Source organism: Streptomyces sp. NPDC104581 (assembly GCF_055583685.1).
Genome location: NZ_JBVJNN010000008.1, coordinates 1 through 56722 on the forward strand (window position 1 = coordinate 1; position 56722 = coordinate 56722).

The following is a 56722-nucleotide window of genomic DNA, read 5'->3' on the forward strand; positions in this document are numbered from 1 at the left end:
ACGTCCCCCCCCGGGCCTCCCCCCCCCCCCCCCCCCCCCTCCCCCCCCCCCCCCCCCCCCCCCCCCCCCCCCCCCCCCCCCCCCCCGTGCCACGGGCTTTACCGGCACATGGCGCCGCCTGAACGCGGTCCGGTGCGATCCGGCACCATGCGGCGCCATGTGGCATCACTGTGGCGCCGATCGGCACCAATCGCACACCACCACAGGCGGGGTGACGCCCCTGGCGCCACAGTGACCCCGAGAGATGCCATTGCATTTCCGCAGTTCAGGGGCTCACTCTCGGTTGACGACGTGGCGGCGCCACTATGGCGCTTGCGTATGGCGCCAAGGTGGTGCCATGATGGCGTTATGGACCTCACTCCGTACGTCGACAACCTCCGCCGCGAACTCGCGGTGGCCGCAGAGGCCGGCAGTGACGAAGCCCGCGAGCTGGCCGAGAGGCTCACCGCTCCGCTGGAGTCGGCGACCCGGCTGACCATGCTCAACGTGCTCTCCGCCGCGATGGACGAGATCACCCGCGAACTCGCCCCCGGCTCGGTCGACGTACGGCTGCGCGGACTCGACCCCGACTTCGTGGTGACCCTGCCGCCCACCGACACCGGCGCCCACACCGAGCCGGCCGCGCCCGTGGAACCGCTCCCGGCCCCGGCCCCGGCCGACGGGGACGAGGGCGGCACCGCCCGCGTCAACCTGCGCCTGCCGGCGCACCTGAAGTCCCGCGCCGAGGAGGCCGCGGCCCGCGAGGGCCTGTCGGTCAACGCGTGGCTGGTGCGCGCCGTCTCGGCCGCGGTCGACGGCGGCACCCGGCCGCGTACGACGGAGAAGATCCAGACCGTCGGGCAGAGCTTCACCGGCTGGGTGCGCTAGGCCGTGTCTTCAAAGTAGCGCCGTCCGCCCGCAGGGCGGGGCCCGCGCCAGGCGTCGCGGGCCGGGCGGGACTTCGAAGACACGACCCGGCAGCGCGTCCGCCCCGGATTCACCGGCACCACTTCATCCGCACCACGTCCCTGACCTGCGGGGACGATCCGAAGACCCAAGAGGACGGGACAGCCATGCCTTCTTACGACACTCCCGAACCGATCTCGGTGACCGCCTACGTCTACTCCGGCTCCATCTGGTTCACCACGGGCGACCGTTCCGACACGGTCGTCGAGGTGCGCCCCCGCGACGCGAAGAAGGACCAGGACGTACGGACCGCCGACCAGACCGAGGTCTCGTACGCGAGCGGCTCACTGATCGTCAGAACGCCCAAGGCGAATCTGCTCGGGCGCGGCGGCACCGTCGACGTGACGGTCGAACTGCCCGCCGGCTCACGCGTCGACATGACCGGGGCCGGGACGAACGTGTTCGGCGAGGGCCGGCTCGGCGAGGTCCGCGTGAAGACCTCGGCCGGCGACGTCCGCCTCGACACCACCGGCCCGCTTCAGCTCAAGGCGTCGCACGGCTCGATCACCGTGGACCGGGTCGAGGGCCTGGCCGAGATCACCAGCAGCACCGGCAACGTGCGCGTGGGTCTCGTCGACGGCCCGGCCGTCCTGAAGAACTCGCACGGCTCCACGACCGTCGGCGCCGTGACCGGCGAGCTGCGGATGAGCGGCGCCAACGGCGCCATCGACATCGAGCGCGCCGAGGGGTCGGTCACGGGCACCACCACCCACGGCGGACTCCGCGTCGCCGAAGTCTCCTCCGGCACCGTCCAGTTGGAGACCGCCAACGGCTCCATCGAGGTCGGCGTCCGCGAGGGCACCGCCGCCTGGCTCGATGTCAGCTCCAACCGCGGGCAGGTACGCAACACACTGACCGCCTCCGGGACCCCGGAGCGGAGCGAGGAAACCGTCAAGGTCCGCGCCCGGACCAACTGGGGCAACATCGACATCCGCCGCGCCCGCGCCTGAGAAGCTCCGCCCGCCCGGGAGCCCGCCCCTCCTCGCACTCCATTCCTGTCACTTCACTCAGCCTTCGAACGGGAGGGCCCATGCCCGGCTGGTTCCGGCCCATCGCCGAGTACCAGCCCTTCACACCCGCCATCGAGACCCTGCGCGGACTGCTCCTCGGCACCCAGATCGGCCACAACGGCTGGCTCGCCCTCGCCTGGTGTCTGGCTCTCACGGCGCTCGGCTACCACTGGTCCAAGGCGCAAGTTCAACAGCGACCCCGAGTAACGGACACGGTGGGACCCGGCACCCTGCGACCGTATTGACGGGAGCGTCCCCAAAGGCCACATTGATCCGGTGGCAGGGGGAAACGGTATGGCTCCTGGGGAGGGCTGCCCGACGCCGTACGCCGCGCTGGAATCGCTCATGCGGCGCCGTCTTGGCAGAGAGTGTCTGTACGTGCCGTCGTGCCGGCTCGGGCTCTACGTGGCGCTGCGCCACTGGTGCCCGCCCGGCGGCCGGGTGTTGATGTCGCCGGTCAACGACGACGTGATCATGTTCGTGGTGCTCGCCGCCGGACTGCGGCCCGTCCAGGCGCCGTTGAACGCGCGGGACGGCTCGATCGATCCGGCGGCCGTCCCGGAGTCGGACTGGCGCGGGCTCTGCGCCGTACTGACCACGAATCTGTACGGGAACCCCGACCCCGCGCCCGGACTGCGTTCCCGGTGCGACGCGTTGGGGATACCGCTGATCGAGGACGCGGCGCACGCCATCGGCACCGAGGTGGCCGGCCGGCCCGTCGGGACCTTCGGGGACGCGGCCGTGTTCAGCCTCTCCAAACACGTGGGCGCCAAGACCGGCGGTTTTCTCGCCCCGGCCGATCCCGCGCTCCGTACGGAGCTGGCGGCGGCCCGCGACGCGCTCCTCGAACCGGCCGCGCTCACCGCCGAACTCGCCTACGCCCTGCGGCCGTACGCGGAGGCGGGCGTACGCGGGCTGCGGCTGGTCCGGGCCGCGCGCGGTCTGCTGCGGGCGGTCGGCGCCGAGGAGCGCCGGGGCATCCGGATGGAGCTGCGCCCCGGTGAGCTGAAGGAGGCCCTGGCCGAAGGGCCGGGACTCGACGGCTTCGACTCATGGGTACGGGTGGACATGCGCCGGTACCGCGTCACACCGGGCCGGCTGCGCCTGGACCGCACCGAACGCCTGCTGTCCGGGCTCGATCCGCTGCTCGCCGCCCACCGGGCGGGCACGGAGCGGCTGTTGGCGACCCGGTGGGCGGCGCCCGCGCCGCCGGGACCCGTCCGGCCGCTGTTCCGGGTGCCGTTGCTGGTCGCCGACCGCGACGCGGCGGTCACCGCGCTCGCCCGCCGCCGGATCACCACCGGCTATCTCTACGACCCGCCGCTCGACGTGTACGCGGGAGACGTCTTCACCGACGCCTCGCCCCGCCCCGCGCCCGCCGCCTGGTTCGCCCGTCACGCGCTGCCCGCCGACCCGTTACGGGCCGGCCACGTCATCGCCGCGCTCACCGAGTCGGGCGCCGAGCCCGTGCTGCCGCCGGAGCACGACGGTGGCTGACACGGTGCGCGCGGGGCGGGCGACGGAGGACGGGCCGCCCGCCGGACACGACGGCGCCGACAGCGGCGACTCGATGTTCCGCAACGCCTACGCGCTGATGCTCTCCACCGGGGTCTCCGCCGCGCTCGGTCTCGGCTTCTGGCTGGTCGCCGCCCGCTACTACACCGAGGAGGCCGTCGGCCAGGGCTCCGCCGCCATCGCCGCCATGCGGCTGCTCGCGTCCCTCACCGCGACCACCATGATCGGGGCGGTGGTGCGTTACGTGCCACGGGCGGGGCGGGCGACGGGCGCGCTCGTGTGGCGGGCGTACGCGCTCAGTTCGGCCGTCGTCTGCGTCGCCTGCGTGGTCTTCCTGCTGACGCTCGACCTGTGGGGACCCTCGTACGCGCCGCTCGGCGGCGTCACCGCCGGGCTGCTGTTCACCGGCGCGTGCGTCGCCTGGGCGCTGCTCACCCTCCAGGACGGGGTGCTGACCGGGCTGCGCGAGGCCGTCTGGGTGCCGGTGGGCAACGCCGTCTTCTCACTCGGCAAGCTGCTGCTGCTCGTCGCGTTCGCCACCGCGCTGCCGGTCCTCGGCGTCTTCGTGTCCTGGGCGGCGGCCATCGCCCTGTCCGTACTGCCGCTCGGCTGGCTGGTGTTCCGCCGTCTGATCCCCCGGCAGGCCGCCGCCGACCGGGACCGCGAGCCGCCCCGCCCGGCGGAGATCGGACGGTTCCTGGCCGGTGACTCGGTCGGTGCCCTGTTCAGCCTGGCGATGATCAATCTGCTGCCGGTGATGGTCGCCGTCCGCTTCGACGCGGCGCACAACGCGTTCTTCTACACCGCCTACACCGTGGGCGGGACGATGGAGTTCATGGCCATCAACATGGCCTCGTCCCTGACCGCGCACGCCTCGCACTCGCCCGAGCGGCTGGCCGACGACGTGCGGGGCGCGCTGCGCCGGATGACGGTGCTTCTGGTGCCCGTGGTGCTGGTGCTGGTGGTCTTCGCGCCCCAGGTCCTCGCGCCGTTCGGCGCCGACTACGCCGAGCACGGCTCGACGGTGCTGCGCCTGCTGGCAGCCGCCGCGCTCCCCCGGGTCGTCGTGGAGCTGTACATCGGCGTGCTGCGCGTGCAGGGACGTACGGGCATGCTCGCCGCCCTCCAGGGCGCCATGTGCGTGTCCGTACTCGGCAGCGCGGTACTGCTGCTCGGGCCGGCCGGGATCTCGGGTGCCGGGCTGGCGATGCTGCTGTCGATGACACTGATCGCGCTGGTGGCGGCGCCGGGGCTGCGGTCGGCGCTGAACGGTCGCGGCCGTCGGCACGGTCCCGGGCAGCGGGACTCGGCGTACGGGACGACCTGGGCGCGTGAGGCGGCCGAGCGGAGGCGGCTTACGGGTGGGGCGGTCCCCGACGCGCCGGAGGAGGCCGAGTACCGGGCGGCCCGGGCGCGGCAGACGTCGTATCCGCACGGGGTGCGCGACACGGCGACTCCGGCGCTCGGGATCCCCGTCCGGGAGCCGGGGTCCAGGGACCGCGCGGATCGGGCGGAGCCCGTCGCGCCGCCCGCGCCTCCCGCGCCGGCCCCGCGTCCGCGCGGGAACGGTCACCCGTCCACCGTGGCCCTGTGGTCGCTGCTCGCCCTGGCCGCGGCGCTTCTCCCGCTGTCCGCGCGCGAGGCGGCCGGCCTGGGTGACGGCCGGGTGACGGGCCCTCAACTCCTCGCCGCGCTGCCGCCGTTGACCCTCGGCGCCGGGGTCCTGCTGATCGTCGTCCAGTGCGCCGCCCTGGCGCTCGTACGGTCGCGTCCGCTCCTGCTCACCGCCGCGCCGCTGGCCCTGTTCGGCGCGCTGCACGGGGTGCCGGTGCTGCTGGGCGTACGGCCCGAGGCGGCGTCCGGTCCCTGGCACCGGCCGGTCGCCGACGCCCTCGCGCAGCTGACCGGCGCGGCGCGGGCACCGGAGCTGCTGCCCGTCGTCCTGCAACTGCTCTGTCTGGGGCTGGCCGCCGTCGTGCTCCGCGTGTCCCGCGCGAACGGGCGGCTGGACGGGCGGATCGTCGGGGCGGCCGTCTGGGTGCTCGTGGTGTGCGGCTGGGCGGCGCAGCGCGTCTTCGCGGCGGTTGCCGTGCCGGTGTCCGCGGGGCTTCTGGCACTCGCGGTCACCGCTGTACTGGCCCGTATCGCCGTCCGGTCGGCGCACTCCCGGAGCTGAGCGTTTGCGTGAGTCCGATATGTGAGGTGAACTGATTTATGTCCGTCAAATCAGCTTCCTCCTGAGGGGATGATGGCATGTCCACCGAGACCAACGCCCGTGACGTCACGCAGGACTTGGACGTCGACATCGACGCGGTCCTGAGCCCGAGCGAGGCCGAAGGCACATACCGCGACAGCCGAGAGTGCGCCGCGCTGGCGCTGGCCGCCGGTTCAGGCGCGGTCCTGCTCTCGCCGCCGACCCCCCGCCCGAAGAAGGGCTGACGGGAGACGTCGAAATGGAGCAGTCAGGTACCCCTCCCCGCCTGGCGGGTGTGGTGCATGACCTCGCTTCAGAGGTGGTCTCCGTCCTCCGGGACGGGGGCCACTCCTCTGTGGTGGGGGGCACCGTCGGCACCCTCGCGGACGACCGGCTGAGTCTGGCGGCGGTACGCGTCCTGGGCGCCGACGTCCTGCTGCCGAGCGTCCTGACCCGGCGTCGGCCGCTGCCGGACGATCTCGCGGTCTTCCGGCGCGCCGTCCTCACCTACGCCCCGGGCGCCGCCTCGTCCGCGACGACGGTGTGGAGCCACTGGGCGATGACCCAGACCCTGCACCGCCTCGACGTGTCCGGCGGCGGTCCGGGGTCCGGGCCCGACGCCTCATGGCTGGACACCCTGGAGTGGCCGCGGCTCACCCATCAGCTGTCGCTGCTGGCCTCGCTCGCCGTGCCCGGCGCCGATTCGGGGGTCGCCCAGGCGGCTGCCCGCAGGCCCGTGGACGTGGCGCGGGGCTTCGTGCGCGCCGTACGGCGCCGTGACTGGCTCCAGGCCGCCGGCGCCGGACGCTGGCTGAGCGTCATCGACGGTGTCCCCGGCACGCTCGGTCTGGACACCGGACTCGAATTCGTCGAGCTGATGGCCGGGGCGGACGCCCGGGTGGGCCTGCACGTGCACGCCGCGCGGCACATCCGCGCCGGGGGCCGCGGATGAGCACGCCCCGCACGGCCGAGGTGACGGCGGCGACCGAGGTGTCACACGCGTCCCGTGTGGCGCGGAGTGCCCTGGAGTGGGTGGACGGGCACCGCGACTCCTTCCGGCTGCCCGACGATGTGCTCGACCCCGGCGCCGACGTCAACCGGACGCTCAAACCGCTCGGGGAGCTGGCCCAGCTCACCCTCTCCATCCGGGCCTACAGCGAGCCCGGCACCGGCCGGCACCGACGCGCGTCCGGGCTGCTGGAGTTCGCGTGGGACCAGACCCGGCGGGGCGGACTCTTTCTCGACCTGCTGCGCGGTGAGCCCTTCGCGACGTATCCGCTGGAGATCTACGCCGCCTTCGCCGCCGCGGGTCTGCGGCACACCGGCTTCGAGGAACTGGCGGGCACCGTGCGGCGCACACGCGGCTGGGAACGGATCGAGCAGGAGCCCAACCGGCGGCTCGGGGTGCTCAACTCCGAGCGGCGCGTGGGCCTTCCGCCGTACGGGGAGCCGTCGGCCGCGCTCGCGCGCACCTGGCTGGGCGGGCTGCCGGAACCGTGGACGTTCGAGCGGACGGCGGGCTACGGGCTGACCCATGTGGTCTTCCACCTCACCGACTGGGGCAACGCGCCGCACCGGATGCCGCCCGACGTCGGCGACTATCTGGCGACCTGGCTGCCCGCCTGGCTGGACACCTGTCTGGAGGCGGAGCAGTGGGACCTGGGATGTGAGCTGCTGGCCGTCGCCGCCAGCCTTCCCGGCGCCCCGTCGTATCCGGGGGCAGCCCGGACCGTCGAGGCCGCGTGGTCCCGGATCGCGGAGGTCCAGGACGCGGCGGGCGGCATCCCCGAGAACGGCGCGGGGCGCCCGCACGAGCCGCCCCGTGACTTCGCGTACTGCTACCACTCCACGCTGATGGCCGCGTTCGCCGCCACGCTGGCCGACGCCCGGCTGGCGGCCGTAGAGGAAGGCGTCGCATGACGACGGAGAGCACCGACGACACCGCCGGCACGACCGCCGGTCACATGAAGCTCGTCCACGGTGTCGGCGCGCGGGCGATGGAGTGGCTGCACACCCACCGCGCCGGCTTCCGGCTCGAACCCGACGCCGACCCCGAAGTGGGCTTCCTCGAGCGCTTCAAGCCGATCGGCGAGGCCGCCATGATCTGCAAGATCCTCTTCCGGGAGGGTGTGGCGGGCTCCCGGCAGGCGTCCCTCGCCCGCGGGCTGATGGACCATCTGTGGCGCGAGGCCCTCGACGGCGGGCGGATGCTGGCGCGCGGCCAGCGGCAGGAGCCGATCTCACCCATCCCCTTCGAGGTCTATCTGCCGTTCAAGGAGATGGGCTACGAGGAACCGGAGACCGAGCGCGCCGTGCGCCTCAACCACCGGCTCGGCAGCTGGGCGGCCCTGGAGGTGCTGCCCGTGCGGCGCCTGGGGATCTCCACGTACGAGCGGCGCTTCGGACTGCCGCCGGGCACACCGGTCGAGGACGCCACCCGGCACACCTGGCTCGCCCGGACGCCCGAGCCGTGGACGGTGGAGGGCCATATCGGGTACGACATCACCCACACGGTCTTCCACCTCACCGACTGGGGCCAGAGACCCGCCGGGCTGCCCGCTGGCATCGCCGACTACCTCGCGCTCTGGCTGCCGGTCTGGCTCGACGACTGGCTCGATCTGAAGCGCTGGGACCTGCTCGGCGAGCTGCTCGTCGTGGACGCCTGTCTGCCCGAGCCCACGCTCGACGAGCGGGTGTGGCGCGGCTTCGCCGCCGCGCAGCAGCCCGACGGGGCGATGCCCGTCACGGACGAGATGCCGGAGGGGAGCGCGGACGACGTGTTCGACATCGTCTACCACCCGACCCTGGTCGCCGCGCTCGCCTCCGTGCTGGCCACCTCGCGCGCCATGGCGCGGCTGACGGCACCCGTCGCGTCATGAGCGGCAGCGAACTCACCGGCCCGGTCACCCGGGTCGCCCGCGCCGCGCTCGCCGGTACGCCGCACGACCGGCTCGACGCGGCGGCGCGCGCGGTCGACGCCCCGGACGTCGTCTTCGCCGTCTCCGTGCACGGGCACCGCACCGTCCGGGCCTCGCCGGGCGCGGAGGGGCTGCGCTACGAGATCGGATCGGCGTCCAAGCCGTACGCGGGACTGCTGCTGGCCCGGCTCGCGGCGGCCGGCCGGGTGGCGTACGACGACTCGGCCGCGGCCTGCTTCGGGACCCGGCCGCCGCGCCCGGTCGCGCCGGTCACCCTGCGGCATCTGATCACCCACACGTCCGGACTGCCCGCGCTGCCGCGCGACTTCTATCCGCAGGCGCTGCCGCGCTGGACGACCAACCCGTTCGCCGGCTATCCCGCGCACCGTGTGGTGGACGCGTTCCTGGGGGCGCGCCCCCGCCACCGGCCGGGCACCCGCTGGCACTACTCCAACTTCGCCGTCTCCGTGCTCGGTCACGCGCTCGCCGCGGCGACCCGGACGGGCTGGGACGCGCTGATGGAGGACCAGGTGCTGGCGCCGCTGGGGCTGACGGGCACCACGACGCGCGGGGCCGGGACCGCGGCGGGGGCGGGTGCCGGGGCGGCGGAGGCCGTCGGGTACGCCGGGGACGGTGTGAGCGAGGTGCCCCCGCTGCGCATCGGCGGCTTCGCGGCGGCCGGGGCGGTCCGGGCCACGCCGCACGACCTGCTCACCTTCCTGGAAGCGCATCTGCGGCCGGAGCGCACGCCGTCGCTGGCGGAGGCGCTGCACGCGGTACGCCGCCCCGTACTGCGCCGGGGCCTCGGCAAGGCGCACACGCACACCCTGACGTGGTTCCAGCACCCGACGGACGACGGTCCCGCCTACTTCCACTGCGGGGCGACGAGCGGGCAGCAGGCGTTCCTGGGGTTCTGCCCGGGGACGGGAACGGCGGTGGCGGCCGTCGCCACGCGCCGGTTCCGGCGCTCCGACGCGTTCGTGCCGACGGCGTACGGGGTGCTGTTCGGCGATTAGGGCAGCGGCTGGTCGAAGTACGGGGCGCCGCCCGCCTCGCGGTAGCCGTCGAGGGCCGGGCCGCCGTTGACCGTGAGGTCGCAGCCGGCGCCCGGGACCGGTCTGTTCCAGTGGACCAGCGCCTTCACCGCCGGCATCGTCCGCACCGACTCGGGGATCCGGGTGTACCAGTCGCGCTGGCGGTCGCGGTCCGCCGGATCCGGCACCGTGCCGAACTCCGCGAGCATCAGCGGCTTCCGCGCGGAGATGTTCTCCCGCAGCCAGTCGTACGTGGGGCGCTGGCTGCGGTCGAAGTCCTTCCAGTCGGTGGTGCCGTGGCAGAGGTAGTAGTTGTACTGGTCCATGCCGATCCAGTCGACGTACTCGTCCCCCGGGTACAGCGCCTTCATCTCCCGCGTGCTGCCCAGATAGCCGGAGACCGTCCACACCCACACCACGTTCGCCACCCCCAGCTCCTCGAAGCGGTCGCGCAGATGGCGGTAGGCCGCGACGTACTCCTCCGGCGTGCCCGCGCCCTCCTTGATGCGGGCGTCGACCTCCTGGTCGAAGGAGAGGAAGATCCGCTTGCCGTGCTCCTCGCCGTACTCCCTGATGCGCCGCGCCTGGGGATCGATGATCTCCTCGTCGTACTTCCCGGCGGCGACGTTCGCCCAGCCGAGCTGGTCCTCGGTCCAGTTCTCGTGGTGCGGCTCGCGCCAGACGGTGGACTCCCAGGCCAGCATCAGCATCCGGTCCTCGCCCAGCTCCCGTTCGTCGGGGGTGAGGAGCTGCCCGTCGAGTTCGGTGTTCGACATGTCGTGGTAGTTGTAGACGAGGTCGAGCCTGCGGCCGATCTTCTTCTCGAAGGCGTACACCGCCCTGGTGAGCGAGCCGTCCGCCGGGCCGTCCTCCGCGTACGGGACATAGGCCCCCCACCACGCGCCGCACGGTGGCTCCAGCAGCTCCGTCGCCGCGCAGCCGTCGTCCGCGTGCCCGTCCGACTCGGTGGCCCAGATGCCGATCCCGGCGATGAGCAGCCCGACGGCGAGCAGGACGATCACGGTGTACGCCTGCTTCTCGGCGTCGCCGAGCCGGGCCGCCATCAGCGTCCCCGCCCGCCGTCGCCACCGGCCGCGCCCCGTGTCGCGGCGGGCAGCGGCAGTCCGGGCAGGGCGGCGGCGACGGTCGTCACGGCCGCGAGCGTCACCAGCAGGGCCGTCGCCGAGAAGCCGCGCACCAGAAAGAGCGTGGTGGCGACGGTGACCGCGAGGGAGAGGCTCAGCGGCGCGGCGAGCGCCACCGCCTCGATGCGCGCGGCCGGGCGCAGCGTGCCGCGCTGCGGCAGGAGGAGCGCGAGGCCGGGTCCGAGGCAGACGAACAGCAGGACCGGGATCCACCGCAGGGGGGAACCGCCGGGCAGCGCGGTCGCCGCCACCGCGCCCCAGCCGGCGAGGACCGGCGGTACTCGGAGCCGTAAGTGATCCAGGGTCATGGGCGCTCGCTCCCCGGGGCGGTGGTGTCCGTGCGGGGCCGGTACTCCAGGACGATGCCGTACGGGTGCTCCTCCACGACCCGGAACAGCGGCGAGGCCGTCAGCCGTGAGCGCAGTGTGCCGAAGCCGCCCGGGGGCAGCAGTCCCTCACCGGCGGCGTAGATGTCCTGCGTACGCGTGAGGATCACGTACGCGTCGGTGCCGGGCGGGATGCCGTCCACCAGATGACGGACCGGGTCGGCCAGCATCCGCTCGTTCTCCGGAAGTTCCTGCTCGGCGAAGAACCAGTGCCCGACCTCGTCGTAGCGGTGCAGCGCCTGCGGGAAGGAGCCGGTGGTGGCCAGGATCAGGGCCCCCTCGGGCGCCCGGTCGATGGCGCGGGTCACGAGCGCGGTCTCGGCGGGCGGCGTGTAGTACATCTTCTCCTTGCCGTAGTACGAGGGCAGGAAGCCCGCCAGCAGCACGAGGAGGGCGACGGGCAGCGCGCCGTGGAGGGTGAGTGCCCCGGCCCGCCTCCGGAAGGGTTTCCGCGCGCCTCCGGCGGCGGGCACGAGCGTCGCCGCCGCGAAGAACGCGGCGCCCGGCAGGCCGAACAGATAGACGCGGAAGAGCATCTCGCCGCCGTAGTCGTTCACGACGAACAGGGGGACCGGCGCCAGCGAGACGAGCAGCAGGGGCAGCGCCGCGCGGACCAGCCGGCGCCGCAGGAGCAGCGCCGCCCCCGCGAGCACGGCGACGGCCAGCACCATCAGCACATTGGCGAGACCGGCCAGTTCGGGCCCCGGACCGGTGAGTTCACCGGCGTATCCGGCGCGGGAGTTCTGCGTCAGCCGGCCCAGCGAGTCGCGCAGGGTGCCCAGCGTCTCAAGGAACAGCGGCCGTCCCATCGTCAGGTCCCAGGCCAGCATGATGAGCGCGGCGACGGCCAGCAGACCGTAGTTGCGGTAGCGGCGGGTGAGCGTCAGGGCGAACAGCGAGACGCAGAGCATGACGGGGGTGAGCTGGTGCGAGGCGTTGACGGCGAGGATCAGCGGAGCGAGGACGGCCACGCCGACGGCCCGCTGCCCGGTGCCGGTGGGCGGGGGCACGGCGGCGGACGCCGGGTCCAGGAACGAGCGCTCCCGCAGCCTGTCCGCCGACCCCGGCAGCACGAAGTGCCGGAGCACGACGGCGATCACGGACAGATGCAGCAGATACGCGAAGCCCTGCGGCGCGAGATAGTCCTGCCCGACCCAGTTGGCGAGCTGGAAGATCCAGACGGCCGTCCACACCAGCCGCCAGTCCTCGGTGAAGGTGCGGTAGAGCAGCACGAGCACCGGCATCAGCAGCACACCGAGCGCGATCGGCGCCCAGTTGAGGAACACGGCGGCGCTCTCCACACCGAAGGCGCGCACCAGGCCGCCGACGAGCGTGAAGAAGCCGGGCCACTGGTCGTAGGCGGACATGTTGCCCGACAGGGCGCCGTCCGGGCGCAGTTCACCGTGGAGCAGGAGCTGGTTGACGACGGCGTCGTGCTTGGAGGCCCAGGGGTAGCGCACGGAGTCGTACAGCACGGCGGGTGGTGCCTTGATGGCGACGAGAAGGGCGGCGCAGTAGCCGGCGGGCCACCACGGGGCCGTCCCGGCACGGCGCAGCGCGACCAGGAATCCGCAGGTGAGGAGGGCGAGCGCGGCGTAGAACGTGGCGGGGAGGCGGTCGAGCAGCCCGTAGTCGCCCATGGACCGGAAGCCGACGCGCGGCAGCGAGTAGGTCCAGAGCGCCGCCGCGACGGTCAACGGGAGCCAGGTGAGCAGCAGTTGGGGGCGTAAGAGGTGCCGGGGATGCGGGAGTGCGCGCCGGGGCGGCGGCGAGGGCGGCGGCGGGTGGGCCGGCCCCGGGGGCTCGTTCCGGGTCGGAGCCCCGGCCGGACGGGCCCCGAAGTCCGGCGCGGGCACGCGTGGTTGCACGGTGCGACTCCCCCCACCCCTGTGGTCGCGGCTGTCACGCCGCTGTCCCCTTCAGCGAATTATAGGAACTCTCTGCGCTTTTGCGTGGCTCTCGTACATGTCTGTCGCACCGTCGCGCGGGCCAGGTCCGATGCCGGTGGCGCGGGGCCGGGTGCCCGGCCTTCGGCGCCCCGCCGCCCCTGGGCCGTGTCTGACAAATCCCGCCTAGCCCGCGAACATCGGGCCCCGCACCAGCGCGCGGGTCCTGCGGTAGAGGCGCCAGCCCACCGTCGCCGCCGAGTCGGGGAACGGCGCCGCCCTGGCGCCCTCCCCCGCCATCCACGCCGCCACGTCCGCGACGGTGTGGCGGCGGCGCACGATGAGGCGGGCGATGCGGTACGGCTCGTCCGTCCCGGAGCTGAGCGCGTGGCGTACGGCGACGGCCGAGGCGTATCCGGCGCGGCGGGCCGCGGCGCGTACGGCGCGGCTGTTGTAGCCGTGCGGGTAGGCGAGATGCGTGATCCCGTGCCCGAGCGCGTCTTCGAGGACGGTCTTGGACTCCCGCAGTTCCCGGTCGAGTTCGGCCGGGCGGAGGGTGTCCAGCTGCGCGTGCGTCACCGTGTGCCCGCCGATCTCCAGTCCGAGCCTCTCCAGGGACGGCGCCTGGGCGAGCGTCATCATCGGCGCGGGCGGCAGCAGGCTGCGGTGGCCGGGGGTGATGGCGCCGGTGGTGAGGTAGGCGGTGGCGGGCAGCCCGCGTGCGGCGAGGGCCTCCGCCGTCGCGCCCGGCAGATCGGCGAATCCGTCGTCGAAGGTGAGGACGACGGGGCGGGGCGGCAGCGGCGCGCCGCCGGTCAGCCGGCCGGCGAGCGCGCCGACGGTGACGGGGGTACGGCCGCTGGCCACGACCGCGTCCAGGTGCGCGGCGAACTGCCGTGGTGTGACGGTGAATTCGGCGATCCAGTCGGGCGGTTCGGCCATGACCGCGTGGTAGAGGAGCACGGGGACACGCGGCGCGTGGTCCTCCCGCGGCGTCATCGGCTCCCCCAGCGCGCCCTGGCGTAGCCCAGCGGGCCGTACAGCATGCCCCTGCGCTCCAGCCGGGACAGCGAGAGCGGCCACGGGTGGCCGTGGGCGCCGTGCGCGCCGGGGGTGCCGTGGCCGCCGGGGTCGCGCGTCGCGGTCCCCGCCGGACGGTGGGCGGTGATGGCGCGGGCGTGGGCCAGGCCGCGCGGGAGCCTCGCGAGCAGGGCGGGCAGGAGGGAGGGCTGCCGGCACAGGACCGCGGTGAGGTAGGCGGTGAGGCCGGCGCCGTAGCCGTACGCCTGGTCCCGCAGGTCCTGCCAGGTCTCGCGGTGGTGGTGCCAGACGAGCGCGTCCGGTGTGTAGCGCAGGCGGTGGCCCGCGGCCAGGATCCGGACGAACGCGTAGAGGTCGTCGCCGCCCCTGGCGGGTGTGCCGGTGCCGGTGGCGGGGTCGAAGCCGCCGACGGCGCGCAGCGCGGAGGTGCGGAACGCCATGCTGGCGCCGGAGCCGAAACTGCCCGCGGCGAAGGGGAAGAGCGGTTCGTCGGCGGGTGGCGCGGCCGGGTCCCAGAGCCGGGTGGCGAAGCCCTTGGAGAAGCCGCCGTGGCTCTCCAGCAGGACCTGCGCGGGGGTGGTCAGCCGGGCGGGGAGGATCAGGCCCGTGACACAGCCGGTGCGGGGATCGGCCGCGAGCGGCGCGGTGAGCGCGGAGAGCCACCGCGGGTCGGCGACGACGTCGTCGTCCGTGAAGGCGACGACGGGGCTGCCGGTGGCGGCGACGCCCCGGTTGTGCGCGACGGCCAGTCCCGGCACCGGTTCGCGGACGTAGGTGACGCGGTCCGCGTAGACCTCGTCGACCAGTTCGCGCGTGGCGGTGGTGACGGGCGCGTTGTCGACGACCACGACATGGAAGTCCGGGTGGTCCTGCGCGAGGAGCGAGTCCAGCGCCCGGCCGAGCCGGTCGGCGCGCTCGCGGGTGGCGACGACGACGGTCGTACGCGGTGGCGTCCCGCCGAACGTGTCGGTCCCGGACGGGTGCGGGGCGCGCGCCACGTACTGCTCGCGGAAGGCCGTGACGAGTGCGTCGGCGAGGTCGGCGCCGTCCGGGACCGTGGTGAGGACGGTGGCGACGGGGCGGCCCCGGAGCCGTACGAGCGCGAAGAGGGCGCCCGCGCGCAGGGGCGGGCCGCCGGGGGCGGGGGTGAGTGACCGTACGTGCGGCCTGCCGCCGGGGCCGGGGGCCGGGCCCGGGCCCGGATCCAGGTCAAGGTCCAGGTCCAGGTCCAGGTCCAGGTCAACCACGCCGATGTGGCGCAGCGGCGAACGCGGCACCGGCCCCTGTCCGGGCCCCTGCCCCGCCCCTTGTCCTGGCGTCGAGGTCGATCGTGAGGACGTGCTCGGAGTGTGCGTCACCATGCCTCCGCTCGTGTGCGCCGGGGACGACTCGCCGGTCACCGGTCCCGGAGCCGGCCCACCTGGTTGAGGGCGCGCTGCGCGTACCGGGCCAGCTTCGGCCGGTTCCGTACGAAGCCGTGCGCGCGGCGCGACGGTTCGCGGCCGAGCCGGTACAGGGCCGCCCGTGGCCCCGGCCGTACCGAGGCGCCCTCGCGCACCCGCAGACTCCCGGTCTTGAGCGCGTCCTTGTACTCGGCGGCGCCGCGCCCGAGATCGAGCAGGCCGATCCCGGCGCCGGCCGCCGCCTCGGCCATCCGCAGATGGAGGATCAGGCCAGGCGAGTACTTGGCGAACTCCGTGTCGTAGGCGGGGAACCAGCACGACAGGACGGTGCGCGAGCGGAGCCCGAAGTGCGCGGCGACGGGGCGGTCCGCGACGTACAGGACGGAGAGCACGCCCGAGCAGCCGGGCGTGCGGTCGGGAGTGTGGTCGGCCGCCAGCCCCTTCACCAGCGCGCTGATCCACTCCTTGGCGAAGCGGTCGCGCCGGCCGGTCCTGCGGTACTGCGCCGACTTCCACTCCATGAGCGTGCGCAGCGCCGCGGGATCGCGCTCGTCGAAGACGAATCCGACCTCGCCGGCCCGGCGGGCCAGTCTGCGTTCCTTGGCGGCCGTCGTGCGGAAGAACTTGGGCGACCGGGCGCGCAGGCCGCTCTCGTACGCCGCGTATCCCCGGCCGATGTCGATGACCGGGGAGTCGAACTCCTCGGTGGCGGCCGGGGCGAACAGATGCTGTCCCGCCTCCAGGTTGTCGAACTCCCAGCTGGTGAGCGAGCAGGCGCGCAGCAACTCGGCCGCTTCGAGGCCGTGTCCGGGGGCCAGCACCGGTCCCTGGCAGTCGGACACGCCGTACCCGATCGCGCGGCCCTGCCCCAACGGCCCTCTCTCGTAGGGGAAGAAGCCGAGGGCCGCCTCTCCGCCCCCCTCGACGACCGCGACCCGGGCACCGGGCCGGACGCGTCCGACGGCCCGGGTGAACTCCGGCTCCATGAACGGATTGGCGGGCGCGCCGGACAGCGCCCGTAACTCCCGCCAGCGCGCGATGTGCCCCTCGTCCAGCTCCCCCGGCCGCACCACACGGATGCGGGCGGCGGCCCCGCCACGTACGCGTACGTCGCTCAACTCGACCCCCCGGTCATCACTCGAACAGGACGGTACCGGCCCAAATCCTTCCGGTACAGGGCCAGTCGGCCATGTCGTGACGGATACGAAACGCGAACCGACAGGGCGGGTGGACCTGTACATGGGACGGGTGTGGGCGGGGATACCGGTGCGCGGGGTGGGTTCAGGCGCGCGGCCAGCGCATATGCCCGGCGAGCCGGGGCCCGGCACGTGTGCGGATGGTGCCTGTCCTGTGCCGCCGAGTGACAGGAGTTGCGCAACTCCTGCCCTAATCCGGCTTATTGCTCGTAGTATCTGGGTGCTCACGATCACGCGAGCCGATCAGATCGCTCGCAACCCCCACGTGTCCGACGAGTCCTGGAAGAGGCCCGGTCCCCGTGTCAGCCCTGTCCACGCCTGCCATGTCGGGATCGCCGTGCTGAGCCGGCAGCCGAACACACGGAAACAACAGGCGCTGTGGTGGCTGGGGGCCCTGGTGGCCGCCGCCGTCGCCGCGGCGCTGATCGGACTGGTGTCCGCGGCGGAGTGGCGGCAGGCGCTCGCGAGCGGCTGCGCGGCCCTGGCGGTACTGCTCCTGGCCTGGGTCCTGGTGCTGTACCGGCGGCTGTCCGCGGAGCGCGCCGGGCGGGACCGGGAGCGGCGGACCGCGAACGCGCGAGCCGCCGAGGTGGCCCATCTGGCCGCCGTACGCGTCCCCGCCATCACCGAACGGGTGCGCGCGGGGCGGCGGCTGGACGGAGTGCCCGGGCCCCTGGCCCCCGAGGCCGCCACCGGCGAGGAGTTCGCACGGGCGCTGGCGGCGGTGGTCGCGGCGCTCGGCTCGGACGAGGGCGTACGGCGCGAGCGCGGGCTGCGCGACTCGGTGCAGACGGCCTTCGAGTCGGTCGCCCGCAACATGCACGCGATGGCCACGGTGCAGCAGCAGGTGCTCGACCACGTGGAGCGTGCCATCGACGACCCGCGGCTGATGGCGGACGTGATGAAGGCGGACCACGCGGCCTCGCAGATGACCCGCAAGGCCCAGACCCTGCTGGTGATGTGCGGGATCTGGCCGGCCAGGCGCGAGTCGCAGCCGGTCTCGCTGTACGACTGCGTGCGCGGCGCCCAGTCGAGGATCGTGGAGTTCGGGCGGGTGGAGGTGCACGGCGGGCAGACGCTGTTCGTGGTACCGCCGGCCGTCGAGGGTCTGATGCACGCGATCGCCGAACTCCTGGAGAACGCGACCGTGTTCTCGCCCTCCCGCACCCAGGTCGTCGTGACGATCCGCGAGGTGGGCGCGGGCGCCGTGGTGGAGATCGACGACGCGGGCCTCGGTATGCCGCCGGACGTACTGCACCAGGCCATGTCGCAGCTCAGGGACGAGCTGGACCTGACCAGGCTCGGGGCCGTCCCCCGGCTGGGGCTGGCGTGCGTGGGGCGCTGGAGCCGGGAGATGGGCTTCAACGTGGAGCTGACGGGAGCGTCGGCGTACGGCGGGACCCGGGCCGTCACCTTCGTACCGCACCGGCTGCTGACCGAGCCGCTGTCGCACTTCCCCGCCGAGCCGGTGCCGGCACGGGAGCCGGCGCCCGCGACGAACGGCCTGCCGATGGGCACCCCGGCGGACGGCGCGTCGGCGGACGGCGGGCGTGACCACGAGCGCCCGGCCGCCGCCGCGAGCGCCGAGGACGGGTCCGGGGCGCTGCCGCGCCGCCGCAGCAGGCGCCGGGACCCCGCCGCCGCGGCGGGTCAGGAGCGGGCGGAGGACCAGGCGTCGCAGCCGCGGCGAGAGCCGCGGCCCGACCGCCCCTGGACGCCCGAGGCGGCACGCGCCTCGATCACCAGCGTGCTCTCCGGGTCGCGTCGTGGCCGCGCGGAGGCCGTCCAGGACACCGAAGTGCCCGACCAACACGACGGAGGCCGGCAGTGACCGGAAGAGTGACCGGAACGATCTCCCGACTGCCCGATCTGGGTTGGATGCTCCGCCCGTTGACCGACATCCCCGGGGTCCGGCACGCGGTGGTCGTCTCCGAGGACGGTCTGCGGCTCGGCCACGCGTCCGCCGCCGATCTGGCCGGCCCGGTGGCCGAACTGAGCGTGGCCGAGGCCGAGTCGCTCGCCGCCGCGTCCGCCGCGCTGACCATGACCGGCCGGTCGACGGCCGGGCTGCTGTTCGGGAACGGCTCGAACGTAAGGCAGTTGATGCTGGAGTCCGACCACGGCTTCATCCTCTTCACCTCGGCGGGCGTGGGCGCCCAGCTCGGCGCCGCGACCGAGACCGACGCCGACGTGGGCCTGGTGGCCCAGCAGATGCAGCTCCTGGTCGTGAAGATCGGCAGCCACCTGAGCAGCCAGCCCCGGGATCCGGTGAGCCCGTCGTCATGACGGAACGCTCCGACGACCGGGCCACCACGTCGGCGGTACGCCCGTACGTGATCACGGGTGGCAGGGCGGACGCCGGGGGCGAGCCGCTGTCCTGGGAATCGCTCGTGGTGGCCAGGGAAGCGGTCCCGCCGGCGGCGCTCCAGCCGGAGCACCGGACAATCCTGACGCACTGTCAGGGATTGCTCTCGGTGGCCGAGGTGTCGGCCCATCTCGGCCAGCCGCCCTCCGTCGTGCAGGTGCTGCTCGCCGATCTCATCGACTGGGGACTGATCGTCACCCGTCCGCCCATACCGCCGGCCGAACGAGCCGATGTGACCATGCTGAGAAAGGTCCTCCATGGCCTCGAAAGCCGCCTCTGAGGCCGAGGCGTCCGCGCTGAACACACCCGGCGGCGACGCCGCCGCCGAGGGCGCCGCGACCGCCGGCAAGTACGTCAGATCCAGCGTCGCCGGCGCGGCCAAGATCATGGTCGTCGGGCCGCTGGGCGTCGGCAAGACCACGTTCATCGGCACGGTCTCCGAGATCAAACCGCTGAGCACCGAGGCCGTCATGACCAAGGCGGGCGCCTCGGTCGACGTGCCGGCCGACCGGTCCAAGGCCACCACCACGGTGGCCCTGGACTTCGGCCGTATGACACTCGACGGCGAGCTGGTCCTGTACCTCTTCGGTACGCCCGGACAGCAGCGTTTCCTGCCCGCCTGGCGCGATCTGGCACAGGGCGCGCTCGGGGCGCTCGCCCTCGTGGACACCCGCGATCTGACCGCCTCGTTCGACGCGCTCGGCCATCTGGAGGACCTGGGGCTGCCGTTCGCGGTCGCCGTCAACGTCTTCCCGGGCAGCCCCGTGCACAGTGACACCGAGCTGCGCGCGGCGCTCGACCTGCTGCCGGACACCCCGCTGGTGTCCTGCGACGCGCGGGACGAGCGGTCCTCGGTCATGGCGCTCATCGCCCTCGTACGCCATCTCGTCCTCGCCGCCGAGTCCTCATGACGACGGAGCCGGCATGACCATGGAGTCCACATGACCTCGCCCACACCGACACCCGCGCACGGGCCCCTGTCGGCACCCCTGCCCCTGTCGGCGCACTCGCCCGCGACACCCATCTACGGGGAGGACCTCGACGGCGACGGGATGCCGCGCCTGTACGAGCGGCTGCGCGCCGAGTACGGCCCGGTGGCCCCCGTCACCGTCGCGCCCGGCATCGAGGCATGGCTGGTGCTCGGACACCGCGAGGTGCTGCGGCTCACCCGGGAGGAGCAGGACTTCTCGCACGACCCGCGCCGCTGGAGTCTGCTGCGCGAGGGCCGGGTGCCCGCGGACTCGCCGATCCTGCCGATGGTCGGCTGGCGGCCGGCGCTGCTGTTCGCGGACGGCCAGCAGCACCGCCGGATGCGGGCGGCCGTGTCGGACGCGCTCGGCCGGATCAACGGGCACGAACTGCGGCGCGGCGTACGGGCGACTGCCGAGCGGCTCATCGCGGAGTTCGCCGACGGCAGGCGGGCGGACCTGGTCTCCGACTACGCGCGCAAGCTGCCGCTGATGGTGATCACCGGTCTGCTCGGCCTCGACGAACGAACGGGTGAGCAGCTCGTCGAGGCGATCGCGGGGCTGGTGGTGGCGAACGCGGACTCCGCCGACGCCAGCAAGCGGATGGGCGCGATCCTGCTCACCCTCATCGAGGAGAAGCGGCACCGCCCCGGCAACGACGTGACGTCCGCGCTGCTGCACCATCCGGCGGGGCTGACGGACGAGGAAGTGCTGCACAACCTGGTGGTGATGTTCGTCGCGGGCAACCAGACGACGGTGAACTGGATCGCCACCACCCTGCGCATCCTGCTCTGCGACCCGGCGTTCCGGTCCTCGCTCAGCGGCGGTCATCTGAGCGTCGACGACGCGCTGGACCTGGTGCTGTGGCGCTTCCCGCCGACGCAGAACTTCCCCGCCCGGTACGCCACCCGCGACCTGCGGTTCGGCGGCCGGGACATCCGGTCCGGGGACATGCTGATCCTCGGTCTGGCGGCGGCGAACGCCGACCCCGCCATCCTGCCGGAGGACGGTACGCCCGTCGTCGGCAACCGGTCCCATCTGGCGTTCGGGGCCGGGCCCCACACCTGCCCGGCCCAGGACCCGGCCAGGCTGATCACGCGTACCGCGGTCGACACGATCAGGCACCGGCTGCCGGATCTCGAACTGGACGTACCGGAGCACGAGTTGGCCTGGATCAAATCGCCATGGAGCAAGGGCCTGGCGGCCCTGCCCGTCCGCTTCACCGAGCCGCAGTTGCCGCGTGACCCGCGGGCGACGCGGAGTTGAGGAGAGCCTGTTGAGCCCCGAGCCGAGCACCACCCACGAGATGTCCGGCACCGCGCCGCACCGGATGGACCCGTCCGGCGGCTGTCCGCACGCCGCGAACGCGCGCCTGCTCGCGCGGGGCGCGGTGGCCCCCGTCGTACTCCCCGGCGAGGTCGGGGCCATGGCCGTCATCGGGCACGACGCGCTGAAGGAGTTCCTGTCCCACCCCGATGTCGCGAAGGGCGCCGCGCACTTCACGGCGCTCCAGGACGGGCTGATCCCCGACGGGTGGCCGCTGAAGACGTTCGCGACGGTGCAGGGCATGACGACGGCGGACGGCGAGGACCACCGGCGGCTGCGCTCGCTGGTGAGCAAGGCGTTCACGACGCGGCGGGTGGAGGCCCTGCGCGGCCGAGTGGAGGAGGTGACGGCGGAGCTGCTGGACGCCCTGGAGGAGGCCGCGGACGACGGCGGGAACAGGCCGATCGACCTCCGCGAGCACTTCGCGCTGCCGCTGCCGATGGGCGTGATCTGCGAACTGCTGGGCGTGGACGCGGAGCACCAGGGCCGGCTGCACCATCTGTCGAACCAGATCGTCGCGACCGACATCTCGCCCGAGGACGCGATGGCGGCCAACCGGGACATCGTCGCCGTGCTGGGCGCGGTGGCCGCCTCCCGCACCGAGAAGCCCGGGGAGGACCTGACGAGCGCGCTGATCGCCGTGCGCGAGGAGGACGGCGACCGGCTGAGCGGACACGAACTCATCGGCACGCTGCTGCTGATGATCATCGCGGGGCACGAGACGACGCTGAATCTGATCACCAACGCGGTCCGCGCGCTGTGCCGCCACCGTGATCAGCTCGAACTGGTCCGGTACGGCAAGGCGAGCTGGTCGGACGTGGTCGAGGAGACCCTGCGCTGGGACAGCCCGGTGAGCTTCTTCCCGTTCCGCTACCCGACCCGTGACCTGACCGTGGACGGCACCGTGATCCCGCGGGGTACGCCGGTGCTGGCGGGCTACTCGGCGGCGGGCCGCGACAAGGCCGCGCACGGCGAGGACGCGGACGCGTTCGACCTCACCAGGCACACGGGGCCGGCCACCCGTCATCTCTCGCTCGGGCACGGCGCGCACTTCTGTCTGGGGTCGTCGCTGGCCCGGATGGAGGCGACGATCGCGCTGGAACGGCTGTTCGCCCGCTTCCCCGACCTGGACGTCGCGGTCACGGAAGAGGAACTGCCGCGCCACGCGAGCTTCGTGGGCAACAGCGTGCAGCAACTCCCGGTCATCCTGCGGTAGTTGCCGGGGCGTGGTGGAGGCCGCGCCGGGGGAGGTCGGGTGACGGGCAGTCAGGAACTTTGGTCCATACCAACGCCTTGACGACCCCTCCCGCCCTCCCTTAAATCAAGTATTGAAATAACGGGTTCCGACCCCGCGCTCCATCGCCCTGAATGTCATGCTCATGCCTCCACAAGAAGTGAAGTGATGACCTGTGCGAACCCCCCTGCGGCGTCGTGTGACGCTGTACGCCCTGGCTCTTCTCTGCTGTACGAGCGTGGCCACCGCCGGGCCCGCCGGAGCGGCGCCCGCCCCCGAGTCCCGCGTCACCGCCGCGAGCGGCGAGAACGCGGCGCCCATGGCCGTGACGTTCGACGAGAACTTCGACGGACCCGCGGGATCGGCCGTCAACGGCAGTAGATGGCAGATCGAGACCGGCGACAACGTCAACAACCACGAACGGCAGTACTACACGCCCGGCAATACCAACGCCGCCCTCGACGGCCAGGGCAACCTCGTCATCACCGCCCGCAAGAACAACCCCGGCAACTACCAGTGCTGGTACGGCCGTTGCGAGTACACCTCGGCCCGGCTCAACACGGCGGGCAAGTTCACGGCGCAGTACGGCCGGGTCGAGGCCCGGATGAAGATCCCGCGCGGCCAGGGCATGTGGCCGGCGTTCTGGATGCTCGGCAACAACATGGGCCAGGTCGGCTGGCCCAACAGCGGCGAGATCGACATCATGGAGAACGTCGGCTTCGAGCCCGGCACGGTCCACGGCACCCTGCACGGCCCCGGTTACTCGGGCTCGGGCGGTATCGGCGCCGGCTACACCCTGCCCGGCGGCCAGGCGTTCGCCGACGCCTTCCACACCTTCGCGATCGACTGGTCGCCCAACTCCATCCGCTGGTCGGTCGACGGCAATGTCTTCCAGACCCGTACGCCCGCCGATCTGGGCGGCCGGGAATGGGTGTTCAACAAGCCGTTCTTCCTGATCCTCAACCTCGCGGTGGGCGGCTACTGGCCCGGTGACCCCAACAGCGGCACGCCCTTCCCGAACACCCTGACCGTCGACTACGTACGGGTCACCACCGACGGCGGCGGAGGCACCGGCGGCTCGATCACCGGACTCGGCGGCAAGTGCCTGGACGTGGCGGGGGCGAATCCCGCCAACGGAACCGCCGTGCAGCTCTACGACTGCAACGGCTCGGCCGCGCAGCAGTGGAGCCGGGGCCCCAACGACTCGCTGCGGGCGCTCGGCAAGTGCCTGGACGTGAAGGACAACAGCACCGCGAACGGCGCCCAGCTCCAGCTCTGGGACTGCGCGGGCAGCGGCAATCAGCGCTGGGCCGTGTCGGGCGCGAACGACGTCGTGAACATCCAGGCGGACAAATGCATGGACGTGACCGGCGGCGCCGCGACCAACGGGGCACGGGCCCAGATCTGGACGTGCACGGGCGCGGCCAACCAGAAGTGGTCGGTGAACGCGTAGCGGTCACGCACTCCTGATCCCGCGGTCCCGGCGGCGTGGCGAGTCACTTGCCCGCCGCCGGGATCCACGCGTTCCGACGGGTTGCGAGGGGACCCAGGTCGTGTCTTCGAAGTCCCGCCCGGCCCGCCCTGCGGGCGGACGGCGCTGCTTTGAAGACACGGCCTAACGCACGCGTTCGCCGGCCCTCCAGACCGCGTGGGTCAACGGGACCCCGGGCCGGTAGGCGAGATGGACATGGCTCGGGGCGTCGAGCAGGACGAGGTCGGCGCGGGCGCCGGGTGCCAGGCGTCCGACGTCGGTGCGGCGCAGCGCGGCGGCGCCGCCCGCGGTGGCCGACCAGATCGCCTCGTCGGGCGTCATCCCCATGTCGCGTACGGCGAGGGCGACGCAGAAGGCCATCGACGAGGTGAAGGACGAGCCGGGGTTGCAGTCGGTGGAGAGGGCGACGGTGGCGCCCGCGTCGAGCAGCCGGCGGGCGTCGGGCCACTGGGCGCGGGTGGAGAACTCGGCGCCGGGCAGCAGCGTGGCGACGGTGCGCGAGTGGGCGAGCGCGTCGACGTCCGCGTCCGTGAGGTGGGTGCAGTGGTCGGCGGAGGCGGCGTCCAGTTCGACGGCGAGCTGGACACCGGGGCCGTACGACAACTGGTTGGCGTGGACGCGCGGCACCAGGCCCTTCGCCGCGCCCGCGGTGAGGATCGCGCGTGCCTGGTCGCCGTCGAAGGCGCCCTTCTCGCAGAAGACGTCGACCCAACGGGCGTACGGGGCACAGGCGTCGAGCATGTCGCCGGTGACGAGGGCGACGTAGGCGGCGGGGTCGTCGGCGAGTTCGGGCGCGACGATGTGCGCGCCGAGGTAGGTCACCTCGTCCGTGTGCCGGGCCGCGACGCGCAGCGCGCGTGCCTCGTCGGCGACGGTGAGGCCGTAGCCGGACTTGGTCTCCTGGGTGGTGGTGCCCTGGCGCAGGCCCTCCGCGAGGTACTTCGCGACGTTGGCGCTCAGCTCGTCGTCGGTGGCGGCGCGGGTGGCGGCGACGGTGGTGCGGATGCCGCCCGCGGAGTAGGGGCGCCCCGACATGCGGGCGTTGAACTCCTGGGTGCGGTCGCCCGCGAAGACGAGGTGGGAGTGGGAGTCGACGAAGCCGGGGACGGCGGCCCGGCCGCCGGCGTCGACCGCGTTGTCAGTGGCGGGTGCTTTGCTTGATTCACCGGCCCAGACGACGCGGTCACCGGCGATGACGACGGCCGCGTCCTGGATCAGACCGATGGGGGATCCGTCACCGAGGGAGGGGTCGTTGGTGACCAGAGCGGCGATGTTGGTGACGACGGTGGTGGGTGTGCCCGCGGGTGTGCTCGCGGGCGCGGTGTGGGCGTTGGCGGACGTCATCGTGGGGATGCTCTCCTTCAGCCGCGTACGGCCGCGATGGACCGGGCGAGTGCGTCCGGTACGTCGGGGATCAGGGTGTGCGCGCCGTCGCGTACGAGATGGCGGCCGGCCACGACCGTGTGGCGCACGTCGGCGGCCGTCCCGGCGAATACGGCGGTCTCCGCGCCCAGTCGGGGCACTTGCCCCGCTGTTCTGACGGAGTCCAGGGCGACGGTGACGAGGTCGGCGAGCGCGCCGCGCTCGATCCGGCCCCCTTCGGGTCTGCCGAGGGCCGCGTGGCCGTCGGCCGTGGCGGCGGTGACGAGCGCGGCGGCGGTCCAGTGGCCGCGCGTGCGGGAGCGCAGGCGTTCGTTGAGTTCGAGGGCGCGGGCCTCTTCGAGGATGTCGATCACGGCGTGGCTGTCGCTGCCCAGCGACAGCGGGGAGCCGGCGAGCTGGAGGCGCGCGGCGGGGCCGATGCCGTCGGCGAGGTCGCGTTCGGTGGTGGGGCACATGCAGGTGCCGGTGCGGGTGGAGCCCAGCAGGGCGATGTCCTCGTCGGTGAGGTGCGTGTTGTGGACGCCGGTGGTGCGGGGGCCGAGGACGCCGTTGTCGGCGAGGAGACGGGCGGGGGTGCGGCCGTGGGTGGCGAGGCAGGCGTCGTTCTCGGCGGTCTGTTCGGAGAGATGGACATGGAGCGGGGCCTGCCGGGCCTCGGCCCATTCGGCGACGGTGGACAGCTGCTCGGCGGGCACGGCGCGTACGGAGTGGATGGCGGCGCCGATCCGGACGTGGTCGTCGTCCTGGGGGTACCGGGCCGCGAGGCCGGAGACGCGTTCCGCCCAGGCGTGCGCGGTGCCGTCGGAGAAGCGGACCTGGTGCCGGTCCGGGGGCTTGCCGCCGCGGCGCGCGGAGATGCCGGAGGAGAGATAGGCGGTGTCGAGGAGGGTGATCCGGATCCCGGCGTCGTCGGCGGCGGCGATCAGCGCCTCGCCCATCGCGTTGGGATCGTCGTAGGGCGTTCCGCCGGGGGCGTGATGCAGATAGTGGAACTCGCCGACGGCGGTGATGCCGGCCAGCGCCATCTCGGCGTACACGGCGCGGGCGAGCGCGTGGTAGTTCTCCGGGGTGAGCCTGGCCGCGGCCCGGTACATCATCTCGCGCCAGGTCCAGAAGGTGCCGGAGCCGACCTGGACCTTGCCGCGCAGCGCGCGGTGGAAGGCGTGCGAGTGCGTGTTGGCCAGGCCGGGGAGCGTGATCCCGCGCAGGGCCGTGGCACCGGGCGGCGGGGTGCCGTCCCCGGTGCGGACGCCGGTGATCCGGCCGTCGGCCGCGGTCACGGTGACGCCGGGTTCGACGTGCGTGCCGAGCCAGGCGTGCTCCAGCCAGTACGTGGTCACGTGCAGGCCAGCCCTTCCAGTACGTCGGCGAGTGCGAGGACCCCGGCCACGCAGTCGTCCTCGGCCGCGAATTCGGCCGGGGAGTGCGAGACGCCGGTGGGGTTGCGTACGAACAGCATCGCGGTCGGAATGGATCCGGACAAAATACCCGCGTCGTGACCGGCGCCGGTGCCGAGTACGGGGAGCCGGCCGCCGAGGATCCTGCCGAGCTCGTCGCGCAGGGCGTGCTCGAATTCGACGACGGGCGTGAAGGACTCCCGTACGACCCGCAGGTCGATGCCCGCGCGCTCGGCGTGCTCGCGGGCCGCCGCCTCGATCGCGGTGACGACGGTGTCCAGGGTGGCCTGGTCGGCGGCGCGGGAGTCGAGCCAGCCGCGCACGAGGGAGGGGATGGCGTTGACGCCGTTGGGTTCGACGGCGATCTTGCCGAAGGTGGCGAGCGCACCGGCGAGTTCCGCCTCGCGCCGGGCGGCGAGGACGGTCTGCGCGTAGCCGAGCATCGGGTCGCGCCGGTCGGAGAGGCGGGTGGTGCCGGCGTGGTTGGCCTCGCCGTGGAAGTCGAAGCGCCAGCGGCCGTGCGGCCAGATGGAGGAGGCGATACCGACGGGATCGCCGGTCAGGTCGAGCGCGCGTCCCTGTTCGACGTGGAGTTCGACGAACGCGCCGATCCGGGCGAGGCGTTCGGGGTCGGGCCCGATGGCGTCCGGGTCGTAACCGGCCGCCTCCATGGCGCGCGGCAGAAGGACGCCGTCGCCGTCGCACAGGGCGTGCGCCTGTGAGACACCGAGCTGCCCCGAGGTGAGCCGGGAGCCGACACAGGCGAGCCCGAACCGGGCGCCCTCCTCGTCGCCGAAGTTGGTGACGGCGACCGGCCGGGTGAACTCGGCTCCCCGGCGGCGGAGTTCGTCGAGCGCGGCGAAGGAGGACACCACGCCGAGCGGCCCGTCGAAGGCGCCGCCGTCGGGCACGGAGTCCAGATGCGACCCGACGACGACGGCGTCCCCGCCGTGGGGGTCACCGAGCCACCCCCACTGGTTGCCGTTCCGGTCGGTCTCGTAGACCAGCCCCCGCGCCTCGGCCTGTCCCCGGAACCACTCGCGGCACTCCCGGTCCGCGCCGCTCCACGCGTAGCGCCGGTAGCCCCCGCTGCCCGCGTCCCGTCCGACGGGCGCCAGCTCCCGCCACATCTCCTGGAAGGAGCCGCCGGCGGACGGCACCGGACCGCGGGGCGCCGCGCCTTCCCCCGGCCGCGCACCGGCCCTCTGTCGCGGTCCGGTGTCCGGGCGGGGCGCGTCCGGCCCGTCCGGAGCCGGTTCCGCCGGCTCGGCGCGGCGGCCGTCCGGGCCGGTGCCCGCCGTCGTCATTCGCCCTCCCGCATCGGGACGCGGACGCCGCGGTCGGTGGCGGCCGACTCCGCGAGGTCGTAGCCGGCGTCGACGTGGCGGATGACGCCCATGGCCGGGTCGTTGGTCAGGACGCGGCGGATCTTCTCGCCGGCCAGCTCCGTGCCGTCGGCGACCGTCACCTGGCCGGCGTGGATCGAGCGGCCCATGCCGACGCCGCCGCCGTGGTGGACGGAGACCCAGGAGGCACCGGAGGCGACGTTCACCATGGCGTTCAGCAGCGGCCAGTCGGCGATCGCGTCCGAGCCGTCGAGCATGCCCTCGGTCTCGCGGTACGGGGAGGCGACCGAGCCCGCGTCCAGGTGGTCGCGGCCGATGACGACCGGCGCGGCGAGTTCACCGCGGGCGACCATGTCGTTGAACCGCTCACCGGCCCTGTCCCGCTCACCGAGGCCGAGCCAGCAGATACGCGCGGGCAGGCCCTGGAAGTGGACGCGTTCGCCGGCCATCCGGATCCAGCGGTGCAGGGACGCGTTCTGCGCGGAGTCGCCCTCGGGGAACAGCTCCAGGATCGCCTTGTCGGTCTTGTGGATGTCCGACGCCTCCCCGGAGAGCGCCGCCCAGCGGAACGGACCCCGGCCTTCGCAGAACAGCGGCCTGATGTAGGCGGGTACGAATCCGGGGAAGGCGAACGCCCGGTCGTATCCCGCCAGTTGGGCCTCGCCCCGGATGGAGTTGCCGTAGTCGAAGACCTCGGCGCCCGCGTCCATGAAGCCGACCATCGCCTCCACGTGCCGCGCCATGGACTCGCGGGCCCGCAGCGTGAAGTCGGCCGGCTTCTCGGCGGCGTAGGACGCCATGTCGTCGAAGTCGACGCCGATCGGCAGATAGGCGAGGGGATCGTGCGCCGACGTCTGGTCGGTGACGATGTCGACCGGCGCGCCCTCCGCCAGCATCCGGGGCAGCAGCTCCGCCGCGTTGCCGAGCAGTCCGACGGAGAGCGGCCTGCGCGCGTCACGGGCCTCGGTGGCGAGCTGGAGCGCGTGCTCCAGGGAGTCGGCCCGCACATCGAGGAAGCGGTGCTCGATACGGCGCTCGATGGCGCGCGGGTCGCAGTCGACGCAGATCGCGACGCCGTCGTTCATGGTGACGGCCAGCGGCTGCGCGCCGCCCATCCCGCCGAGCCCGGCGGTGAGCGTGATCGTCCCGGCGAGCGTGCCACCGAACCTCTTCGCGGCGACGGCGGCGAACGTCTCGTACGTGCCCTGGAGAATGCCCTGGGTGCCGATGTAGATCCAGGAGCCGGCGGTCATCTGGCCGTACATGGTGAGGCCGAGCTGTTCCAGCCGCCGGAACTCCTCCCAGTTGGCCCAGTCGCCGACGAGGTTGGAGTTGGCGATCAGCACGCGCGGCGCCCACTCGTGGGTCTGCATCACGCCCACCGGGCGGCCGGACTGCACGAGCATCGTCTCGTCCCGCTTCAGCGTCCGCAGCGTGCGCGTCATCGCGTCGAACGAGCGCCAGTCCCGCGCGGCCTTCCCGGTGCCGCCGTAGACGACGAGCTGGTCGGGGTGTTCGGCGACCTCGGGGTCGAGGTTGTTCTGGAGCATACGGAGGGCGGCCTCCTGCTGCCATCCCAGGGCGCTCAGTTCCGTACCGCGCGGTGCCCGTACGGGTCGGGGTCCTGACATGGCGGTGCCTCCTCCGTCGCTGCTCCACTGTTGGCCAAACTATTCACATCCTCGCCGGGTGAATAGATGTAGTCAACAGTGGAGTAACCGGCGGCCGGATGATTGGCTGACACGCATGGCCGAGGACATCCGCAGTCACGAGAAACCAGGCAGCGACGACCGGGGACAGGTATCCGCGACAGCGGCATCCAGGCGCGATCTCGCCGTACGGGCCGCCGTCGGGCAGGGGCTCCTCACCGAGGCCGCTCCCGTCGTCGCGCTCCTCGACGTGGCGGGTGTCCGCGCCTCCGCCGCCGCGCTGCACGCCGCGTTCGCGGCCGTCGCCGCCCCTGGTACCCGCGTGCTGCACGCCTTCGCGGTGAAGGCGGCGCCCCTGGTGCCCGTCCTGCGCCTGCTGCACACCGAGGGGATCGGGGCCGAGGTCGCGAGCCCCGGCGAGCTGGGACTGGCTCGCGCCGCCGGGATCAGGCCCGACCGCACCGTCCTCGACTCGCCCGCCAAGACGCCCGCCGAGCTGCGCGAGGCGCTGGCGCTCGGTATCGCCGTCAACGCCGACAACCCGCAGGAACTCGCCCGTCTCGACACGCTCCTGTCCTCGGCGCCCACCGGCTCCCCGATCGGTCTGCGGGTCAACCCGCAGACCGGCAGCGGCTCCATCGGCGCCCTGTCCACGGCGACGGCCACCTCGAAGTTCGGCGTCGCGCTGCGCGACGAGGGCGCCCGCGCGTGGGTCGTCAGGGCGTTCCTGGACCGGCCCTGGCTGACCCGGCTGCACGCCCACTCCGGCTCCCAGGGCGTCCCGCTCGCCCTGATGGCGGAAGGCGTCAGGGCCGTTCACGAACTGGCCGAGGAGATCAACGCGGCGGCCGGCCGGCGGCAGGTCGACACCATCGACATCGGCGGCGGCCTCCCGGTCAACTTCTCGTCCGACGACGAGACCCCCACCCACGCCGAGTACGCCCGGCTGCTGAAATCCACCGTCCCGGGCCTGTTCGACGGCGGCTACGGGATCGTGACCGAGTTCGGCCGTTCCCTGCTCGCCAAGCACGGCACGGTGCTGGCCCGTGTCGAGTACGCGAAGTCCGCCGGCGGCCGGCCCGTCGCCGTCACCCACGCGGGCGTGCAGGTCGCCACCCGCACCGTCTACGACCCGGAGTCGTGGCCGCTGCGCATCGCCGCGTACGGCGCCGACGGCCGCCCCAAGGAGGGTCCCGCCGTCGCCCAGGACATCGCGGGCCCCGCGTGCTTCGCGGGCGACATGCTGGCCACCGGCCGGCCGCTGCCACCGCTTGAGCAGGGCGATCTCGTCGCGGCGCTGGACACCGGCGCGTACTACTTCGCCAACCACTACGCGTACAACAGCCTTGCCCGGCCCGGCATCCACGGCTTCACGGCGCGGGCTGCGGACCCGCCGGAGGACGGTGTGCGGTTCGCGACCGTACGGGAGCCGCAGAGCGTGGCGGAGATCGTCGCCGAATCCGGCGGCGGGCACCCGGACGCGCTCGTGCGGGACTGACCGCCGCCCCGGCGCGGGAGCGGCGGGAACCCTGGCGGGGACGGAGAGGAATCAGCCCGGCCGCACCGGGCAGAACACTTCCCACCACCGATCGGGGGAGGCCATTCCATGCCCGCATCAGAGACACCGACGGCGTCGGACACGCCGGGACCGGCCGGGGACGCGCCCGGACTCAAACGCGCCCTCGGCCCGAAACTGCTCATCCTCTTCGTCATCGGCGACATCCTGGGCACCGGCATCTACGCCACCACCGGCCAGGTCGCCGGCCGGGTCGGCGGCGCGCTCTGGCTGCCGTTCCTGATCGGCTTCGTCGTCGCGGTCCTGACGGCCGCCTCGTACGTGGAACTCGTCGGCAAGTACCCGAAGGCGGCCGGCGCCGCGCTCTACACGCAGAAGGCGTTCAAGGTCCCGTTCCTGACCTTCATCGTGGCCTTCATGGTGATGTGCTCGGGCCTGTCGTCGGCGAGCGCCGCGGCCCGCGCGTTCAGCGGCGACTACCTGGCGGAGTTCACCGACGCGGTGCCGCCCACCCTGATAGCGATCCTGTTCGTCGTCGCGCTCGCCGCGCTCAACCTGCGCGGTGTCTCGGAGTCGGTGAAGACCAACGTGGTCCTCACCCTGGTCGAGCTGAGCGGTCTGGCGATCATCCTCGGCATCGGCGCCTACGCCGTCCTGTCGGGTGACGGCGAGCCGTCACGGCTCACCGACTTCGAGGCGAGCGGCACCGGCTTCTCCCTGATGACCGGGGTGCTCGGCGCCACGGCGCTCGCGTTCTTCGCCTTCGTCGGCTTCGAGGACTCGGTCAACATGGCCGAGGAGACGAAGGATCCGAGCCGCACGTTCCCGCGCGCCATCTTCATCGGCGTCACGGTCACCGGCACCATCTACGTCCTGGTCGCACTGATCTCCTCGCTCCTGGTGGACCACAAGACCCTGGAGGGCTCCAGCGGACCCCTTCTGGAGGTCGTGAAGGCCGGTGGCGTGGACTTCCCGCCCAAACTCTTCGCCCTGATCGCCCTGTTCGCCGTCACCAACTCCGCGCTGATCAACATCATGATGGCCTCGCGGCTCTGTTACGGGATGGCCAACGAACGCATCCTGCCCAAGGCCATGGGCCGGGTGCTGCCCGCGCGCCGTACCCCCGTCGTGGGCATCGCCTTCGTCTCCGTCCTGGCCATCGGGCTGGTGTCGACCGGCGAGATCCAGGGGCTCGGCGACACGACCTCGTTCCTGCTGCTGTGCGTGTTCTTCGTGGTCAATGTCGCCGTGCTCGTACTGCGCCGCGACCCGGTCTCGCACCGGCACTTCCGCGCGCCGACGATCCTGCCCGTGCTGGGCGCTGTCACGGCGCTGATCCTGGCCAGCCCGCTCGCCGACCGCGCGGCCGACGTGTACGTCCGGGCCGGGGTGCTGCTCGCGATCGGTATCGCGCTGTGGGCGGTCAACAAGCTGGTGATGAAGGCGCGTTCGGAGGAGCACGCGAAGAACGGCGGCGAGGTGGAGAAGTAGGACGCGCGCAGCACACCGCACGGGGCGCCGACAGGGGCGCTCCGTGCGCCGACCCTATCCCCGACGGGCATGTTCCAACGGAAAATGCCCGAAATCCCTCCGGGGGCAAGGACGTTGCGTAATCTCGCCGTCACTGCCGCACGACGGTGCCTTACGCACGACCGGCTGGGAGGGAAGTCCGCGTGCCCGGAATCGACGCATGTCTGCACGAGATCATGGCCCTGCCCGGCGCCCGCGGAGCGGCGATCGTCGACTGGACCAGCGGCCTGGCGCTCGGCACGGCGGGCGAGTCGCCGGCCGGTGACCACGAGACCACGGCCACCGAGACCGCCGAACTGGCGCGGGCCGCCGCGGAGTACCCGTCGTTCGCGCCGGCCGCCGAACCGGTGGCGGGACCGGCCGGCCCCGCGGCACGGGAGACGACGGGCGACGGCAAGGGCCCGCCGGTCGAGGACCTGATCGTCACCAGCCTGACCGGCTACCACGTCCTGCGGTTCGTTGAGACGACCTTCGACAGCAGTGTCTTCCTCCATCTGTGGCTCGACCGGGACACCGGGAATCTCGCGCTCGCCCGGCTGCGGCTCCAGCAGCTCGCCGAACGGCTGGTACTGGCATGAACGCCGACACGGCGGCCGCCGTCGCAGCGCACGTCTCCCCCGTCTCCCCCGTCTCCCCGATGCTGGTCCGGCTGGCCGACGAGCGTGCCACCGGCGCCCTCCTGCGCGACCACGGCACCCTCTACCTCGCCGAAGGACACGTGGTGCACGCCGAGAGCCCCGTGGCGCCCGGCATCGACACCCTGCTGACCACGGGCGGCCGGCTGCCGCGCGAGGGCTGGCAGCGGGCGATCGACGAGGCGGGCGCGCGGCGCGAGGTCGCGCGGTATCTCGTCGACAGCGGCCGGATCGGCGGCGGTGAGCTGGAGATCTGCCATCTCGGCGCGCTGTACGACGCGGCGTTCTTCGCGCTGGCCCCGGGCAGCGGCCCCACCCGGTTCCGTTACGGCGTCGGCCACTGGATCGGCCGGGTGCGCCCCGTCCCGGCGGCCGCGGTGGAACGCGAGACGGTGCGCCGCCGTGAACTGCTCGACCAGGTCTGGCCGTACCCGGCGGTCGACACCGCGCCGGTGGTGCCCCGCGCGCCCGCGCCGGGCCAGTCGGTCACCCGCAGGCAGCGCGCGCTGCTGGACCTTGCCGACGGCGTACGGACCCCCGCCGCCATCGCCTGGGCCCTGGGCCGCCCGGCCTTCCACACGCTGCTGGAGGTGCGGCGGCTGGCGGCGGCCGGGCTGGTCGACACGCCTCCCGATCCGCCGCCGGAAACCCGCCGCGGCAGCGGGGGCCGGCCCGTCCGCCCCGTCCTGCCCGCCTGGATCGCCGAGGTCTCGGCCGATCCGGACATCGCCCTGCTCCGCCGGCTCCGTGACGCGTTGGAGGAAAACCTGTGAGACGCGCCCTGCGGCTGCGCAGCGAGAGGAGACAGCTGATGACGGCGGAGGCCGAAGTGCTCGGGGAGCTGCGGCGCCTGCGGGCCCGGCTCCCCCAGCTCACGGGCGCGCTCGCCGCGAGCACCGACGGTCTGGTCCTCGCCGAGGAACTGACCGGCGCGGGGAGTACGGGCGCGGCGGCCTCCGGCGCGGAACCCGAGGGTGTCGCCGCCCTGACCGCCGCCGCGCTCGGTGTCTCGCTGCGGCTGACCGACAGCACGGGACAGGGCGGCTTCCGGGAACTGCTGATCAGGGGTGAACGCGGCTATGTGGCCACGTACGCGGCGGGCGGCTCCGCCGTCCTCACCGTCCTCGCCGAACCGCGGATCAATGTCGGCCGACTCCATCTGGAGGCCAGGCGGTCGGGCGCCCGGATCGGCGCCCTGGTCGACAGGGCCCTCGAACGACCCGAGAACTCCTGACCCATGGCCGCCGGCGGAACACCCGACCGAACGAACCGGACCACGAAGCCCCGAACCCCGACGACCGGGACCACGACGACACGGACCCCGACGACCGGGACCCCGACGACCCGGAACCGAATACCTCAGAGACGAAAAGGAAGTGCGACGTCCATGGCCAACACCGAAGCGGCTCTCAAAGAAGCGACGACCTCCATCGAGGGGGCCGTCGGTGCCGCCCTCGTCGACTACACCAGCGGCATGGCCCTCGGCACCGTCGGCGGCGGCAAGGAACTCGATCTGACGGTCGCCGCCGCCGGGAACACCGATGTGGTGCGCGCCAAGGTGCGCACCATGGAGATGCTGGGCCTCAAGGACGAGATCGAGGACATCCTGATCACCCTCGGCGGCCAGTACCACCTGATCCGGCTGCTCAAGGGCCGGGGGAACAACGGCCTGTTCCTCTATCTGGCGCTGGACAAGCAGCGGGCGAACCTGGCGATGGCCAGACACCAGCTCAAGAAGATCGAGAACGAACTGGAGGTGTGACGGGGTCCCCTCGCGCCCTCCCTACGCGGGTCCGGCCGCCTTGGCGCCCCCGGCCGCCTTCACCGGCCCGGCGCCCCCGGCCCGCTTGACGCGGGGTCGCCGCGCCCCACCGGGCGCGGCGTCCCCGGCTTCGAGCCCGGTCGTACGGAAGCCCTTGACCTTCCCGCCGACGGGGCTGCCCCGCCCGGCCCAGTCGGTGCGGACCCACAGCAGCTCCTCCCCCGCGCGCTCGCGGCGGCCGAGCAGCAGGGCCTTGAGCCACAGCCCGGCACCGGCGCCCGCGAGGGCCGCGCCGCCCGCGACCGGTACGGCGAACGAGAGGGCCACCGCCGCGAGGAACCCGCCGGCCAGCCACCACACCCGGGCCCGCCGCCAGACCCGCAGCGTCACCGAACGGTCCTGGAGGTAGTCGAACTTCCCGGCGCGCGAGGCGGCCTCCGCCCAGCCGTCGTACCGCCTGCGCCGTACGGCCGCGACAGCCGCCGCGGCCAGCACGAACAGCGCCGCCCCGATGTACAGCCCGACCCGGCGGCCGGTCAGTCCGGGGATCAGCGCCCCGGTCGCGGCGGCCAGGATCCCCAGCCACCACATCGGAGCCGCGCCGGCCCTCACGATCACCGTCACCCGTGCCAGCGACTGCTGTCCTCCACGCCCCACTGCCGCCTCCTCGTCACCGAACCTCACCGAAGTTTTGGCGGGCAGATTAATGCCGTTTCCTGAACATTTCCTGAGAACGGCGAAGGGGCGGGCCCGAACGGCGAAGGGGGCGGGCCCTATTCGACGAACAGGCCCCGGGCTGCGGCCCGTACGTCGAAGTCCTCCAGCCGCGCCTGCGCGTCCGGCAGGTCGTCGCACATCGCCTCCAGCAGCACCCGTCCCAGGAGCATCGGCGCACACGCCGTGTCGAAGGCGAGCCCCGTGCCGACGGCCGCCGGGATCAGCAGGTCGCTGTGGGCGGCGACGGGCGCGAACGCCGAGTCGGCGACGGTGACCACGAACAGTCCGGCCCCGCGCGCGTGGTCCAGCGCCTCCACGACCTCCTTGGGGTGGCGCGGCAGCGCGAAGCAGAGCAGCGCGCTCGCACCGGCGCGGCGCGCGGCGTCGATCCGGTCGGCGAGCATCGTGCCGCCCTCGTCGAGGAGCCGGATGTCGGGGTGGACCTTGGCGGCGAAGTAGGCGAAGCCGGTGGCCTGGGCGGAGGCGGCGCGCAGCCCGAGGACGGGCAGCGGGGTGGACGCGGCGAGTACGCGGCCGGCCCGTTCGACGGGGGCCGGGTCGGCGAGCAGCTCCGCGAGCTGGCGCAGATTCTCCAACTCGGCGTGCACGGCCTGCTGGTACTCGTTGTACTCGGCGGCGCCCGCCGACGGGCCGGCGGGCGCGACCTCGCGCAGGTGCCTGCGCAGCGCCGGGTAGCCGTCGAAACCGAGCGCGACGGCGAACCGTGTCACCGAGGGCTGGCTGACACCGGCGAGTTCGGCCAGTTCGACGCTGGACAGGAACGGCGCGTCGGCGGCCCGGCGCACCATGCTGTGCGCGATGCGCCGCTGGGTGGGGGTGAGCCGGTGGCCCTCGAAGAGCTGCTGGAGCCGGGCTGCCGGACTGTCGCTCACGCGATCCCCCTTGTGGTGCCTGTCGTGCCGGTGCCGCCCACCGCACTCATCGGTGTCATGTCGTCCGCCGTGGTGGCGAGCCGGTCCAGCAGCCGCGTCGCCGCCGTCACGTCGTCGGTCAGCGGCCGGTCGGCGACCTCCTGGTCCAGCGCGGACTCGGCGAGCGCGAAGGCTCTGCCGACGGGCAGTCCGGCTTCGGGCCGCAGCCCGCGCTGGCGCAACGCCCTTACGGCGGCGACGAGTTCGCACGCGACGACCAGACGGTACGCCTCGCACGCCCGCAGTGTCTGCCGTGCGGCGAGCGAGGCGAAGCTCGCCTGCTCCTCCACGCCACGGGACAGTACCGCGTGGCCGAGCGAGGCCGGCGCGGAGAAGGCGCGCAGGTCACCGAGAGCGGCCCCGGCCGCGTACTCCAGGATCATCACGCCGGAGCTGGCGGGTTCGGCGTCGGCGAGGAAGGGGCGCAGCCGGGTGAAGGCGGGTTCGTTCAGCGCGGAGAGCCGGGAGGTGGACAGCCGGGCCGTCTGGACGACCGCGAGCCTGAAGTGGTCGAGGGCGAGCGCGAGTTGGGCGAGGTAGAAACCGCCGTGGTGGTAGGCGGCGGGTGCCAGGTCGTCGTCCGTGCCGGGACAGATCAGCGGGTTCTCGGCGGCCGAGTTGATCTCGACGGCGAGCGCCCTCTCCAGCGCGTCGGCGGCGTCCCGCGCCGGTCCGTGGATCTGCGGGACGCAGCGGAAGCCGTACGGGTCCTGGATACGGCCGAGCGGCGGGGTGGGTCGCGCGGGGGCGCCGAGTATGTGCCGCATCCGGGTGGCGACGGCGTACGAGCCGGGGTGCGGGCGCGCGGCGTGGACCGGTTCGGCGTACGTCTCGTAGCTGCCGTCGACGGCGAGCAGCGAGAGCGCGGCGACGAGTTCGGTGGCGGCGATGAGGCTCCCCAGCTCGTCCAGCGCGAGGGCGGCCTGACCGAGCGTCAGCGCGTTGCTGCTGATGAGGGCGAGCGCGTCGTTGTTGTCGAGGGGCTGTGCCTCGGGCGGCGGGCCGCTCTGCCAGGGGTGTTCGCCGGCGAGGGCGAGGCCCAGCTGCGAGAGGGCGGCGATGTCGCCGGTGCCGACCGAGCCGAACTCGTTGACGACCGGGTGCGCGCCGGAGGTCAGCGCGTCGCAGAGCGCCGTGACGACGGTGGGGCGCAGTCCGGCGCCGCCGGCCAGGAGCTGGTTGGCCCGTACCGCGAGCATGGCGCGGACCTCGCGGGCGGGCAGCGGACGGCCGATGGCGCCCGCGTGGCTGCGCAGCAGCCGCAGTCCGTGGTCGGCGGCGGCCTCGGAGGGGACGGACTCGGTGCGGTTGGCGCCGACGCCGGTGGAGCGGCCGTAGACCCTGCCGGACGCGGCGAGTTCGCGTGCGGTGTGCCAGGACCGCTCGACGCGTTTCATGGCGTCGGTGCCGGGCACGGGGCGGGCGGTCCCGTCGGCCAGCCGGACGATGTCGGCGACGGGGAGGCTCTGGCCGTCGAGGACGACGAGGGCGGGGTGTACGGCGACGGTGGCAGGAACGTCCGACATGGGGACACCGCCCTTCGGGGCTTGGGCTGTCTATTCAGTCAACGAGAACTCTGCATGACTGTATGCAGCCGGGCAAGAGGTGTCCGGCGGGGAGCAGGGGGCGCCGGGCCTGGGGGACCCCGCAGGCAAAGAGGGGGGATAGCCCCACTGTTCCGGGGGCCGTCGGCTTCGTACCGTGATGCCCATGGAAGCCCGCGACCCTGAGCTCAGGAAAGAGCTCGACGCCACCCTTCAGGCCCGCAGAGAGCTGGGGTCGGAGTACGAGTCCGCGCTCATCGAGTCCTTCCTGGAGAAGCTCGATCAGCGCCTCGACAGCACGACGGACCGCCGTGTCCGGCGTCAGCTCGCCGAACAGCAGATGGTGGTCGCCCGCGGCGCCCGCCCGCGCAGCGCGGAGGAGACGTTCGCGGCGCGGTACGGCTTCGGCGTCATCTCGCTGGTGCTGGCCGTCCCGCTCTCCGCGATCGCCGTGGTGCAGGCGGACTTCGCCGGGCTGTGCGTGGCCTGGCTCGGCATCGTGGGGGTGAACGTGGCGCAGGCGGCAGGCGGGGTGCCCTGGGCGCGCGGAAACCCGCGCCGGTCCAAGCAGTCGTCCGACTGGGAGGACTAAGGGCCGTCCCGTGATCCCCGGTGGATCAGCGCGGCGTCGATGCGGTGCGTCGCGAGGCGGAGGGCCGTCCTCGTACTGGGCGTATTCGGGCGATCCGACAACGCGGCGAGGCGCCGTAGCCGTCGTCGCGCGCCCGCCGGGGATCACGGGACGGCCCTTAAGGGCCTGCCGTCTGGATCAGGCCGGGCTCGCGTGCCCCGGCGGACCGGCCGGCGGCGAACGGGAATGGTCGCGGGGACCGCCGCACCCCCGTTTCCGGAGGGCGGGACGACGGCGGTCCCCGCGAGGGACCCGGGCCGGGTCAGTACCGGCACCGTGTCCTGGCGTCCATGTGGTCCGGGAGCCGCTCCGGAGATCACTGGCGCCGACAACAACCACTGTGGCCGAGCCGTGTTAAGCGCGTGCTGCGCGTAGATGTCGCGCTGGTACCACTTTCACGAAGGCCCGCACGGTCCTACTTGGCGTCCTTCGCGAGGAACGCGAGCAGGTCCTGACGGCTCACCACTCCCGTCGGCTTCCCCTCAACCAGCACGATCGCCGCCGCCGCGGCGTTGGCACCGCTCAGCGCGGTCATCAGATCGGCCACGGGCTCGCCGGAGCCGACCTGCGGCAGCGGGCCCGACATGTGCTTCTCCAGCGGGTCGCCGAGCGAGGCGCGCTGGGCGAAGAGCGCGTCGAGCAGTTCGCGCTCCACGACGGAGCCGATGACCTCGGCCGCCATGACGTCCGGGTGGCCGGCGCCGGGCTTGACGATCGGCATCTGCGAGACGCCGTACTCGCGCAGGACCTCGATCGCCTGGCCGACCGTCTCCTCGGGGTGCATGTGCACGAGGGAGGGGAGGCCGCCGCCCTCCTTGTACCGCAGGACGTCACCGACCCGGGGGGCGTCCCCGGCCTGCTCCAGGAAGCCGTAGTCGTTCATCCACTCGTCGTTGAAGATCTTGCTGAGGTAGCCCCGGCCGCTGTCGGGCAGCAGCACGACCACCACGTCGTCGGGGCCGAGCCGCTCCGCGCCCCGCAGCGCCGCCACGACCGCCATGCCGCAGGAGCCGCCCACCAGCAGGCCCTCCTCCTTGGCGAGGCGGCGCGTCATCTGGAAGGAGTCCTTGTCGGACACGGCGACGATCTCGTCGGTGACGGTCCGGTCGTACGCGCTCGGCCAGAAGTCCTCGCCGACGCCCTCGACCAGATACGGGCGGCCCGAACCGCCGGAGTAGACGGATCCCTCGGGGTCGGCGCCGACGACCGTGACGCGCCCCTCGCTGACCTCCTTCAGATACCGGCCGGTGCCGCTGATCGTGCCGCCCGTGCCGATGCCCGTGACGAAGTGGGTGATCCGCCCGTCCGTCTGCTCCCACAGTTCGGGACCGGTGGTCTCGTAGTGCGAGCGCGGGTTGTTCGGGTTGCTGTACTGGTCGGGCTTCCAGGCGCCCGGAGTCTCACGCACCAGCCGGTCGGAGACGTTGTAGTACGAGTCGGGGTGCTCGGGGTCGACGGCCGTGGGGCAGACGACGACGTCGGCGCCGTACGCCCGCAGCACGTTGATCTTGTCCGTGGAGACTTTGTCGGGGCAGACGAAAATGCAGTGGTAGCCCTTCTGCTGGGCCACGATCGCCAGTCCGACGCCGGTGTTGCCGCTCGTCGGTTCGACGATGGTGCCACCGGGCCGGAGTTCGCCGCTCTCCTCGGCCGCCTCGATCATGCGCAGGGCGATCCGGTCCTTCACCGAACCGCCCGGATTGAAGTATTCGACCTTGGCCAGGACTGTCGCCTGGATGCCCGAGGTCACATTGCCCAGCTTCAGCAGCGGGGTATTGCCAACCAGACTGATCATCGAGTCGTGGAATTGCACCGTTGTCTCCGGGGTCTCCGTGATGGTCCGGCCAGCGTATGCGTAGGCGGAAGAGATTGGGCCACGCCCGTTACGGGGCAATTACCTCTTGCTGGTCCGAACCCGGTGTGCGAAACGCCGCATCGTGTGAACGGCCAGAGGGACTGGCGGGACTACAGGGAGGTGACCCGGACTGTGTCGAGAGCGCGGGTGGCACGGCGGATCGCGGCAGGTGCCGCCTTCGGCGGAGGGAGCGTCGGTCTGCTGGGAGCGGCCGGGGTGGGACTCGTCCTGGCCGAGGTACAGCTGGCGAAACGGTCGGTCGGCGGCGGTACGGCGCCGATCCCGCCCCGTGGCAACGGCTGGTACGGACTGGCGTACGGACACACCGACCCCCTGCGGATGGGCATCCTCGGTGACTCCACGGCGGCCGGCCAGGGCGTGCGGCGGGCGGGCCAGACACCGGGGGCGCTCCTCGCCTCCGGGCTGGCGGCGGTGGCCGAGCGCCCGGTCGACCTGCGGAACGTGGCGGAGCCGGGGGCGCAGTCGGACGATCTGGAACGCCAGGTGACGCTGCTGCTCTCGGACACGTTCCGCACCCCGGACGTCTGCGTGATCATCGTCGGCGCGAACGACGTGACCCACCGGATGTCGGCCACCGCCTCGGTCCGCTGTCTCGCGACGGCGGTACGGAGGCTGCGCACGGCGGGCGCGGAGGTCGTCGTCGGGACCTGCCCCGACCTGGGGACGATCGAGCCGGTGTACCAGCCGCTGCGCTGGCTGGCCCGCCGGGTGAGCCGACAGCTCGCGGCGGCCCAGACGATCGTGGCGGTCGAGCAGGGCGCCCGTACGGTCTCGCTCGGCGATCTGCTGGGACCGGAGTTCGAGGCGAACCCCCGGGAGATGTTCGGCGCGGACAACTACCACCCGTCGACGGAGGGGTACGCGACGGCGGCGATGGCCGTCCTGCCGACGCTGTGCGCGGTGCTCGGCCTGTGGCCGGAGACGGACCATCTGGACTCCTCGCGCGACGAGGACATGCTGCCGGTGGCGAAGGCGGCGGCCGAGGCCGCGGCCGAGGCGGGTACGGAGGTCACGGGCGCGCGGGCGCCGTGGGCCCTGCTCAAGCACCGCAGACGCCGGCGCCTGCCGGAGCCCGAGCCGACCCAGACGGAGCCGGCCGCACCACCGCCACCGAAGGAGAACGCCAACCGCCACTGACCCGAAGCGCCGGGCCCCGGGGCCGGCCTGGGCGCCGGGGCAGGGCCGGCGCCCAGGGCCGAGCCCGAGGAACGCGGGCCGGGACCGGGGCGGGGCGAATCGAGGCCGGGGGCCGAGGTTGGGTCGGGATCGGGTCAGGGAGCGCACCGGGGGCCAGGGGCCGAGCCCGCGAAGCGCGGGCCAGGGAGCGCGGGCCCGGCCGGAGCCGAGGCCGGGTCAGGACCGGAGCCGAGGCCACGCCCCAGGCCGAGGCGGGTCGGGGTCGGGGTCGGGATCGGGGTCGGGGTCGGGGTCGGGGTCGGGGTCGGGGTCGGGGTCGGGATCGGGGTCGGCGGGGAGCATGGGCTGGCGCCCCAGGCCTGGGCCAGGGCCCAGGGCGGAGACAGGGCCCAGGGCGGGCCGAACCGAGGAGCCGGGGGGCCGGGGCCGAGAAGCGCGTCCCCGCGCCCGGCCGGGGTCGGCGCCCAGCCCGAGGAGCGCGGGCCGGGTCGGGGCCCGGGGCGGGCCCAGCCCGAGGAGCGCGGGCCGGGTGGGGCCGGGGCCGAGAGGCGCGTGCCCGCGCCCAGGCCGGGTCGGAGCGCGCGGTTCAAGGGGGCGGGAGTGTCCTCGATCGCCGGGGCGGGCTGTCAAGCCCGTCCGGCGATCGAGGACAGGCGCGGCAGGCCGCGCCCCGCGGCACGGGCGGAGCCGGATGCGGCACTCGTCACACGTCCGGCCCGGTGACCCGAGCCGTACGTGCGGGTAACTTCACCAGACGGCACTCCCGCCGTACCGCACCCTCTGGAGCCGTGATGCCCGAAGCCGTGATCGTCTCTGCCGCCCGCTCCCCCATCGGCCGGGCCTTCAAGGGCTCCCTGAAGGAGCTGCGGCCCGACGACCTGACCGCCACCATCATCCAGGCCGCGCTCGCCAAGATCCCCGAGCTCGATCCGCGCGACATCGACGACCTGATGCTCGGCTGCGGCCTCCCCGGCGGCGAGCAGGGGCACAACCTGGGCCGGATCGTCGCCGTACAGATGGGGATGGACCACCTCCCCGGCTGCACTATCACCCGTTACTGTTCGTCCTCGCTCCAGACCTCCCGGATGGCGCTGCACGCCATCAAGGCAGGTGAGGGCGACGTCTTCATCTCCGCCGGCGTCGAGATGGTGTCCCGCTCCGTCAACGGCTCCAGCGACGGCATGCCCGGCACCCACAACCCGGCCTTCGCCGACGCCGAGGCCCGTACGGCCACCGTCGCCGCCTCCGAGGGCGCGGACTGGCACGACCCGCGCGAGGACGGCCTGCTGCCCGACGCGTACATCGCGATGGGCCAGACCGCCGAGAACCTGGCCCGCCTCAAGGGCATCACCCGGCGCGACATGGACGAGTTCGGCGTGCGGTCCCAGAACCTCGCCGAGGAAGCCATCAAGAACGGCTTCTGGGAGCGCGAGATCACCCCGGTCACAACGCCGGACGGCACGGTGGTGGCCAAGGACGACGGCCCCCGCGCGGGCATCACCCTGGAGGGCACCCAGGGCCTCAAGCCCGTCTTCCGCCCCGACGGACTGGTCACCGCCGGCAACTGCTGCCCGCTCAACGACGGCGCCGCGGCCCTCGTGATCATGTCGGACACCAAGGCGCTCGAACTGGGTCTGACCCCGCTGGCCCGGATCGTCTCCACCGGCGTCTCCGGCCTCTCGCCGGAGATCATGGGGTACGGCCCCGTCGAGGCCAGCAAGCAGGCGCTGCGCCGCGCGGGCCTGGGCATCGGCGACATCGACCTGGTGGAGATCAACGAGGCGTTCGCCGCACAGGTCATCCCCTCCTACCGGGACCTCGGCGTCGACCTCGACAAGCTGAACGTCAACGGTGGCGCCATCGCCGTGGGCCACCCCTTCGGCATGACGGGCGCGCGGATCACGGGCACGCTGATCAACGGGCTCCAGTTCCACGACAAGCAGTTCGGCCTGGAGACGATGTGCGTCGGCGGCGGCCAGGGCATGGCCATGGTCATCGAGCGGCTGAGCTGAGCCGGAGCGGAGGGTAGGGGCCGCCCGAGGTACGAGGGCGGCACCTGCCCGCAGCGGTGGCGAAGCGAACGCGACCCAAGACACCGTGCGGCTGAGCTGAGCCGGAGCGGAGGGTAGGGGCCACCCGAGGTACGAGGGCGGCACCTGCCCGCAGCGGTGGCGAAGCGAACGCGACCCAAAACACCGAGCGGCTGAGCTGAGCCGGAGCGGAGGGTAGGGGCCCCGAGGTACGAGTGCGGCGGTCGAATCCCGCCGAGCCCCAGTCGTGACTCAATCTCCCCCAGGATGTGACCTACCTCCTGGGGGAGACCCATTTACGCTGGTCACGGCAGCATTGGGGCCGGCCCTAAGGCCGAAAGACCTGTCCAATTCATGACGTAATGCACTGCCGACGTGCGCGCCCCCGCGACAAGCTGATGTAGGAAGTCGGGGGACCATTGAAGACCGGGAGTAAGTCAGTGAGCGCCATGTCTATTGCCCTGCTGCTTACCACGGCCGCCGCCACGGCCGTGGGCGTCGCCGCCCTGCACGCCGCTCATGGGCTGCGGCGGGAGGTCACGGCCCTGCGCGGCGAACTGTCGCTGGCCAACCCTGGCGGCCACGCCGCCGTACCGCAGGCACGCTCCGGCGAGTCGGCTCCGGCCGCCGCCACGTCCACCGAGGACATACGGCTCGCGGTGGCCGAGGCCCTGGCCGAGGAGCGCGAGCGGGAGCTGGCCGAGGCGCGCGCCTTCTGGGCCGCGCAGGAGGCCCGCGACGCCGGCGACGCGCCGTCGCTGCTGGGCGGCCTCGCCGGCTCCGGCACCGACGACGGGCCTTTCTACGTGCCGCGCCAGGCCGACTTCGTGGGCCTGGAGGCGCTGGACCTCGACGCACTCGACCGGGCCGACCGGGCCCGCCGGATCACGGACGACGACTACGACGACCTCACGGAGCTGGCGGAACTCGCCGAGCTGCGGGAGCGCGGCGAGCTGGACGACCCGGCCGACGCCGCGCGCCTCGCCCGCTTCGACGAGCTGGACGAGCTGGACGGCCCCGGCGAGTACGACGGACTGCCGGAGCTGAGCGAGGTGAGTGAGGTCAGCGAGATCGGTGAGTTCGCCGAGGACTCCCCGGAGCTGGCCGCGGCCCGCCGCAGGCACCCCTCGCACCCGGACTTCGTGCCGGTGCGCACCCCGGTCGTCACCGACCACGAGCGGACGGTGGCGCGGCTGGAGGAGCTGGCCGACGCCCGTACCGCTCTCGCCGACGTCCGCCCCGGCCCGCTGGGCACGCTGGACGTGTATGTCTTCACGGACGGTACGACGCTCTGCATGACACCGGGCCACCGCGAGACCGCCGAACGCCTCGCGGGCGCGCTGCGCGACGGTGGTACGCCGTTCCTGCTGGGCGGCTCGGGCGTCTCGGGGGCGTACGCCCTCACGTTCTCCTGTGGCGTGAACACCGGCGCGGAGGACGGTGACAGCGCCGGGAACACGGAGTCGACGGGTGAGAACGCCGCCGCCGGTGACCACATCTACATCCTCGCGGACCGGGTCATAGCCTCGCTCTAGCCACCGCCCGCTCCACCGCCCTCACGGCCTCGTCCAGTTCCGCCACGGACGGGGCCGTTCTCAGTGCCTCGGCCAAATCACCCGCCGCGACGGTCAGTTGATCGGCCACGACGAAGACGCCGGCGTCCGGCATGATCCTCGGCGGCTCCGGTGGCCCGCCGTCCACGGCTTCCAGGCGCTGGGCCGTCGCGGACAGTTCCCTGGCCAGAGCCAGCGCTTCGGCCGCGGCCCCTCGCTGCAACCTGCTCTGCGGGGCTGCCCGCAGCCGGTCGGCGAATCGGTCCACGGCGGCGGTCAGGCGCGTCGTATCAAGCACGCCGCGACCCTACGCGCCCGTGCCGAACTGTTGCCAACGGAGGGCCGCTCAGGCACGGTGACGTGAAGGACCAGTACGTGAAGCAGCGTCCGGAGGCGCCGATGTCCCTTGTTTTCTCCGAAGAGACCCATCGCAACCTGCTGTCCCGTATCCCACAGTGCACCGGTCGCGAGATCTCCGACTGGCTCCGCACGGTCGACGAAGGTCCCGCCCTTGTCCGTTTCGACGAGAAGGTCGCCTGGCTCCGGGGTGAGCACGACCTCGCGTACGGGCACGCGAAGGCGATCATCCACGAGCACGATCTGAGGCGGGCGGCGCGCCGCCTCGGCTGACACCCGGCCCGCGGGACGGAAGACGGAAGGGGTCAACGGGCGACAGCCCGTTGACCCCTTCGTCATGACTCGTCATGACCACGTTGAGGTCGGATCGGTTTCACCCCGGCGGGCCGGGTGAAACCGATCCGGTCATCGCACCGACTAGTCGTTTCCGCTCAGGATCGAGAAGAGACGCAGCATCTCCAGGTAGATCCAGACCAGCGTCATGGTGAGGCCGAAGGCCGCCATCCACGACTCCTCGCGCGGCGCGCCGTACGTGACGCCGTCCTCGACCTGCTTGAAGTCGAGCGCCAGGAAGCACGCGCCGAGGATGATGCCGATCACTCCGAAGAGGATGCCGAGGCCGCCGCTGCGGAAGCCGAGGCCGTCACCGCCGCCGAAGACGCTGAACAGCAGGTTGGCGACCATGAGGAGCACGAAGCCCATCGCGGCGGCCATCACGAAGCCGTAGAAACGGCGCGTGACGCGGATCCAGCGCATCTTGTAGGCGATCAGCACACCGGCGAAGACCGCCATGGTGCCCATCACCGCCTGGACGACCACGCCCGGCGAGAGGTACGTGCTCACCGCGCTGCTGATCACGCCGAGGAAGACGCCCTCGAACGCGGCGTAGCCCAGGATCAGCGCGGGGACCGGCTTGCGCTTGAACGACTGGACCAGCGCCAGGACGAGGGCCACGAGGGCGGCGCCGATGGCGATGCCGTACGACTTGCCGACGTTGTCCTGGTCGACGGGGAGCAGGACCCAGGCGAGGACGGCCGTGAGGACGACCGTGCCGAGCGTCGACGCGGTGCGCGTCACGACGTCGTCGATCGTCATGACCCCGGCGCGTGCGGGCGCCTGCGGTCCGGCGCCGCCGTACTGACCGTCGGTCTGCGGGGCGTAGGGGTTGGTGGCGTACGGGTTGGTCGCGTACGGGTTCTGCGCGGTTCCTACGGCGGGGCCCCCGGCCTGCGGCGCCGCGTTGAAGCCCGCTTGGCCGTTGTCGCGGCTGAAGCCCCGTCGCGAGAAGACCGGGTTACTGCTCCTCATCTCACTCCTCCATGGCGGCCACCCTGCGCGGCCTTGGCACAAGAGTAATGCGGGAGCAAAGGGAACACCCTAGTGCCCCAGGAGGATCTTTCCTCGATCGTGACGCGGGGGGTGCGGGGCCGGGTGGCGGGGGCCGGCCCGGAGTGTCGCCGGGTGGCGTGTCCACGACCCTCCGGGGGTCTTCGGAGAGCGCTCCCGCGGACAGCCGTTCCGGAGCGCCGGATTCACTGGATTGACGCGCACTCGACAAGATGATCAAGGCTCTGAGCTGGGACTTCGTCGCGAATCAGAGCTGACTATTCGTCAAGAGCTCTACACTTCAACCGAGTTGGTCGATCGGGCCGGTCTGCAGGCACGTTTCAGCAGCACTGTGCCTCAAAGGCAAAAAAGTGAGGGAAGAATCGATCTTCGCAGGTCAGCACACGTTCAGAGAGTGTGCCCGGAACCGGACTTGAACCGGTACGCCCCATTTGGGGCAGCGAGGTTTAAGCTCGCCGTGTCTGCATTCCACCATCCGGGCGTACGCGGCTCCGCGTTGGCTCACGAGCCTATCCGGGAGGACCCCTCGGACAGCCGAGTACCTGGACGATCCTGTCTGATTTTATTGGCACCTGAGGGAGTGTCAGCCCTGGTAACACGCCATCGGCACATGCCGGAAGCAGGACGAAGGTCTTGATACGACCCTCGGGATATGACGGAAAGTCGCCGCTCTCTGTCTACTATTCGCCACTCCCCGCACACGGATTGCGCGGAGCCGTCGTTCAGGCGACAGGTGGACGACCGGATGACATGAGTAAGGGGCGGCGTCATACCGGAGGAGGACACGGCGGCGCCGCGGTCCGACCCGAGGGGGCCACCGGAACGGGCATGCGGAGTGACGACTCGGCGCCGGACGGCCGAGAGGATGAAGTCAGTCCACCCCACACACCCCGAACAGGAGCCCCACCCGTGACGACCATGCCTCTCCTCCGCGCCAGCGCCGTGGCGGCCCACGCCTCCGGCTTGTCCAAGGTCTACGGGCAGGGCGAGACACAGGTCGTGGCGCTCGACCAGGTCACCGTCGACTTCCGGCAGGGCCAGTTCACCGCGATCATGGGCCCCTCCGGGTCCGGCAAGTCGACCCTGATGCACTGCGTGGCCGGGCTCGACACCTTCAGCAGCGGCTCGGTGCGCATCGGCGACACCGAGCTGGGCACGCTCAAGGACAAGCAGCTCACCCAGCTCCGCCGGGACAAGATCGGCTTCATCTTCCAGGCGTTCAACCTGCTGCCGACACTGACGGCCCTGGAGAACATCACGCTCCCCATGGACATCGCGGGCCGTAAGCCCGACAAGCAGTGGCTGGACAACGTGGTCACGATGATCGGCCTCAAGGACCGGCTCCACCACCGTCCCAGCGCGCTCTCCGGCGGTCAGCAGCAGCGCGTGGCCGTCGCCCGCGCGCTCGCCTCCCGCCCCGAGATCATCTTCGGCGACGAACCGACCGGGAACCTGGACTCACGGGCCGGCGCCGAGGTCCTGGGCTTCATGCGCAACTCCGTACGGGAGCTGGGCCAGACCGTCGTGATGGTGACGCACGACCCGGTGGCCGCCTCGTACTCGGACCGCGTGATCTTCCTCGCCGACGGCCGGATCGTCGACGAGATGCAGAACCCCACCGCCGACGGCGTGCTCGACCGTATGAAGGCCTTCGACTCCAAGGGCCGTACGAGCTGACGCCCGCCGCCCGGCGCCCCTGACACCGCGCGCCGGCCGTCCGTCCTCCCCGCGGCCGACCCCGCACTCCACCGCGGCCGGTCCGCCCTGCCCGCACGCGGCCGAGCCGTCCGTCCCTTCTGCCACTCACCTGGACTTCCATCATGTTCCGTACCGCCCTGCGCACCGTGCTCGCGCACAAGGCCCGGCTGCTGATGACCGTGCTCGCCGTGATGCTCGGCGTGGCCTTCGTCTCCGGCACCCTGGTCTTCACCGACACCCTCGGCAACGCCTTCAACAAGCAGTCGGCCAAGAGCTACAAGGACGTGGCCGTCTCCGTCTCCAGCTACGCCTCCGACGAGACGGGCCCCGACGGGAAGAAGCCGGAGCCGGGACTCAGCCCGGAGACCCTCGACAAGATCGGCGCCATCGACGGAGTGACCTCCGTGACCGGACGGGTCGACGGCTTCGCCGGCGTGGCCGACCCGGACGGCAAGCTGATCGGCAACGGCTGGTCCAACACCGGCACGAACTTCTCCCCGGACGAGGACGGCAAGGACGCCGCCTACGACTTCACCGCCGGCACGGGCCCCGAGAAGGCCGACGAGATCGCGCTCGACAAGTCCACCGCGTCCCGCGGTGAGTACGAGGTCGGCAAGCCCGTGCGGGTCTCGACCAACGGGCCGGTGAAGGAGTACACCCTCTCCGGCATCTTCACCACCGAGGACGGCGCGGTCAACGCGGGGGGCAGCCTCGTGCTCTTCGAGACGGCGGTCGCGCAGAAGCTCTACCTGGAGCCGGGCTTCTTCCAGGACGCCACCGTCAAGGCGGCGCCCGGCGCGTCCGAGTCGAAGATCCTCGACGCGGTGGAGCCGCTGCTGCCCGAGGACGCCGAGGCCCAGACCGGCACCCAGCTGGCGGCCGAGCAGGCCGACCAGATCGAGCGTCAGCTCAGCGGCATCAACCAGATGCTGCTCGCCTTCGCGGCCATCGCCCTCTTCGTCGGCATCTTCCTGATCTCCAACACCTTCACCATGCTGGTCGCCCAGCGCACCAAGGAGCTGGCGCTGCTGCGCGCCGTCGGCGCCTCGCGCCGCCAGGTCAAGCGCTCGGTGCTGATCGAGGCGCTGGTCGTGGGTCTCTTCGCGTCCGCCGTCGGCTTCGTCCTCGGCGTCGGTCTCGCCGTCGGACTGCGCTCGGCCATGGGCTCGTTCGGTGCGAAAGTGCCCGCGGGACCGCTGATGATCACCCCGGTCGCCGTCGCCGCCGCCTTCGGTGTCGGCGTGGTGATCACCCTGATCGCCGCCTGGCTGCCCGCCCGCCGGGCCGCGAAGATCCCGCCGGTCGCCGCCATGAGCAGCGTGCACGCCGTGGCCACGGTGAAGTCGCTCATCCTGCGCAACTCGATCGGCGCCGTGCTCACCCTCATCGGCGCCGCGGGGATCATCGCCGGCGCCTCGGCCGGGAAGGACGGCAAGCTGCTCATCGGCGGCGGCGCGTTCTTCGCGCTCGTCGGCATCATCGTGCTCATCCCGCTGCTGTCGCGCCCGGTCATCGCCCTCGCTCAGCCGCTGCTCAAGCGTCTCTACGGCGTCGCGGGCAAGCTGGCCGGGCAGAACGCGGTGCGCAACCCGCGCCGTACCGGCGCCACCGCCTCCGCGCTGGCGATCGGCCTCACGCTGGTCACCGGTCTGACCGTCATCGGTGTGACCCTCGGTCAGGCCATCGACAAGATGACCACCGACAACATCAAGGCCGACTACATGGTCACGATGGCCAGCGGCGGCGGGCTCGACGAGTCGGCGGTCGAGGCGCTGGAGAAGGCTCCGGGCGTCAGCGCGGTCTCCCCGCAGCGGGCGTCGTACCTGGAGATCAAGGGCGAGGACACCTCCGTCTCGGGCGTGACCCCCGGGGACATCGAGCGGGTGCTCGCGCTGAAGACGGAGAGCGGTTCGCTGGGCTCGCTGAGCGGTGACGCGATCGCGATGGACTCGGACACCGCGAAGTCCCGGGGTCTGAAGACGGGCGACACCGTCCCGGTGAAGTACCAGGACGACAAGACGGCGCGGCTGAAGATCGGCGCCACGTACGAGGCCAACGAGTTCGTCTCGCCGGTGCTGATCTCGACCGATCTGGTGGGGCCGCACGAGGCGAAGCCGTACACGCGCGAGGTGTACGTGTCGATGGACGGCGGCATGAGCGAGGCCAACGAGCAGGCGCTGGTGAACGCGCTCGGCGACAACCCCGCGATCAGCGTCTCCGACCAGCAGGACATCAGGAACATGTTCGGCGGCCTGATCAACACCGCGCTGAACATCATGTACGGGCTCCTCGGGATGGCGCTGATCATCGCGGTGCTCGGTGTCGTCAACACCCTCGCGATGTCCGTCTTCGAGCGTCAGCAGGAGATCGGCATGCTGCGGGCCATCGGTCTGGACCGTCGCAGGGTCAAGCGGATGATCCGGCTGGAGGCCGTGGTGATCTCGCTCTTCGGCGCGCTGGTCGGTGTCGGGCTCGGTACGTTCCTGGCCTGGGCGATCGGCGAGACGATCCGCTCCTCGGTCCCCGGCTACGTACTGGTCCTGCCGTGGGAGCGGATCGGGATCTTCATGGTGCTCGCGGGGCTGGTGGGTGTGCTGGCCGCGCTCTGGCCGGCGCGCAGCGCGGCGAAGCTGAACATGCTGACGGCGATCAAGACGGAGTGAGGCCGGGCGGCGTCGACGGGGGGGGGGGGGGGGGGGGGGGGGGGGGGGGGGGGGGGGGGGGGGGGGGGGGGGGGCCCCCCCCGGCGCCCGTTTCCGTGCTCGGTGCTCGTGCTGTGTGCTCGTGCTTCTCGGTCCATGGGCCGGGCCGGGTGACTCGTGTCAGTTCCAGGTACGCGTGCGCAGCGGGAGGGAGGAGTCGCCCGATTCCCGGGACCGTACCGCCAGGATCTGGTTGACGCCGATCCTGTTGTGCTCGAAGGAGAGCGCCGATGCGGCCATGTAGAGGCGCCACACGCGGGCGCGGCCGGGTGAGGTGGTCCGGACGGCCTCCGGCCAGCGCCGCTCCAGGTTCCGCACCCACTGACGGAGCGTCAGCGCGTAGTGCTCACGCAGGGATTCGACGTCCCTGACCTCGAAGCCGGCCTCCTCCAGCGTGGAGACGGTGCGGCCGAGCGGGGCCAGTTCGCCGTCGGGGAAGACGTACGCGTCGATGAAGTCGTCGATGTGGTACTCGGATTCGTCGCGCTCGGGGCGGCGCGCGATCTGGTGGTTGAGCAGTCGCCCGCCCGGCTTGAGGAGGGCGAACAGGTCGTCGGCGTACTCGCGGTAGCGGACCGAGCCGACGTGTTCGGCCATGCCGATGGACGAGATGGCGTCGTACGGACCGTCCCTGACGTCCCGGTAGTCCTGGACCCGGATCTCGACGCGGTCGGTCAGGCCCTCGTCCGCGATGCGCTTTCGCGCGTAGGCGGCCTGCTCGCGGGAGAGCGTGACCCCCGTGACCTGGACGCCGTACTCGCGCGCCGCGTGGATGGCCATGGAGCCCCAGCCGCAGCCGACGTCGAGCAGCCGCTCGCCCTCCGTCAGCCCGAGCTTGCGGCAGACGAGGTCGAGCTTGTCGCGCTGGGCGTCCTCCAGCGTGGCGCCGGGCTCATCGAAGTAGGCGCACGAGTAGACCATCGACGGTCCGAGGACCATCTCGTAGAAGTCGTTGCCCACGTCGTAGTGGTGGCTGATCGCCGCCCGGTCGCGGTTCCTGGTGTGCAGGGCGCCGCTTCTGCGCCGCACCTCCTCGGGGGGCGGCGGTGGCGGCGGCCAGGGTCCGGCGATCTCCACGAGTCCCTTGGCGGCGGCGCGCAGGCGCGGGTCGCGCAGCGGGTGCACCGACTCCCCGGTGTCGGCGCCGCGCCCCCAGAGCAGCCCGGCGATCCGCGACAGGGCCGCGTACAGATCGCCGTCGATGTCGATCTCGCCGGCCACCCAGCCGCGGGCCAGTCCCAACTCGCCCGGCTTCCACAGCAGCCGGCGCAGGGCCCTGCGGTGCCGTACGACGAGTGTCGGCGCGCCCGGCGGGCCCGATTCGCTGCCGTCCCAGGCACGGATACGCACGGGGAGCGGGGCCCCCAGCAGTTCCTCGGCGAGAGTGGTCAGCCGCAGTGCGGCATCGGCCATGGCGCACACCTCCGTGAAAGGGGATCCCAGAAATGCTCAACTCACTCGTGAACACCGCCGACGGGGCGTGGGAGTCCCGGCAGCGCGCAATGGGTGGGCAAAAATAGCTGCACAGGCCATGGAATTTGTGCCGACTTCTACCGATGCGCACCCTTACCTGTTGTCTCGTACCCATCTTCGGACCGGGCGCACGCGAAAGGGCCGCCCGCACCACGGATGGCGGGCGGCCCTTTCGGGTCGGTGGGAGGGTGCGCGCGGTCAGGACGCCTTGACGCGCGTCCCGGCCCCGGCCCTCACCTGGCCGGAGTCCTGCTCCGAGCCGGACCCGGAGACCGGCGCGGCGGTCTGACGCGCCGGCGCGGGCTTGGCCGCCTCGTAGAACTCCTCGCGCGGTGTCTCCATCGCGCCGAGCGAGACGACCTCGCGCTTGAGGAACGCCGAGAGCGTCCAGTCGGCGAAGACACGGATCTTGCGGTTCCAGGTCGGCATCGCCATGCCGTGGTAGCCGCGGTGCATGTACCAGGCGAGCCGGCCACGGAACTTGATCTTCATCTTGCCGACGACGATCATCGCGACACCCTTGTGCATGCCGAGACCGGCGACCGCGCCCTTGTTCGCGTGGCTGTACTCCTGCTGCGGGAAGCCCCGCAGACCGGAGATCACGTTGTCGCCGAGGACCTTCGACTGACGCAGCGCGTGCTGGGCGTTCGGCGGGCACCAGGCGTTCTCGACACCGGCCTTGCGGGCGGCCACGTCGGGGACCTGGGCGTTGTCACCGGCGGCCCAGATGTAGTCGGTCCCGCGCACCTGGAGCTTGGCGTCGGTGTCGACGTGACCGCGCGGGCCGAGCGGCAGGCCGTAGCGGGCGAGCGCCGGGTTGGGCTTGACGCCCGCGGTCCACACGATCGTGTTGGAGTCGACCTCCAGCCCGTTGCCGAGCACCACACGGCCGTCGACGCAGGACTCCATGCCGGTCTTGAGGTAGACCTCGACGCCGCGGCTCTCCAGGTGCTCCTTGCCCCAGGAGCCCAGCTTCGGGCCGACCTCGGGAAGGATCTTGTCGGCGACGTCGACGAGCAGGAAGCGCATGTCCTCGCGCTTGACGTTCGTGTAGTACTTCGCCGCGTCGCGCGCCAGGTCCTCGACCTCGCCGACGGTCTCGGCGCCGGCGAATCCGCCGCCGACGAAGACGAAGGTCAGCGCCTTGCGGCGGACCTCCTCGTCGGTCGTGGAGTCGGCCTTGTCGAGCTGTTCGAGCACGTGGTTGCGCAGGCCGATCGCCTCCTCGATGCCCTTCATGCCGATGCCCTGCTCGGCGAGGCCGGGGATCGGGAAGGTACGGGAGACGGCGCCGAGGGCGACGATCAGATAGTCGAAGGGCAGCTCGTAGGCCTCACCGACGAGCGGGGAGACCGTGGCGACCTTGCGGTCCTGGTCGATGGTCGTGACCCGGCCGGTGAGCACCTCAGCCTTGGGCAGCACGCGTCGCAGCGGTACGACGACGTGCCGGGGCGAGATGTTGCCGGCGGCGGCTTCGGGGAGGAAGGGCTGGTACGTCATGTACGAGCGGGGGTCGACGACGGTGACCGTCGCCTCCCCGTAGCGCATCTTCTTCAGAATGCGACGAGCTGCGTACAGGCCTACGTACCCTCCGCCTACAACAAGGATCCTGGGACGCTCCGTGGTGCTCATGCCATCGAGTATCCACCTGCCCGGGAGGGGGTGCTCGTGAGCCCCTTCACAAGCACCCCCCATACCTCTGCTACACTTCGCGGCCCGCTTGATCGACCTCCCGGTCCCGCGGTGGGACCAGGCGGTCCCGCGGAACCTTCCGCACCCCTCGTGAGCTGGCCCTTGAGGGGTTTCACGGGGGTGGACCACCGGGCTGTTCACACCCCCGCAACACGGCCGCCACAGCCCGTTGACCGACCGTGTCCGGGCGCCGGGCCGGTGCCGGAGGCCCCCGGGGAGCGATGTGGGCCCAACCCGGCGGTTTTCCTTGTGAAGAACTTCACGAACTTCGTTCCGGAGTGTGGGGCAGAGACCCCGTAAGACCCCCGTAAAGACGCTCGGGACACCCCGGAAGGCGCCCGCGGCACCCCGCCGTCACCCGCTCAGGCGATCGACCAGCAGATGCCGTCGAGGATGTCGTGCTCGCTCACGACGACCTCCCGCGCACCGGTCCGTTCCATGATCGTGAGCAGGATCAGCGCACCCGTCACGATCACGTCCACCCGCCCCGGATGCATCACCGGGATCGTCTCGCGCTCGGCGTGGGTGGAGGACAACAGCGTCGTGGTGATCTCCCGGACCGTCTCGAAGGGGATGCGCGAGTGATGGATCACCTCCGAGTCGTACTCCGTCAGACCCAGCGCGATCGCCGCGACCGTGGTGACGGAACCGGCCAGGCCCACGAGGGTGCGGGCCTCGCCGAACGGGACGTCCCGCGCCGCCGTGTCCAGGGCGGTGGCGATGTCCGCGCGCAGGGCGGTGATGTCGGCGAGGGTGGCCGGGTCGGCAGGCCGGTGCCGCTCGGTCAGCCGTACACAGCCCACGTCCACGGAGCGGGCCGCGGCGACCCGGTCGGAGCCGACGACGAACTCGGTGGAGCCGCCGCCGATGTCCACGACCAGATACGGCTTCTCCAGGTCGGTGCCGGCCAGTTCCCTGGTGGCGCCGGTGAAGGAGAACTCCGCCTCCTGGTCGCCGGTGATCACCTCGGGCTCGACACCGAGGATGTCGAGCACACCGCGGACGAAGTCGTCGCGGTTCTCGGCGTCCCGGGAGGCGGAGGTGGCCACGAAACGGATCCGGTCCACCCCGTGCCGCTTGACGACCTCCGCGTACTCACGGCAGGCCGCGAAGGTGCGCTCCAGCGCCTCGGGGGCGAGCCGGCCCGTGCGGTCGACACCCTGGCCGAGCCGCACGATCGTCATGCGCCGGTCCAGGTCGGTGAGTTCGCCGGTCGCGGGATCGGCGTCGGCGACCAGGAGCCGGATGGAGTTCGTACCGCAGTCGATCGCCGCGACCCTGGTCATACGGTGTCTCCCTGGGGGCCGGCCGAGGTGTCCGCCCCGGCGGCTTCGTCGGTGGATCCGTCCGCGGGTCCGCCGGTGGGTCCGTCGTTTGTGAACGGGATCACACAAGGCCCCTTGCGCCACCACTCGGGCAGCATCGCCAGCGCCTCGTCACCCAGCGGGTTCACTCCCGGACCCGCCGCGAGCGAGTGGCCGACCAGCACGTGCAGGCACTTCACCCGGTCCGGCATCCCGCCCGCGCTCGGGAATCCCGACAGCAGCTCGATCGCGTCGCGGCGCGCGAGGTAGTCCTCGTGGGCCTTGCGGTACGCGGCGGCCAACTCGGGGTCGGACGCGAGGCGTTCGGTCATCTCCTTCATGACACCGTTCGCCTCCAGCGTGCCGATGGCCGAGGCCGCGCGCGGGCAGGTCAGGTAGTAGAGCGTGGGGAACGGCGTACCGTCCGGCAGCCGCGGGGCGGTCTCCACCACA

At 72.5% G+C, this 56722-nt stretch carries 49 protein-coding genes, 1 tRNA gene and 1 pseudogene (1 of these 51 cut by a window edge); 30 read left to right on the forward strand and 21 right to left on the reverse strand.

What is annotated here, in order from left to right; genetic code table 11:
* Nucleotides 1-348: 348 nt before the first annotated feature.
* The 10 genes and pseudogenes from ACZ61E_RS09285 to ACZ61E_RS09330 all read left to right on the forward strand — a co-directional run bounded on the left by ACZ61E_RS09285 (nucleotide 349) and on the right by ACZ61E_RS09330 (nucleotide 9598).
* On the forward strand, nucleotides 349-867 hold the full coding sequence (locus ACZ61E_RS09285) for a toxin-antitoxin system HicB family antitoxin (RefSeq protein WP_469698941.1): 519 nt from the start codon (nucleotides 349-351) through the stop codon (nucleotides 865-867).
* Nucleotides 868-1052: 185 nt separating this feature from the next.
* Nucleotides 1053-1895 (forward strand): DUF4097 family beta strand repeat-containing protein, encoded by an 843-nt coding sequence (locus ACZ61E_RS09290; protein ID WP_469698942.1) that lies wholly within the window; start codon nucleotides 1053-1055, stop codon nucleotides 1893-1895.
* Nucleotides 1896-1972: 77 nt separating this feature from the next.
* Nucleotides 1973-2200 (forward strand): annotated as a pseudogene (locus ACZ61E_RS09295) (hypothetical protein); the annotation flags it as partial.
* A gap of 100 nt (nucleotides 2201-2300) precedes the next feature.
* Entirely contained in the window at nucleotides 2301-3452 is a 1152-nt protein-coding gene (locus ACZ61E_RS09300) for a DegT/DnrJ/EryC1/StrS family aminotransferase (protein ID WP_469699112.1), read from the forward strand.
* On the forward strand, nucleotides 3445-5646 hold the full coding sequence (locus ACZ61E_RS09305; protein ID WP_469698943.1) for a lipopolysaccharide biosynthesis protein: 2202 nt from the start codon (nucleotides 3445-3447) through the stop codon (nucleotides 5644-5646). Before ACZ61E_RS09300 ends, ACZ61E_RS09305 begins: the two co-directional genes overlap by 8 nt.
* Nucleotides 5647-5723: 77 nt before the next feature.
* Nucleotides 5724-5909, forward strand: coding sequence for a hypothetical protein (locus ACZ61E_RS09310; protein WP_469698944.1), 186 nt, complete (start codon nucleotides 5724-5726; stop codon nucleotides 5907-5909).
* 14 nt (nucleotides 5910-5923) lie between these two features.
* On the forward strand, nucleotides 5924-6616 hold the full coding sequence (locus ACZ61E_RS09315) for a hypothetical protein (RefSeq protein ID WP_469698945.1): 693 nt from the start codon (nucleotides 5924-5926) through the stop codon (nucleotides 6614-6616).
* On the forward strand, nucleotides 6613-7584 hold the full coding sequence (locus ACZ61E_RS09320) for a DUF6895 family protein (RefSeq protein ID WP_469698946.1): 972 nt from the start codon (nucleotides 6613-6615) through the stop codon (nucleotides 7582-7584). The genes ACZ61E_RS09315 and ACZ61E_RS09320 overlap by 4 nt, the downstream gene beginning before the upstream one ends.
* The gene (locus tag ACZ61E_RS09325) at nucleotides 7581-8543 is read left to right on the forward strand and encodes a DUF6895 family protein (RefSeq protein WP_469698947.1); all 963 of its coding nucleotides are present in this window, start codon (nucleotides 7581-7583) and stop codon (nucleotides 8541-8543) included. The genes ACZ61E_RS09320 and ACZ61E_RS09325 overlap by 4 nt, the downstream gene beginning before the upstream one ends.
* Entirely contained in the window at nucleotides 8540-9598 is a 1059-nt protein-coding gene (locus tag ACZ61E_RS09330) for a serine hydrolase domain-containing protein (protein ID WP_469698948.1), read from the forward strand. Before ACZ61E_RS09325 ends, ACZ61E_RS09330 begins: the two co-directional genes overlap by 4 nt.
* On the opposite strand, the gene ACZ61E_RS09335 is transcribed toward ACZ61E_RS09330, so the two are convergent.
* From ACZ61E_RS09335 to ACZ61E_RS09360, 6 genes are all read right to left on the reverse strand, one after another.
* A complete protein-coding gene (locus ACZ61E_RS09335) occupies nucleotides 9595-10680 on the reverse strand; it encodes a glycoside hydrolase family 26 protein (protein ID WP_469698950.1) in 1086 nt (361 codons plus the stop codon). The genes ACZ61E_RS09330 and ACZ61E_RS09335 overlap by 4 nt on opposite strands.
* Nucleotides 10680-11069 carry a hypothetical protein gene (locus tag ACZ61E_RS09340; protein ID WP_469698951.1) on the reverse strand — a complete coding sequence of 130 codons (390 nt, stop codon included), beginning with the start codon at nucleotides 11067-11069 and terminating at the stop codon, nucleotides 10680-10682. The genes ACZ61E_RS09335 and ACZ61E_RS09340 overlap by 1 nt, the downstream gene beginning before the upstream one ends.
* Nucleotides 11066-12844, reverse strand: a complete 1779-nt coding sequence (locus tag ACZ61E_RS09345; RefSeq protein ID WP_469698952.1) for a hypothetical protein — start codon at nucleotides 12842-12844, stop codon at nucleotides 11066-11068. Before ACZ61E_RS09345 ends, ACZ61E_RS09340 begins: the two co-directional genes overlap by 4 nt.
* 375 nt (nucleotides 12845-13219) lie before the next feature.
* The gene (locus ACZ61E_RS09350; protein ID WP_469698954.1) at nucleotides 13220-14032 is read right to left on the reverse strand and encodes a polysaccharide deacetylase family protein; all 813 of its coding nucleotides are present in this window, start codon (nucleotides 14030-14032) and stop codon (nucleotides 13220-13222) included.
* Complete coding sequence (locus ACZ61E_RS09355) at nucleotides 14029-15351, reverse strand: glycosyltransferase family 2 protein (protein ID WP_469698955.1); 1323 nt, start codon at nucleotides 15349-15351, stop codon at nucleotides 14029-14031. The genes ACZ61E_RS09350 and ACZ61E_RS09355 overlap by 4 nt, the downstream gene beginning before the upstream one ends.
* A gap of 119 nt (nucleotides 15352-15470) precedes the next feature.
* Nucleotides 15471-16595 (reverse strand): GNAT family N-acetyltransferase, encoded by a 1125-nt coding sequence (locus tag ACZ61E_RS09360; protein WP_469698956.1) that lies wholly within the window; start codon nucleotides 16593-16595, stop codon nucleotides 15471-15473.
* A gap of 508 nt (nucleotides 16596-17103) precedes the next feature.
* Between ACZ61E_RS09360 and ACZ61E_RS09365 the strand changes: the two genes are divergently transcribed.
* The 7 genes from ACZ61E_RS09365 (at nucleotide 17104) to ACZ61E_RS09395 (ending at nucleotide 24019) form a co-directional block, all read left to right on the forward strand.
* Nucleotides 17104-18504, forward strand: a complete 1401-nt coding sequence (locus tag ACZ61E_RS09365; protein ID WP_469699113.1) for an ATP-binding protein — start codon at nucleotides 17104-17106, stop codon at nucleotides 18502-18504.
* Nucleotides 18505-18512: 8 nt separating this feature from the next.
* Nucleotides 18513-18959 (forward strand): roadblock/LC7 domain-containing protein, encoded by a 447-nt coding sequence (locus ACZ61E_RS09370; protein ID WP_469699114.1) that lies wholly within the window; start codon nucleotides 18513-18515, stop codon nucleotides 18957-18959.
* Nucleotides 18956-19318 carry a DUF742 domain-containing protein gene (locus ACZ61E_RS09375; protein ID WP_469698957.1) on the forward strand — a complete coding sequence of 121 codons (363 nt, stop codon included), beginning with the start codon at nucleotides 18956-18958 and terminating at the stop codon, nucleotides 19316-19318. Before ACZ61E_RS09370 ends, ACZ61E_RS09375 begins: the two co-directional genes overlap by 4 nt.
* A 106-nt stretch (nucleotides 19319-19424) precedes the next feature.
* Complete coding sequence (locus ACZ61E_RS09380) at nucleotides 19425-19949, forward strand: GTP-binding protein (RefSeq protein WP_469699115.1); 525 nt, start codon at nucleotides 19425-19427, stop codon at nucleotides 19947-19949.
* 30 nt (nucleotides 19950-19979) lie between these two features.
* Nucleotides 19980-21272: a cytochrome P450 gene (locus tag ACZ61E_RS09385; RefSeq protein WP_469698959.1), complete on the forward strand. Its 1293-nt coding sequence runs from the start codon at nucleotides 19980-19982 to the stop codon at nucleotides 21270-21272.
* A 40-nt stretch (nucleotides 21273-21312) separates the two neighbouring features.
* The gene (locus tag ACZ61E_RS09390) at nucleotides 21313-22548 is read left to right on the forward strand and encodes a cytochrome P450 family protein (protein ID WP_469699116.1); all 1236 of its coding nucleotides are present in this window, start codon (nucleotides 21313-21315) and stop codon (nucleotides 22546-22548) included.
* Nucleotides 22549-22741: 193 nt separating this feature from the next.
* Nucleotides 22742-24019, forward strand: a complete 1278-nt coding sequence (locus ACZ61E_RS09395) for a family 16 glycosylhydrolase (RefSeq protein ID WP_469698960.1) — start codon at nucleotides 22742-22744, stop codon at nucleotides 24017-24019.
* Nucleotides 24020-24181: 162 nt separating this feature from the next.
* Here ACZ61E_RS09395 and hutI read toward each other — a convergent pair whose 3' ends face one another.
* From hutI to hutU, 4 genes are all read right to left on the reverse strand, one after another.
* On the reverse strand, nucleotides 24182-25402 hold the full coding sequence (hutI, locus tag ACZ61E_RS09400) for an imidazolonepropionase (protein ID WP_469698961.1): 1221 nt from the start codon (nucleotides 25400-25402) through the stop codon (nucleotides 24182-24184).
* Between the two features lie 17 nt (nucleotides 25403-25419).
* Nucleotides 25420-26787: a formimidoylglutamate deiminase gene (locus tag ACZ61E_RS09405; protein WP_469699117.1), complete on the reverse strand. Its 1368-nt coding sequence runs from the start codon at nucleotides 26785-26787 to the stop codon at nucleotides 25420-25422.
* Nucleotides 26778-27968 carry an allantoate amidohydrolase gene (locus ACZ61E_RS09410; RefSeq protein WP_469699118.1) on the reverse strand — a complete coding sequence of 397 codons (1191 nt, stop codon included), beginning with the start codon at nucleotides 27966-27968 and terminating at the stop codon, nucleotides 26778-26780. The genes ACZ61E_RS09405 and ACZ61E_RS09410 overlap by 10 nt, the downstream gene beginning before the upstream one ends.
* Before the next feature lie 173 nt (nucleotides 27969-28141).
* Nucleotides 28142-29815 (reverse strand): urocanate hydratase, encoded by a 1674-nt coding sequence (hutU, locus tag ACZ61E_RS09415; RefSeq protein WP_469698962.1) that lies wholly within the window; start codon nucleotides 29813-29815, stop codon nucleotides 28142-28144.
* A gap of 115 nt (nucleotides 29816-29930) precedes the next feature.
* On the opposite strand from hutU, the gene ACZ61E_RS09420 reads away from it, so the two are divergent.
* The 6 genes from ACZ61E_RS09420 to ACZ61E_RS09445 all read left to right on the forward strand — a co-directional run bounded on the left by ACZ61E_RS09420 (nucleotide 29931) and on the right by ACZ61E_RS09445 (nucleotide 35276).
* Nucleotides 29931-31331: a type III PLP-dependent enzyme domain-containing protein gene (locus ACZ61E_RS09420; protein ID WP_469698964.1), complete on the forward strand. Its 1401-nt coding sequence runs from the start codon at nucleotides 29931-29933 to the stop codon at nucleotides 31329-31331.
* Nucleotides 31332-31439: 108 nt separating this feature from the next.
* A complete protein-coding gene (locus tag ACZ61E_RS09425; protein ID WP_469698965.1) occupies nucleotides 31440-32840 on the forward strand; it encodes an APC family permease in 1401 nt (466 codons plus the stop codon).
* Between the two features lie 182 nt (nucleotides 32841-33022).
* On the forward strand, nucleotides 33023-33457 hold the full coding sequence (locus tag ACZ61E_RS09430) for a hypothetical protein (protein WP_469698966.1): 435 nt from the start codon (nucleotides 33023-33025) through the stop codon (nucleotides 33455-33457).
* Entirely contained in the window at nucleotides 33454-34287 is an 834-nt protein-coding gene (locus tag ACZ61E_RS09435; protein WP_469698967.1) for a transcriptional regulator, read from the forward strand. Before ACZ61E_RS09430 ends, ACZ61E_RS09435 begins: the two co-directional genes overlap by 4 nt.
* A gap of 38 nt (nucleotides 34288-34325) precedes the next feature.
* Nucleotides 34326-34748 (forward strand): roadblock/LC7 domain-containing protein, encoded by a 423-nt coding sequence (locus tag ACZ61E_RS09440; RefSeq protein ID WP_469699119.1) that lies wholly within the window; start codon nucleotides 34326-34328, stop codon nucleotides 34746-34748.
* A 153-nt stretch (nucleotides 34749-34901) separates the two neighbouring features.
* Entirely contained in the window at nucleotides 34902-35276 is a 375-nt protein-coding gene (locus ACZ61E_RS09445) for a hypothetical protein (protein WP_078076971.1), read from the forward strand.
* Nucleotides 35277-35297: 21 nt separating this feature from the next.
* Here the strand turns inward: ACZ61E_RS09445 and ACZ61E_RS09450 are convergent, their stop codons facing one another.
* The 3 genes from ACZ61E_RS09450 to ACZ61E_RS09460 all read right to left on the reverse strand — a co-directional run bounded on the left by ACZ61E_RS09450 (nucleotide 35298) and on the right by ACZ61E_RS09460 (nucleotide 38451).
* A complete protein-coding gene (locus tag ACZ61E_RS09450; RefSeq protein WP_469698968.1) occupies nucleotides 35298-35933 on the reverse strand; it encodes a hypothetical protein in 636 nt (211 codons plus the stop codon).
* A gap of 116 nt (nucleotides 35934-36049) precedes the next feature.
* Nucleotides 36050-36886, reverse strand: a complete 837-nt coding sequence (locus ACZ61E_RS09455; protein ID WP_469698969.1) for a MurR/RpiR family transcriptional regulator — start codon at nucleotides 36884-36886, stop codon at nucleotides 36050-36052.
* Nucleotides 36883-38451 carry an aromatic amino acid ammonia-lyase gene (locus tag ACZ61E_RS09460; protein WP_469698970.1) on the reverse strand — a complete coding sequence of 523 codons (1569 nt, stop codon included), beginning with the start codon at nucleotides 38449-38451 and terminating at the stop codon, nucleotides 36883-36885. The genes ACZ61E_RS09455 and ACZ61E_RS09460 overlap by 4 nt, the downstream gene beginning before the upstream one ends.
* A gap of 184 nt (nucleotides 38452-38635) precedes the next feature.
* Between ACZ61E_RS09460 and ACZ61E_RS09465 the strand changes: the two genes are divergently transcribed.
* Nucleotides 38636-39061 (forward strand): hypothetical protein, encoded by a 426-nt coding sequence (locus tag ACZ61E_RS09465; protein ID WP_469698971.1) that lies wholly within the window; start codon nucleotides 38636-38638, stop codon nucleotides 39059-39061.
* A 454-nt stretch (nucleotides 39062-39515) separates the two neighbouring features.
* Here ACZ61E_RS09465 and ACZ61E_RS09470 read toward each other — a convergent pair whose 3' ends face one another.
* On the reverse strand, nucleotides 39516-40913 hold the full coding sequence (locus ACZ61E_RS09470; protein ID WP_469698972.1) for a cystathionine beta-synthase: 1398 nt from the start codon (nucleotides 40911-40913) through the stop codon (nucleotides 39516-39518).
* A 189-nt stretch (nucleotides 40914-41102) separates the two neighbouring features.
* Between ACZ61E_RS09470 and ACZ61E_RS09475 the strand changes: the two genes are divergently transcribed.
* The 3 genes from ACZ61E_RS09475 to ACZ61E_RS09485 all read left to right on the forward strand — a co-directional run bounded on the left by ACZ61E_RS09475 (nucleotide 41103) and on the right by ACZ61E_RS09485 (nucleotide 45678).
* Nucleotides 41103-42113 carry an SGNH/GDSL hydrolase family protein gene (locus tag ACZ61E_RS09475; protein ID WP_469699120.1) on the forward strand — a complete coding sequence of 337 codons (1011 nt, stop codon included), beginning with the start codon at nucleotides 41103-41105 and terminating at the stop codon, nucleotides 42111-42113.
* Between the two features lie 791 nt (nucleotides 42114-42904).
* Nucleotides 42905-44125: an acetyl-CoA C-acetyltransferase gene (locus ACZ61E_RS09480; protein WP_469698973.1), complete on the forward strand. Its 1221-nt coding sequence runs from the start codon at nucleotides 42905-42907 to the stop codon at nucleotides 44123-44125.
* A 467-nt stretch (nucleotides 44126-44592) separates the two neighbouring features.
* Nucleotides 44593-45678 (forward strand): hypothetical protein, encoded by a 1086-nt coding sequence (locus ACZ61E_RS09485; RefSeq protein WP_469698974.1) that lies wholly within the window; start codon nucleotides 44593-44595, stop codon nucleotides 45676-45678.
* Here the strand turns inward: ACZ61E_RS09485 and ACZ61E_RS09490 are convergent.
* Nucleotides 45662-45994, reverse strand: a complete 333-nt coding sequence (locus ACZ61E_RS09490; protein WP_469698975.1) for a hypothetical protein — start codon at nucleotides 45992-45994, stop codon at nucleotides 45662-45664. The genes ACZ61E_RS09485 and ACZ61E_RS09490 overlap by 17 nt on opposite strands.
* Before the next feature lie 101 nt (nucleotides 45995-46095).
* On the opposite strand from ACZ61E_RS09490, the gene ACZ61E_RS09495 reads away from it, so the two are divergent.
* A complete protein-coding gene (locus tag ACZ61E_RS09495) occupies nucleotides 46096-46326 on the forward strand; it encodes a DUF4287 domain-containing protein (protein ID WP_469699121.1) in 231 nt (76 codons plus the stop codon).
* Nucleotides 46327-46470: 144 nt separating this feature from the next.
* Here the strand turns inward: ACZ61E_RS09495 and ACZ61E_RS09500 are convergent, their stop codons facing one another.
* Complete coding sequence (locus ACZ61E_RS09500) at nucleotides 46471-47361, reverse strand: Bax inhibitor-1/YccA family protein (protein WP_469698976.1); 891 nt, start codon at nucleotides 47359-47361, stop codon at nucleotides 46471-46473.
* Nucleotides 47362-47797: 436 nt separating this feature from the next.
* Nucleotides 47798-47881 (reverse strand) — tRNA-Leu (locus tag ACZ61E_RS09505).
* A gap of 437 nt (nucleotides 47882-48318) precedes the next feature.
* On the opposite strand from ACZ61E_RS09505, the gene ACZ61E_RS09510 reads away from it, so the two are divergent.
* Nucleotides 48319-49077, forward strand: coding sequence for an ABC transporter ATP-binding protein (locus tag ACZ61E_RS09510; protein ID WP_469699122.1), 759 nt, complete (start codon nucleotides 48319-48321; stop codon nucleotides 49075-49077).
* 143 nt (nucleotides 49078-49220) lie between these two features.
* Complete coding sequence (locus ACZ61E_RS09515) at nucleotides 49221-51761, forward strand: ABC transporter permease (protein ID WP_469698977.1); 2541 nt, start codon at nucleotides 49221-49223, stop codon at nucleotides 51759-51761.
* Nucleotides 51762-51920: 159 nt separating this feature from the next.
* Here the strand turns inward: ACZ61E_RS09515 and ACZ61E_RS09520 are convergent, their stop codons facing one another.
* The 4 genes from ACZ61E_RS09520 to ACZ61E_RS09535 form a co-directional block, all read right to left on the reverse strand.
* Nucleotides 51921-53213, reverse strand: a complete 1293-nt coding sequence (locus ACZ61E_RS09520) for a class I SAM-dependent methyltransferase (protein ID WP_469698978.1) — start codon at nucleotides 53211-53213, stop codon at nucleotides 51921-51923.
* 258 nt (nucleotides 53214-53471) lie between these two features.
* Entirely contained in the window at nucleotides 53472-54905 is a 1434-nt protein-coding gene (locus ACZ61E_RS09525; RefSeq protein WP_469698979.1) for an NAD(P)/FAD-dependent oxidoreductase, read from the reverse strand.
* A 422-nt stretch (nucleotides 54906-55327) separates the two neighbouring features.
* Entirely contained in the window at nucleotides 55328-56251 is a 924-nt protein-coding gene (locus ACZ61E_RS09530) for a Ppx/GppA phosphatase family protein (protein ID WP_469698980.1), read from the reverse strand.
* Nucleotides 56248-56722, reverse strand: partial view of a DUF501 domain-containing protein gene (locus tag ACZ61E_RS09535; RefSeq protein WP_469698981.1) — the 3' portion only. The gene runs 134 nt beyond the window's last position; the window shows 475 of its 609 coding nt (coding positions 135-609); its start codon lies off the right edge, out of view; the stop codon is at nucleotides 56248-56250. Before ACZ61E_RS09535 ends, ACZ61E_RS09530 begins: the two co-directional genes overlap by 4 nt.

Bases quoted from the DNA above. Each gene is read 5' to 3' on its own strand.
- ACZ61E_RS09425 (WP_469698965.1), top strand. From the start codon at position 31,440: ATGCCCGCATCAGAGACACCGACGGCGTCGGACACGCCGGGACCGGCC.
- ACZ61E_RS09310 (WP_469698944.1), top strand. From the start codon at position 5,724: ATGTCCACCGAGACCAACGCCCGTGACGTCACGCAGGACTTGGACGTC.
- ACZ61E_RS09440 (WP_469699119.1), top strand. From the start codon at position 34,326: ATGACGGCGGAGGCCGAAGTGCTCGGGGAGCTGCGGCGCCTGCGGGCC.
- ACZ61E_RS09525 (WP_469698979.1), bottom strand. From the start codon at position 54,905: ATGAGCACCACGGAGCGTCCCAGGATCCTTGTTGTAGGCGGAGGGTAC.
- ACZ61E_RS09285 (WP_469698941.1), top strand. From the start codon at position 349: ATGGACCTCACTCCGTACGTCGACAACCTCCGCCGCGAACTCGCGGTG.
- ACZ61E_RS09530 (WP_469698980.1), bottom strand. From the start codon at position 56,251: ATGACCAGGGTCGCGGCGATCGACTGCGGTACGAACTCCATCCGGCTC.
- ACZ61E_RS09335 (WP_469698950.1), bottom strand. From the start codon at position 10,680: ATGGCGGCCCGGCTCGGCGACGCCGAGAAGCAGGCGTACACCGTGATC.
- ACZ61E_RS09515 (WP_469698977.1), top strand. From the start codon at position 49,221: ATGTTCCGTACCGCCCTGCGCACCGTGCTCGCGCACAAGGCCCGGCTG.
- ACZ61E_RS09520 (WP_469698978.1), bottom strand. From the start codon at position 53,213: ATGGCCGATGCCGCACTGCGGCTGACCACTCTCGCCGAGGAACTGCTG.
- ACZ61E_RS09465 (WP_469698971.1), top strand. From the start codon at position 38,636: ATGGAAGCCCGCGACCCTGAGCTCAGGAAAGAGCTCGACGCCACCCTT.
- ACZ61E_RS09340 (WP_469698951.1), bottom strand. From the start codon at position 11,069: ATGACCCTGGATCACTTACGGCTCCGAGTACCGCCGGTCCTCGCCGGC.
- hutI (WP_469698961.1), bottom strand. From the start codon at position 25,402: ATGACGTCCGCCAACGCCCACACCGCGCCCGCGAGCACACCCGCGGGC.
- ACZ61E_RS09410 (WP_469699118.1), bottom strand. From the start codon at position 27,968: ATGTGGCGGGAGCTGGCGCCCGTCGGACGGGACGCGGGCAGCGGGGGC.
- ACZ61E_RS09510 (WP_469699122.1), top strand. From the start codon at position 48,319: ATGCCTCTCCTCCGCGCCAGCGCCGTGGCGGCCCACGCCTCCGGCTTG.
- ACZ61E_RS09495 (WP_469699121.1), top strand. From the start codon at position 46,096: ATGTCCCTTGTTTTCTCCGAAGAGACCCATCGCAACCTGCTGTCCCGT.
- ACZ61E_RS09320 (WP_469698946.1), top strand. From the start codon at position 6,613: ATGAGCACGCCCCGCACGGCCGAGGTGACGGCGGCGACCGAGGTGTCA.
- ACZ61E_RS09445 (WP_078076971.1), top strand. From the start codon at position 34,902: ATGGCCAACACCGAAGCGGCTCTCAAAGAAGCGACGACCTCCATCGAG.
- ACZ61E_RS09290 (WP_469698942.1), top strand. From the start codon at position 1,053: ATGCCTTCTTACGACACTCCCGAACCGATCTCGGTGACCGCCTACGTC.
- ACZ61E_RS09385 (WP_469698959.1), top strand. From the start codon at position 19,980: ATGACCTCGCCCACACCGACACCCGCGCACGGGCCCCTGTCGGCACCC.
- ACZ61E_RS09500 (WP_469698976.1), bottom strand. From the start codon at position 47,361: ATGAGGAGCAGTAACCCGGTCTTCTCGCGACGGGGCTTCAGCCGCGAC.
- ACZ61E_RS09420 (WP_469698964.1), top strand. From the start codon at position 29,931: ATGGCCGAGGACATCCGCAGTCACGAGAAACCAGGCAGCGACGACCGG.
- ACZ61E_RS09300 (WP_469699112.1), top strand. From the start codon at position 2,301: ATGCGGCGCCGTCTTGGCAGAGAGTGTCTGTACGTGCCGTCGTGCCGG.
- ACZ61E_RS09435 (WP_469698967.1), top strand. From the start codon at position 33,454: ATGAACGCCGACACGGCGGCCGCCGTCGCAGCGCACGTCTCCCCCGTC.
- ACZ61E_RS09380 (WP_469699115.1), top strand. From the start codon at position 19,425: ATGGTCGTCGGGCCGCTGGGCGTCGGCAAGACCACGTTCATCGGCACG.
- ACZ61E_RS09315 (WP_469698945.1), top strand. From the start codon at position 5,924: ATGGAGCAGTCAGGTACCCCTCCCCGCCTGGCGGGTGTGGTGCATGAC.
- ACZ61E_RS09350 (WP_469698954.1), bottom strand. From the start codon at position 14,032: ATGACGCCGCGGGAGGACCACGCGCCGCGTGTCCCCGTGCTCCTCTAC.
- ACZ61E_RS09460 (WP_469698970.1), bottom strand. From the start codon at position 38,451: ATGTCGGACGTTCCTGCCACCGTCGCCGTACACCCCGCCCTCGTCGTC.
- ACZ61E_RS09375 (WP_469698957.1), top strand. From the start codon at position 18,956: ATGACGGAACGCTCCGACGACCGGGCCACCACGTCGGCGGTACGCCCG.
- ACZ61E_RS09390 (WP_469699116.1), top strand. From the start codon at position 21,313: ATGTCCGGCACCGCGCCGCACCGGATGGACCCGTCCGGCGGCTGTCCG.
- ACZ61E_RS09480 (WP_469698973.1), top strand. From the start codon at position 42,905: ATGCCCGAAGCCGTGATCGTCTCTGCCGCCCGCTCCCCCATCGGCCGG.
- ACZ61E_RS09485 (WP_469698974.1), top strand. From the start codon at position 44,593: ATGTCTATTGCCCTGCTGCTTACCACGGCCGCCGCCACGGCCGTGGGC.
- ACZ61E_RS09330 (WP_469698948.1), top strand. From the start codon at position 8,540: ATGAGCGGCAGCGAACTCACCGGCCCGGTCACCCGGGTCGCCCGCGCC.
- ACZ61E_RS09325 (WP_469698947.1), top strand. From the start codon at position 7,581: ATGACGACGGAGAGCACCGACGACACCGCCGGCACGACCGCCGGTCAC.
- hutU (WP_469698962.1), bottom strand. From the start codon at position 29,815: ATGTCAGGACCCCGACCCGTACGGGCACCGCGCGGTACGGAACTGAGC.